This window comes from Streptomyces nojiriensis, assembly GCF_017639205.1.
Taxonomy (GTDB): domain Bacteria; phylum Actinomycetota; class Actinomycetes; order Streptomycetales; family Streptomycetaceae; genus Streptomyces; species Streptomyces nojiriensis.
On the sequence record NZ_CP071139.1, the window covers coordinates 8,744,223 to 8,801,357 of the forward strand.

The window sequence follows — 57,135 nt, forward strand, 5'->3', positions numbered from 1 at the left end:
TCACGCCGTAGCCGAAGTGCCGGGCCGGAAGCTGGCGGAAGCAGTCCTTGGGCGCGCAGCCGGGGGTGTTGCCGCCGAGGCCCACCGTGCCCGGGTCGAGCTGGACCTTGAAGCTCTGCGGCGAGAGGAGCTCACCCTTGCCCACGACCTCGGCCGACCGGGCCAGGTCGCAGATGTGGGTGTTCAGGACCGCGCCGGGTGCGGTGGTCCAGGAGGGGTTCCAGTAGGTGGACTCCTCGTACTTGCCGCGCTCCGCGTCGAAGGAGTGCAGGACGGGCTCCTCGATCTGGGGCGTGTAGCTGTTGCGGGTGTTGTCCAGTCCGGCGGGCCCCGTGATCTGTTGCTCCATCACCTTGGCCAGCGGCATGCCGGAGATCTTCTCCAGGGCCTGCCCGAGGAGCACGAAGTTCGCGTGGGAGTAGCTCCAGCTCGTCCCCGGCTCGTACAGCAGGGGGTGGGCGGCGGAGATGCCCACGAGCTCGTCGGGAGTCCACTGGCGGAACGGGTCGGCGTACAGGGCCGCGAGGAACTTCGGGTCCGGTACGTAGTCGCGCAGCCCCGAGGTGGAGGCGCCGAGCATGCGCAGGGTGATCTTGTCGGCGTGCGGCGCGTCGGGGAGCCAGCGCGAGATCGGGTCGTCGAGGTCTGCTTTGCCCTCCTCGACGAGTTGCAGCATGGCGATGCCCATGTAGACGATGGCCACCGAACCGGCCCGGAAGTGCATGTCCGCCGTGGCCGGGACACCCGTCATCGATTCGCCGAGTGCGCCGGTGACGATCTCCCGCCCGTCGCGGGTGACCCTCAGGACGACGGCGTTCAGGTCCAGCTCCTTCTGCGCCGCCTTGGCGATGTCCATGATCTGCTTCGCCTCGCCGCCCGAGGGCTCGGGGGACGCCGCGCACGACGCGGTCGCGGCCCCCGCCCCGGTCGCCGCCCACGCGCCACCGGCCGGCAGGACCGTGCCGAGCAGCGCGGTGGCGCACAGCAGCGCCGTCCGGGCGCGGCCCGGGTGCGCGGTCCTCACTCCGGTCATGGCGGTCTCCTGCCGCGAAGGACCCCTCGGGACGGGGCCCACCCTTCGATGGAACGCCCACCGTGCGCCACCGGCCAGTCGACGCCGCAGCGACGAAAGGGCCTATCCGGCCCAGCGGCCCGTGAGGAAGGTGATGGCGACCGCGGTGGACAGGGGAGCCACGACGTACAGGTAGGCGGTCCGGATCCGGGGGCGCTTCAGGCTCCAGGAGGCCAGGCCGATCCACAGCGGCCACCACAGGAGGGTGGAGCGGGGCACGGACGTGTACCAGTAGGAGGTGCCCAGGGCCCACAGGGTGAGGCCGATGTACAGGGCCTCGGGCCAGCGGCGGCCCCGTACCAGCAGGACCAGGAGCACGACGCCGACCACCATGGCCAGGAGTTCGGCCTGCCACATCAGTGCGTACCCGGTGGGGTGGGTGTGGTGGAAGCCGGCTTCCCAGGTGTTCGCCCAGGCCTCCCACGGCGCGTGGAAGTCCCGGTACCAGCCGCGCTCCTGGGCGTGCTTCCAGGCCATCCAGTCCCCGGTCCAGCTGTGCAGGTACCAGCTGTAGAGGGCCGGGGCGAGGGCCGGCAGGAGGAGCCACGGGGCCGCGCGCCAGGCGGTGCGGCCGCGGGCGGTGAGGACGAAGTGCAGGGCGAGGGCGGCCGCGAGGAACAGACCCGTGATGCGGACCGAGCAGGCGAGGCAGGCCAGTACCGCGGCCGCCGGCCAGTTCTGGCGCTGCGCCGCCAGCCAGGCGGGCAGGGCCAGGGCGAGGAAGAGCGCCTCGGTGTAGCCCGCGGCGAGGAACACGGCGCACGGCGAGAGCAGCAGGAAGGCCACCGCGCGGCGGCCCGTTTCGAGGTCGGCCAGGTGGTGGCGGGCGATCCGGGCGAGGGCCAGGACGGCGACGCCTCCCGAGAGGAACGAGATCAGCGCTCCGGCCGCCGCCCAGTCGGGGACCACGGTGTGGACGGCGCGCAGGGCGAGGGGGAAGCCGGGCAGAAAGGCCTCCCGGTTGTCCCAGCCGGCCGTCCAGGGCCCCGCCTGGTCGGGGAAATAGCCGTCCTGGGCTATGTGGAGGTAGTGCCACCAGTCCCACCGCTGCCAGGTCGAGAGCAGCGAGGCGGGACGGTGGGCCTCGCCGTCGGCGGGGAACAGCCAGCTGACGGCACCAGCGGTGGCCCAGATGCCGACGCGGGTCAGCAGGTACAGCCACACCACCTCGCGCTCGCCCGGGCCGAGCCGCAGGAACGCCGGGCGGGCCCGGCGCAGGAGGCGGGGGCGGCGGGGGAGGCGACCGGTCTCGCGCACGGGCGGCCAGGGGGTGGGCGAGCCGGGGAGCTCGACCGGTCGGCGGGGGGTGGAAACGGGCATATCGGGATCTCCTGGCTGTCTGAAGGCGTGCGGAGTCACCGGCTCTGGTTCAGGCCGGTGTCCGCGGGCGGTGTACTGCGGGGAGAGGGGTGAAGAAGGGGAGGGGGGAAGAGGGGGATGAGGCGGATAAGGCGGATGAGGCGGATAAGGCGGATGAGGCGGATGAGGGGCGGGGCTACCGGAGCGGCTGGGGCGGCGTGCGCGACATGGTCGCGGTGACGGTCCCGGTGGGATTGACCGGCGGCGCCGTCGTACTGCCCGGCGGCGTCATGCTGTGGAGCGGCGGCGGAGGCGTGGTGTTGCGCGGCGGCGTCATGCTGTTGAGCGTCGGTGCCGTGGAGTTGGGCGGCGGGGGCGGTGCGGAAGTCGGGGAGGGGGCCGCGGGGGAGGGAGTGGTCGCGGGGAGGGTCGGGCCCGAGTCCGCCGGGAGGAACGCGGAGAGGGCCGCACCCGATCCGGCGAGGACGAGGAAGCAGGCGGCGGCGATGCCGACGATCCGGCGCCGGCGGTGCCGTTCGCCACGCCGCTCGATGACGGCGACGGGCGGGGCCGTGCTCGCGGACTGTCCGGCGGAGGCCGCTTCCCGGAACAGGGACCGCAGCGGGTCGTGGGAGTCAGGCATCGGGAGCCTCCTCAATGCGGGGGTCCTGCAGATGGCGGGAGAGCGTGGCCCTGCCCCGGGACAGGTGGGTCTTGACCGTGCTCGCGGACAGCGAGGTCTCGGCGGCGATCTGCTCGACGCTCAGATCGCACACGTAGTGCAGCGCCATGGTCCGGCGCTGTTTCAGGGGCAGTTGCCGCAGTGCCTCGACCAGCGCCACCGCCTCCGGCCCCGGCCCCTCCACGTGACCGGCGGGGGCGGTGCGCTGCCAGGCGTCGGCGGTGCGCCGCCGCCCGCGCCAACGGCTGACGGCGAGCCGCCACGCGACGGTGCGGATCCACGCCTCGGGCCGGCCGTCACGATCCAGCTGACGCCGGCGGCCCCACCCTCTGACGAAGGCCTCCTGCACCACGTCCTGCGCCTCGTGGTGGTCGCCGAGCATCACGTAGAGCTGTCCTGTGAGCCGTCCTGCCGCTTGCGCGTAGAACTCCTCGAACTCCTCGATGGTCAAAAAATCGCTCCCGAATCCATGTGTCCCTCTCACCGGGCATACGCACGCCGCACCCCGTCCGGTCGACACCGGACGACAGATCGTCGTGTGAGTGCCGTCACACGGCGGGTCGGGTGCTCATCGTCGCGGCGGCCACGGCGCTGCGGGGCGGCGGCGCCACGTGCCACCGGGTGACGTGGCCGCGGCCGCCGCAAAGACCCGGACCGGGACCCGGAGTCGGACCCGGACCGGGGCGCGGGCACCGGACGGTCGGGCCGCGCTGCGCGAGGAGAAGGGCCCGGCACAGCAGAAGGGCCCGGATCCATGAGGATCCGGGCCCTTCCGAGCAGTAGCGGGGACAGGATTTGAACCTGCGACCTCTGGGTTATGAGCCCAGCGAGCTACCGAGCTGCTCCACCCCGCGTCGGTAGACCTCACACTACGGCATCCCGGGGCCCGTACTCGACGCATTTACGGCCGGCCGTGCCCGGAGTGTGGGCGAAAGGGCTGAATCTCGTCCCGAAGGCGAGATCATTCCCCCTGGTGACAGTGCGTGCAGGCGTGTACCTTCACGGGTAGCTGTCGTGGTTCCAAGTGCCTTGCCCGTGCCTTCTGGTGTGGGCAGTTTTGCTGTGTTGTGCCGTAGGACCAGGGCGATCACCTCCGTCTTCCACGCCGTGTGGAAGACGTACGTCAACGGGAAGGCATGAACATGGCTACGGGAACTGTGAAGTGGTTCAACTCGGAAAAGGGCTTCGGCTTCATCGCCCAGGACGGCGGCGGCCCGGACGTCTTCGCCCACTACTCGGCGATCAACGCCTCCGGCTACCGTGAGCTCCAGGAGGGTCAGGCCGTGACCTTCGACATCACGCAGGGCCAGAAGGGCCCGCAGGCGGAGAACATCACCCCCGCCTGATTCCGGACGACGGCCCGGTCTGACCGCCGGGCTCCGGAGAACCGTTTCCCCGACCGGCCCCTTCACTGAACGGGCCGCGGGAAAGATCAGGGCCGTGCGGCCTCGCCGCACGGCCCTGATCCGTGTCCCCTGCTCCGCGCGGTGCCATGATGCCCGGGTGGATGCCAGGGCGAGCACGGATGCGCAGACGCGGGTCGGCGGGATCCTCCAGGAGCTCGTCGACTCCGGTCAGGAGAGCGGCCTCCAGGTGGCCGCCTATCTGGACGGCGAGCCGATCGTCGACGCCCACGCGGGCTGGATCGACCGGCCCGGCGGCCGTCCGGTCCGGTCCGACACGCTGATCCACAGCTTTTCGACCGGCAAGGGCTTCACCGCGACCCTGGTGCACGTGCTCGCCGAGCGCGGGCTGATCGACTACGACACCCCCATCGCGCACTACTGGCCCGAGTTCGGGGCGCACGGCAAGGAGCGGGCCACCGTACGGCACGCCCTGACGCATGCCGTCGGAGTGCCGCAGCTCCCCGCCGCCCTCACACCGGAGGAGCTGTGCGACTGGGACACGATGTGCGCGATCGTCGCGGCGGCGGAGCCCCTGTGGGAGCCGGGTTCCGCCAGCGGGTACCACGGTTGGACCTTCGGCTGGATCCTCGGCGAGACCGTGCGCCGCATCACCGGCCTGACCCCGGCCGAGGCCCTGCGCACGTACGTGAGCGAGCCGCTCGGGGTGGCCGACGAGCTCTACTTCGGCCTGCCCGAGAGCGAGCTCGCCCGGACGGCGCCGCTGGTGGAGGGCAACTGGGCGGCCGGGCTGGAAGCCCTTCCCCCCTCCGTGCCCTTCCGCCGGTACGTCGTCCCGAACCCCGGCGTGTGGACCGTGGCCGAACTCGCCAACCGCCGCGCGTACCTGCTGGCCGACCTGCCCGCGTGCGGCACCACGACCGCGCGGGCCGCCGCCCGGCTCTACGCCGCCCTGACCGGCGAGGTCGAGGGCGTGCGGCTGGTGTCTCCCCGGCGGGTGGCCCTGGCGGCGGAGGTGGCGGTCGAGGGCAAGGACCTGATGCTTCTCGGCAGGTACGCCAAGGGGCTCGGCTACTTCGTCGGCCTGCCTCAGATGGCGGGCGAACGCACGGCTTTCGGCCACCAGGGCAGCGGCGGCAGCATCGCCTTCGCCGACCGCGCCCGCGGCCTGGCCTTTTGTCTCACCCGGACGCGCCTGGTGGGCGGCGCGGCCGACACGGCCGCCCGGACACTGGCGGACGAGGTCAGGTCGGCCGTCACAGGGGCGAAGGGGTCCTGACGCGCCGCAGCCCCCGGACCCGTACCGCAGCCCCGACCGCGGCGAGTGCGACGGTCGCGATCCCCGACGCGGCCAGCACCTGCCGGGGCCCCAGCAGCGCGATCAGCGGGCCGCCCAGCGCGGTGCCCACCGGCCCGGCGGTCAGCAGGGCGGCGCTGCGGGCGGCAAGGACCGTGGTCAGCGAGGCGGCCGGGGTGCGTTCCTGGAAGAGGGTGTAGGACAGCGCCGTGAACGGTCCGTAGATCAGGCCGCCGAGGGTGAAGCAGGCCAGGGTGACGGCCGCCGGCGCGCCGAGGCCGAAGGGTACGAGCGCCAGCCCCCAGCCCGCGACGATCCCCAGGGTGACCGGCCACAGCGGGAACCGGCGCAGCGCGCCCGCGGCCAGGCCGCCCAGCACGGCGCCCACTCCGAACAGCGTCCAGTACAGCCCGAGCAGGCCCGCCCCGGCGTGCAGGTCGTCGGTGACGTGCAACGGGAGCGCGACCTCGGCCGGCCCGTAGAGGAAGTTGAAGAACCAGGTCAGGGCCAGGACGCCGAGGAGCTCGGGCTGCTTGCGCAGCAGCCGCAGGCCGGCCGCCGACCGGTCGGCGTCGACCGGCGCGGTCGTCGCCTCCTTCCCGTCCTTCCCGTCCTGTCCGGCCACCGCGCCCCGCAGCCGCCCGACCTGGGCGGCGAGCACGGCGAAGGACAGCGCGTCGAGACCGATGAGCCAGGCGGGACTGATCACCGCCGCCAGGAACCCGGCGAGCGCGGGACCGACGACGATGGAGGCCGAGACACTGGAACTCACCAGCGCGTTGGCCGCCAGCCGCTGGTCGGGCGGAAGTACCTGCGCGAGCAGGGAGTACCTGCCCGCGTTCCCCCAGGCGTGCAGGACGGACGAGCCCGCGAGCAGGGCCACGTACAGCACCGGGTGAAGCACCCCCGCGGCCCAGGCCAGCGGCACACAGCCGAGGAGCACCGCGCGGATCCGGCTGTCGGCCACCAGCAGCCGCCCGGCGGGAAGCCGGCGCAGCCACCGCCCGAAGAGCAGGGCACCGGCCGCCCCGGGAAGCGCGTACGCGGCGAGCGCGGCCCCCAGGAGCATCCCGGACCGCCCCGGAGGAGCGATCTCGATGGCCAGCCACGCCACGGCGACCACGCTCATCCCGTCACCGAGATCGGAGGCCGCCAGCGCGGGCAGCAGCCGCCGGAAGTCGGGATGGGCGAACAGCGGCCGGTAGGACCGGGGCAGGAGGCGAGTTGTCTGTACGGGAGTCACCAGGTCAGACTCATGGTTCAAGCGCACTTGAAGTCAAGGGGGGAGTGACGGGTGCGACAGCTCGGGATCGGTGAGCTCGCTCGGCAGGTGGGGATGAACCCCTCGGCGCTGCGCTACTACGAGAGCGTCGGCCTGCTGCCGCCCGCCGGACGGGCCGCGGGACGGCGCGTCTACCCGGCCGGCACCGTGCGGCGGCTCGCGCTGATCAAGATGGCCCAGCGGGCCGGATTCACCCTCGCCGAGATCCGCGACCTCCTCGACGGCGACGCCGAGCGCGGCGCCACCCGGCAGTGGCGCGCCCTCGCCGAGAGCAAGCTCCCCGAACTGGACCGGTTCATCGAGCAGACGCAGATCCTGCGCAACGCCGTCGCCGACTGCCTGGCGTGCGGATGCATGAACTTCGAGAAGTGCGCGCTGCTCTCCGCCGAAGGCCCCGGGGCTGCCGGGCCGGGCGATCGGGGAGCCCCGGCGGATGAGGCATGATCGGGGGATGTCTGATCGCATCATCGCCGCCTGTGACGGAGCGGCCAAAGGTAATCCCGGGCCGGCCGGCTGGGGTTGGGTCATCGCCGACGCCCAGGGACGCCCCGAGCGTTGGGAGGCCGGTCCGCTGGGGCGGGCCACCAACAACATCGGGGAGCTGACCGCCCTCCAGCGGCTGCTGGAGGCGGTGGACCCGGGGACGCCCGTCGAGGTGCGGATGGACTCCCAGTACGCGATGAAGGCCGTGACCCAGTGGCTGCCGGGCTGGAAGCGCAACGGGTGGAAGACCGCCTCCGGCCAGCCGGTCGCCAACCGGGAACTCGTCGAGGCGATCGACCGGCTGCTGGCCGACCGTGACGTCACCTTCCAGTACGTGCCCGCGCACCGCGAGGACGGCGACCACCTGAACGCGATCGCCGATCAGGCCGCCAGCGACGCGGCGGTCAGGCAGGAGGCCGCCGGTACCGCCCTCGGCAGCACCGAGATGCCGGTTCCCGCTCCGGCCGCGGCTTCCCCCGCGCGCCGCAAGGCGGCATCGCCGGGGAAGCGTTCGTCCGCGCGCACCGCGCCCGGCGGTGGCGGATCCCGGGCCATCAAGGCGAAGTTCCCCGGCAGCTGCGCCTGCGGAAAGCCCTACGCGGCCGGTGACATGATCACCAAGAACGGCAGCCGCTGGGGCCACCAGGCCTGCGGTTCGCAAGACGCCCTCTAGGGCCGGTGGACGCGCAGGTACTCCACCGCGTAGGACATCTGCGAGACGCCCGGGTCGGGCGCCGGGTGGTAGCGCCCGGCGCACACGGACAGGTTGACGATGAGGTACGCCCGCCAGTTGCGCCCGACTCCCCGGCGGTCGGCGAAGACCCGGGTGCCGTTGACCCACCACACGACCGAGCGCGTCCCGAACTCGACCTTGAGGTCGATCCAGCCGCCGGGGGTGATGGCGGAGTCCCGGTGGTAGCGCGAGCCGCCCTTGACGTGGTTGGAGAGTTCGAGCAGGTCGGGGTTGTCGGGGTGGTACTCGAAGACGTCGATCTCGTTGCCGCCGTCCCGCCAGGTCCAGATCGCCGGCCAGGCCCCGAGCTCGGAGGGCAGCCGTACCCGGGACTCCAGTACGTCACCGGTCCGCACCATGAACGCTTCCTCGCTGCCCTCGGTGGTCAGGAGGCCCGCGTTCCACTTGCCGTCCGGGCGGCGGGTGGCCCGGAAGGTGCCGGTGCGGCTGTAGGAGGGGTCTGCCACGAGGTAGTCGAGTTTGTTGTCACCGGTGTTGGTGGGGCCGCCGTTCGGATAGGCCCAGGACCGGCCGGCGACCCACTGGGTGGTCGACCTGAAGTCCGCGGTGAAGACCGGGGCCCGGGCGCTCAGCGGTGCGGCCCCATCGGCGGGGGTACCGGTGATGCGTCCTGTGAGCCGTCGGAACCAAGAGAGAACCTGAGTGAGCACGAGCGGCTCCTTCCCCATGGGTTGACGCTCCTTCAGCATGCCCGGTCGCGGTGCGTTACATACCGGTGGACCGGTTTGTCTTTGAACCGCACCATCACGTAATAATCGTTAGGCGGATGGGCCCATTACTTGCGAGGGTGGGGTCCGTGCGGACCGCCCGAGTCCCGGCGGCCGACTCGAAGAGCAGAGCGAGGAGTTGCACCCGTATGTGGAAGTGTGAGCGTGTCATCGGTGCCGACCTGGACGTCGAGGAGGTGCTCGGCGTCTACCGTGCGTCCACCCTCGCCGAGCGCCGCCCCGTGGGCGACGTCGAGCGCTTCACCCGGATGCTGGCCGGAGCCAACCTGGTCGTCGTCGCCCGGGCCGAGGACGGCCGCCTCATCGGCATCGCCCGATCGATCACCGACGGCGCGTACTCGACCTACCTCGGCGATCTCGCCGTCGACGTCGCCTTCCAGGGGCAGGGCGTGGGCCGCGAGCTCATCCGCGTCACGCGGGAAGCGGCGCCCGAGGCGAAGCTGGTCCTGCTCGCCGCGCCGGCCGCCGTCGACTACTACCCGCACGTCGGCTTCACCCGCCACGAGTCCGCCTGGACCATGGACCGCCTGCAGTAGGGCGACGACGGCCTCAACATCCGTTTTCCGTAAGCCAGTTAAGCGTGTCCATGGCGGGGTACCATCCGTGCCGTGGGGGGACTGGTGGCAGAGAGCAGAGGGAAGGCCGTCCTGCGCGCCTGCGGCTGCGCGGTGGCGGGACTGTTCCTCATCGCGGGGTGCACGGCCGACGGCACGCAGAAGGGCGGCGCGGCGAGCGGCACCCCGGGCACGTCGGCCTCGCCGTCGGGCACGGGCGGATCCGGCACGGGCGGTTCGGGTACGGGCGGTTCGGGTACGGGCAGCCCCGGCACAGGCGGTCCCGGCGCGAGCGCCCCGGCCGCCCGGCCGAGCAGTCCTGCCCGGATCCCGATGCCCCCGGTCGACGAGTCCAAGCAGCCGAAGACGGCCGCCGAGGCCCGCGACCTGCTCGGCCGGATCATCGTCGCCGAGCAGGACCTCGGACCCGAGGTCGTGCGCAGCGCCCCGTTCGAGAGCGGTCCCGGCCGCTGGCCCGTGCTCGACGAAAGCTGCGTCTGGCAGACCGAGGGCCTGCCGGACGACGTGCTCGCCACGAGCACCCGCCACTTCCACATCCCGGCCAAGGGCGGCCGCGGCCGCGTGCGGATCAACGCCACGGTCACCGTCCACCACAACCGCGAGGAATCCGGCTGGGAGACCGCCCGCGCCATGGAAGAGGTCCTGCGGTGCCCGGAGCAGAAGCTGCGCGAGGGCGAGGACCTCAAGAGCCTGTGGGGCGGCGCCTTCTACCTCGGCGAGCAGATGAACGAATGGACCGAGGACGCCTTCACCGAAACCGGCGAGTACGTCAGCGAGCAGGACGGCGGACCCCACCCCTACACCTGGTCCCAGGCCCAGTTCGGACCCGTCACCGTGGCCATCGCCGCCAAGGGCGCGCAGGGCGTCACCAACGACGACCTGACCGCCTACGTGGCCAAGGGCACCGGCCAGATGATGGTCCTGGCCAAGCAGGAGCTCGGAAAGGCGGCGGGCTGATGGAGCCGCTCCATCCCTCTGACCCCTCCCGGATCGGCGGCCACCGGCTCCTCGGGCGCCTCGGCGCCGGCGGCATGGGCGTCGTCTACCTCGGCCGGACCGACGACGGAGCGCTCGCCGCGGTCAAGGTGATCCGCGCGGAGTACGCCGAAGAGGCCGACTTCCGGGCCCGCTTCCGGCGCGAGGCCGAGATCGCCGCCGAGGTGGACAGCCCCTGGGCCGTCCGCGTCACCGGCGCCGACCCGGACGCCACCGAACCGTGGCTCGCCACCGCCTTCGTCGCCGGACCCTCCCTCGCCGAGGCCGTCGCGGCCCACGGCCCGCTCCCGCTGCGCGCCGTACGGATCCTCGGCAAGGCCATGGCCCAGGCCCTCGCGGTGATGCACGAGCAGGGCCTCGTCCACCGCGACGTGAAGCCCGGGAACGTCCTCCTCGGCATGGACGGGCCCCGGCTGATCGACTTCGGGATCGCCCGCGGCGGCGAGCACACCGCCCTGACCTCCGCCGGCGCCGTACTCGGCACCCCCGGCTTCCTCCCGCCCGAGCAGGCCGAGGGCCGCCCCGCCGAACCGGCCGGCGACGTCTTCTCGCTCGGCTGCCTCCTCGCGTACGCCGCCACCGGACGGCTGCCCTTCGGCACCGGCACCGTCGACGCGGTGCTCTACCGCACCGTCCACGACGAGCCCGACTTCGGCCCCGAGGTCCTCGCCGACCCCGAACTCACCGCGCTGCTGCGCACCTGCGTCGCCAAACACCCCGACATCCGGCCCGGCGCGCGCGAGCTGGACGCCGCACTGACCGAGGACACCCCGGGGGAGGGCACCGACTGGCTGCCCGACCCGGTCGTCGCCACCATCGCCGAACGGGCCGCCGCGCTGCTCGCCCTGCCCGGCATCGACGAGACCGTCGCCGACCCGGACGCCGCCCCCGCGCCCGGCACGGCCGCGCCGGCGCCCTCCCGCAGGCGGTTCCTCGCCCTCGCCTCCGGTGGCGCCGTCCTCGCGGCCGGCGGCGGCCTGGCCGCCTGGCTGGCGCTGCGCGACCAGGACAAGCCCGGCACCCCGGCCGCGGACGCCCCGCGGCAGTGGGTGATCGGGGTGCACGCCGACCTCTCGGGCCCGCAGAAGGCCGCCGGGCAGGCCCAGGAGCGCGGGGTGCGGCTCGCCGTCGACGCCTTCAACTCCCACGAGGACAAGCCCTTCACGCTCACCGTCGCCACCGCCGACGACGCCGGGAAGGCGGACCGCTCCGCGGCCGCCGCCGCCGGACTCATCGCCAACCGCGACCTGTTCGCCGTGGTGGGCCCCACCGGCAACGACTCCGTGATCCCGTGCCTGGAACTGTACGGCGAGAGCTCCGTCCCCCTGGTGACCGTGTCCGCCCTGGCGACGACCTTCAGCATCACCGACCGGCGCAGCTTCTTCCAGAGCTGCCCGATCTCCTCGGCCCAGGCCTCCGCCGTCAACCTGCAACTCGTCGGCAAGCAGGGCGTCCGGCGCATGGGCATCCTCAGCGACCGCGGCGGGGACACGGACACCTGGCAGGCGGCCCTGCTCATGGGCCGCACCATCGGCATCTTCGCACCCGAGGCCACCTACTACGGGCGCGTCGTCCCCCGCGGAGCCACCGATCTGGCCCCGGTGATCACCGACCTGCTCGCGCACGGCATCGACGGCGTCTTCTACACCGGCACCCCGGCCGGCGGTGCCAAGGTCGCCGGGCTGCTGGCCGCCGCCGGTTTCCGGGGTCCCCGGGCGGCCGACTACACCATCGCCGGCCCCGAGTTCCTCGGTGCGGCCGGCCAGGCGGCCGAAGGCTGGCAGTTCTTCACCCCGTACACCGGCCCGGAGGCCCCCGAGGTCGCGGAGGTGACCCGGGCGCACCGGGCGGCGTACGGGTCCGCCCCCGACATCTGGACCGCGGAGGCGTTCGACGCCACCCGCCTGATCATCGACCGGCTGGTCGCCACCGCGGCCGGGGGCGTACGCCCCACCCGTGCCGGGCTGCTGGCCGCGCTCACCCAGGGCACCTTCCGCGGCCTGGCCAAGGAGTACACCTTCAACGAAGACCGACAGCTCAAGGGCAACATGTACTTCATGCACAGGGTGGAAGGGGGCCGGATGCGCTACGTGGGCCCGGCCGTCCAGCCCGTGGCGGGATAGCCCCGGATGCGCCCCCTCACCCCCGCCGATCCGGCCGCGATCGGCGGCAACCGGCTGCTGGGCCGCCTCGGTTCGGGCGGCATGGGCACCGTGTACCTCGCCCGCTCCGCCGCCGGCACCCTGGTCGCCGTCAAGGTCATCCGCGCCGACCACGCCGCGAACCCGGACTTCCGCGCCCGGTTCCGGCGCGAGGTGGAGGCGGCCGGGCAGCTGACCGGGCGCTGGGTGGTCCCGGTCGTCTCCGCCGACCCGCTGGCGCGCGAGCCCTGGCTGGCCACCCCCTATGTCCCCGGGCCCTCCCTGGCCGAGGCCGTGGGCGGGTACGGTCCGCTGCCCGTCCGGGCGGTACGGACCCTGGGCGCGCGGCTCGCCGAGGCACTCGCTCAGGTGCACGCAGCCGGGCTGGTCCACCGCGACGTCAAACCGGGCAACATCCTGCTCGCCCCGGATGGGCCCCGGCTGATCGACTTCGGGATCGCGCGCGCCGAGGGCGCGGTCACGCTGACCGCCGTGGACGCCGTCCTCGGCACCCCGGGCTACCTGGCACCGGAGCAGGCCCGCACGGACGGCGCCGCGGCGGGACGCCCGAGCGACGTGTTCTCCCTCGGCTGCGTCCTGGCGTACGCGGCGACCGGGCACGGCCCCTTCGGCGGCGGGCACGCGGCCGCGGTGGTCTACCGTACGGTGCACGACGAGCCCGAACTCTCCGGACTGCCACCGGAGTTGCTCGACACCGTACTGGCCTGTCTGGCGAAGGACCCGGCGGCCCGGCCGACCCCGGACGAGCTGGGCGCCGTACTCGGGGACGGCCTCCCCGCCCCCGACGGCGAGGACTGGCTGCCGCCCCCGCTGCCCCGCCTCATCGCCGAACGCTCCACCAGGGCCCTGGACCTGCCCGCCCCGGAACCCACCCGGATCGACGCACCGGAGGCGGCCGGCCGGGGCCTCACGCGCAGACGGCTGCTCGGGGCCGGCGCGGGCCTGGCCGTCATCGGCGCTCCGGTCGCCTGGTTCACCACCCGCGGCCGGGCCCGCGGCACGACACCGCCGCCCGCCCGCCCGCTCGCCACCCACACCCTCGCCCTCCAGGCCGACCTGACCGGGCCCGGCAAGGAGATCGGCCAGGCCCACGAGCGCGGCATGAAGCTCGCCGTGGAGCGGCACAACAGCCGGTCGGACGCCGCGTTCCGGCTGGCCCTGCGCGTCGCCGACGACGGCGGGGACGCCACGCGCGCCGCACAGGTGGTCAAGGAGCTGGCCGCCGACCCCGCGGTGGTCGCGCTCACCGGCCCCACCTGGGACGCCCCCGTGCCCGAACTGGCCGTCGCCTGCGGCGCGGCCGATCTCGCCCTGCTGCTGGTATCCGCCGACAGCCCCGAGACCGCCCTCTCCCGGCAGGAATGGCGCACCGTGGTGGCCACCCGCCCGGCCGGCGACCAGCTCGCCCTCCCGGTGATCGACTACTTCAGCCGGATCCGGCCCGTCCACCGCACGGGCCTGGTGGAGGACGTAGAGGGCAGTGAGCCCGTCTACCCGGTCATCCAGTACCTGCAGCAGTCACCGCCGTCGCAGGGCACGCTCAGCGTCCACCGGATCCCCGCGGGCAGCTCCGACTTCGCCGGCGCCGTACGCGCGCTGACCGAAGCCGGGGCCGAGGCCGTCGTCTACGCCGGCACCTCACCGCAGCGCGCGGCCCAGCTGGGCCGCGCCCTGACGGAGGGCGGATTCCAGGGTCGGCGGCTGGGTCTCCAGCACGCCATGGAACCGGCCTTCCTCACCGCCGCCGGTCCGGCCGCCGACGGCTGGGCGTTCGCCTCCCTCTTCACCGACCCGCTCGCCGTCCCCGCAGCCGCCGAGTTCGTCGCCGCACACCGCGCCGCGTACGGCCAACCGCCCGCCCGCTGGGCCACCGAGGCCTACGACGCCGTGGGGCTGGTCGCCGCGACCCTGACCGGCCTGGCGGAGGACGGGCGGGACCGGGCGGGCGTGACCCGCCGGATCTTCCGGACGGCCCACGAGGGGCTGGCCAAGCCGCTGTCCTTCGACTCCAACACGCACGTGCTGACCAGAGCCCGCACCGCCCACCTCTACCAGGTCGAATCCGGCGGATACCGGTACCTGGGCATCTATTCGGACGTGCGCCCCGGGTCCGGGCGGTGAACGGGGCCAAGGAGCCGGAGGCCCGCCGGTGCGGCCGGTCCGGTTACTCGAACCGGGTGGTGTCGCCCGCGCCCCGGCGCACGATCTCGACCTCACCACCGGAGAAGTCGATCACGGTGGTCGGCTCGGTACCGCAGTCACCCGAGTCCAGTACGGCGTCCACTTCGTGGTCGAGCCGTTCCTTGATCTCCCAGCCCTGGGTCATCGGCTCGGCCTCGTCGGGCAGCAGCAGGGTGCTGGAGAGCAGCGGCTCGCCGAGCTCGGCGAGCAGGGCCTGCGTGACGACGTGGTCGGGAATCCGGACTCCGACCGTCTTCTTCTTCGGGTGCAGCAGCTGGCGCGGCACCTCCGAGGTCGCGGGGAGGATGAAGGTGTAACTGCCGGGGGTCGCCGCCTTGATGGCGCGGAACACGTCGTTGTCGATCTGTACGAACCGGCCCAGCTGCGCGAAGTTCTGGCACACGAGGGTGAAGTGGTGACGGTCGTCCAGGTTCCGGATCGACCGGATCCGGCTGATGCCGTCGCGGTTGCCCAGCTGGCAGCCCAGCGCGAAGCAGGAGTCGGTCGGGTATGCGACGAGCTTCCCGCCACGGATCATGTCGACCACGCTGTCGATGGTGCGCCGCTGGGGATTCTCGGGGTGTACGTCGAAGTATTTCGCCATCCGCCGAGCGTACGCGGTCGGGACCCGGGCGCCGGTACGCCCGCCGGGCCTGCCCGCGGACCTGCCCGCCGGGACGCGCGGGACGGGTGCGACGATGCGCGGATGCGCACGCTGAACGAACTGACCGACGTCGACCGACCCGCCTGGCCCGAACTGAGCGAGGAACTCGGCGCGGCAGCCGTCCCGGTCGAGGTACTGCCGGCCGATCCCGCCCTGGCCCGCGCCTCGCTCCTCCAGCTGCAGGTCACGGCGCGGTCGTACCTCGGCGCGGTGGTACTGCACTGCGGCGGCCTGCTCCTGGACGACGGCTGGCTGCGCGTCCTCGGCAGCCCCGCCCCCGACCGCTCCCGGGGACTGCCCGGACTGGCACGGGCCAACGCCTTCCCCGCGGCGTTCGACCCCGACTGGCGCCCGGACGCCGGGCTGGTCGTGGCGTACGACGTACTGGGCGGGGTCTTCGCCCTGAACGGCGCCCGCCCCGCCGACAGCGGCCGCCCCGGAGGACCGGGCGAGATCGTCTACTACGCCCCCGACGTGCTGCGCTGGGAGGCCCTCGGGGCGGGCCATTCGGCGTGGCTGTCCTGGCTGCTGTCCGGGGCCCTCGACCAGTTCTACGCCGACCTGCGCTGGCCCGGGTGGCGGGAGGAGGTCGCGGAACTGAACGGCGGCCGGGGGCTGTCGCTCCACCCGCCCCTGTGGTCCGCCGAGGGCCGCGGCGACCTGGCGGCGACCAGCCGTCGCGCCGTCCCCCTGGCGGAGCTGCTGGGCATCGGCCGGGAAACCGCGCGACAGTTCGACGGGGCCGATCCGGGATTCATGGGCACGGTCTGACGGGCCGCCGCGCCGCGGCCCGCGCCCGCGCCGACCGGGCCGCGGCGGCGGTCGCCGCCCACGAGGCCGGAACGGTCCCGGCGCCGCCCGGAGGCCGGGCCCCGTACGAGAAGCGCTGACGCGCCCGCCCGCCAGGACGTCGTGCGGATGGTGCACGCCGACCAGGACGCGCAGCAGGGCCGCGACCACGGTCCCGGCGGCCGCCAGGGCCACCCCGGCCAGGCCCGGCACGTCACGGCGCCACAGGGAGCGCAGGCCCGCCGAGAGCAGCAGCAGCAGGGCCAGGAGCAGCACGGTGCCCTCACTCGCCGCCCCCAGTGCCGTCCCGGCCCAGGCCGGCCAGTCGCCCGGCACGCTCCGGGCGAGAGACCGGTAGGCCGTCGCCGAGATGCCCTGCGTGACGTGTACCGGCTCGTTCGTGCCCAGTGCGCCGCCGGGCGCCGCCCAGGCGACGGCCGCGGCGCCCGCCCCTGCCGTCGCGCCGGCGAGCCGCAGCCGGCGGGCCCATCCGTATCGGGTGTTCGATTCCATGGGGCCCGACCGTAGGAACGCCGGGGCCCGCCCGCCCCGGCCGTACGGCCTGCCCCGCCCCCGACGGACGTCGGGTTGCGGCGTCCGCCGTCGCGTGCGTGGCGGGCGTGCGGTGGTCCGGTCGCGGACGCTCCGGACGCTGCCCGGCAGGTTCGGGGGCACGATGAGAGGAAGCCGTACGCCTCGGACCGCCCCAGGGCGGGTGGCGGCGGGCGGCGCCTGGCCGACGATGCCGGAAGGAGCGTCGCCGATGGGTGCGATCGACGGGGCGGGGACCGGTGGGATCAGACCCGGCATGGCCGGGGTCTCGCCGCCGAGCGGTCTGCTCGACGTCCTGAACGTCGCGGCGGTCGTCCTCGACTCCGAAGGGCGGGTCGCGCTGTGGAGCCCGCAGGCCGAGCAGCTGTTCGGCTGGACGGCGGAGGAGGCGCTCGGCCGCCCCGCCGCCAGGCTGCTGGCCGCCAACGAGCACGTGGGCCTGGTCACGGAGCTGTTCGCGCGCGTCATGGGCGGCGCCGGCGACTGGGCGGGGGCCTTCCCGGTGCGGCGCAGGGACGGCACCACCCGCCTGGTGGAGTTCCGCAACATGCGGCTGCTCGACGAGCACGGCGAAATGTACGCCCTGGGCATCGCGACCGACCGCACCCGGCTGCGCCAGCTGGAGCGGGACCTCGCCCTGTCCGCGCGCCTGGTGGCCCAGTCCCCGATCGGCCTCGCGGTCCTGGACACCGAGCTGCGGTACGTGCTCGTCAACCCGACGCTGGAGCGGATCAACGGGCTGCCCGCCGAACAGCACATCGGCCGGGGCGTCCGCGAGGCCCTGGCCTTCCTCGACGACGCGGAGGCCGCCGAGTCGGCGATGCGCCAGGTCCTGGCCACCGGAACGCCGCTGCTCGAACAGTTCACGGCCGGCCGCACCCACGGCGGAGACCGCACCGAACACGCCTGGTCGGTGTCGTACTACCGGCTGGAGGACGCCACCGGCCGGGTACTGGGCCTCGCCACCTCCGTGGTGGACGTCACCCAGAGTCACCGGGCGGCCATCGAGATCGCCCGCAGCCGCCGCCGCCTCGCCCTGATCGCGGACGCCACCGTCCGTATCGGCACCACCCTCGACCTCGACCAGACGGCCCGGGAGCTCGCCGACGTCGTCGTGCCCGAGCTCGCGGACATCGCCGCCGTCGACATCCTCGACTCCGTCCTCGAAGGCCGGCCGACCCTGAGGTCCTCCGCCCACGAGCCGGCGGTGTTCCGGGCGCTGGCCCTCGCGGCCGCCTACCCCAGCGACGCCGTCCGCGCCGCCGACCCGCCCGGGGACATCGCCCGCTACGCCGCGGACCGGCTGGTCACCCAGTCCGTGACGACCGGCCACCCGGTCCTCGTCGCCCACGTCCAGGCCCAGGACATCTCGCGCATCGCCCGCGACAGCACCGCCGCCGACCTCCTGAGCCGCGCCGGGCTGCGCTCCTACCTGGCCGTGCCGCTCATCGCCCGCGGCGAGGTACTCGGCGCCCTCGACCTCAAACGCACCCGCAACCCGCTGCCGTTCAACGACGACGACATCGTGCTGGCCGGCGAACTCGCCGCCCGCGCCGCCGTGTGCATCGACAACGCCCGCTGGTACCGCAACGCCCACCACACCGCCCTCGCCCTCCAGCACCACCTCCTGCCGCACCACCCGCCGCCCACACCCGGCCTGGAGGTCGCCTACCGCTACCGGCCCGCCGCGGCCAGCAGCGAGATCGGGGGCGACTGGTTCGACGCCATCGCCGGACCGGACGACACCACCGTCCTCGTGGTCGGAGACGTCATGGGCAGCGGTATCAACGCCGCCGCCAGCATGGGACAGCTGCGTACGGCGACCCGCACCCTCGCCGAACTCGCCCTCGACCCGCCCCAGGTGCTCCACCAGCTGGACCACACCACCGCCGCACTGGAGGAGACCATCGCCACGTGCGTCTACGTCGTCTACGACCCGCACGCCGCCCGGTGCCGGGTCGCCCTCGCCGGACACCTGCCCCCGGTCCTCATCCGCGCCGGCCGGCAGCCCCGACTGCTCGACCTGCCCACCGGCGCACCGCTCGGCGTGGGCGGCATCCCCTTCGAGTCCACCGCCATCGCCATGGACCCCGGCGACCAGCTCGTCCTCTACACCGACGGCCTCGTCGAAACCCGCGACCAGCCCATCGACGAACGCCTCGACCTCCTGCTGACCCTGCTCGCCGACACCGGGCGTCCGCTGGAGGAGACCTGCGACCGCCTCCTGGACTCCCTGCGCCGCACGGACGACCACGACGACGTGGCGCTGGTCATCGCCCGCGCACGGACCCTGCCGACGGCCTAGCGGCAGGCCGGCCCGGCCGGCTGTTATCGTCCGAGGTATGCCCGAGCTCATAGCCCCCACCTCCGACCTGCACGCTTCCTGGCTCGCCGCGCAGCGGGAATGGGGACCGGACGCGCACCTGGACGGCGGCGGGCTCGGCTCCGACGACGACGTGGACACCCCGGAGGGTTTCGCCGCCTGGGTGGAGCGGCTGCGCCGCCAGTCGGACCGCACCCTGCCGGTCGACCACGGCCGGGTCCACGCGACGTACTGGTGGATCACTGAGGGCGACACCTACCTGGGCGCGATCGACCTGCGGCACTACCTGAACGGCTTCCTCCTCGACGCGGGCGGCCACATCGGCTACAGCGTCAGGCCCTCGGCGCGCCGCCGGGGCCTGGCCACCTGGGCCCTGGCGGCCGTCCTGCACGAGGCGCGCGTCCTGGGCATGGACCGGGTCCTGCTGACCTGCGACCCGGACAACGAGGCGTCGATCCGCACGATCGAGGGCAACGGCGGGGTACTGGAGGACATCCGCGAAACCCTGATCGGCCCCAAGCGGCGCTACTGGATCGACCTCTAGATCGACCTCCAGTACGTCGTGCACCCACGGGCATCCCCCGAGCCCCGTGTCGCTGCCCTGCCGTACGGCCGCGGTGGGTCGATAGTGGAACGGTGAGCGACAGGCCGGAGGGACCCGGGCCCGGTGGCGCCCAAGACGGCGCCGCCTGGTCCGGACGTGAAGGGGCGCGGGCATTCGCGGCGGTGGAGGCGGCCACGGACTGGCTGCTCGGGTATCCGTTCGTCTTCCGGGCCCTGGCCCGCCGGATCGGCGCCGGCGAGGTCCTGGTGGACTACGGATGCGGGCCGGGCAAGGTGGCCGACGAGGCGGCCCGGCGGCTGGGGGCGCGGGTGCTGGGGGTGGACACCTCCCCGGAGATGCTGGCGCTGGCCCGCGCCTCGGCGACTGCCGTCGCCGAGTACCACCTGGTCGAGGACGGACGGGTGACCGGCCTGCCCGACGGCTGCGCGGACGCGGTGATGTGCAACCACGTACTGGCGTCGCTGCCGACCGAGGAGGCCGTGCTCGGCGTGTTCACCGAGATCCGGCGGCTCCTGCGGCCGGGCGCCCCGTTCGTGCTGCTGGCCACCGATCCCGCGTGCAGCGGGACGGAGTACGCCTCTCTGCGGATCGGCGACCCGGGCGCGGTGTACGGGCCGGGCGACGAACTGACCGTACGACTCCGGCGCACGGACGGATCCTGGCAGGAGGTGCGCAACCACGCGTGGCCCGTCGCGGTCCTCCCGGCCCTGCTCGAGCGCGCCGGATTCCGGGACGCCGTCCAGTACCGGCCCACCGTCGACGAGGCACTGACCGTGGCCGACGCGGACTTCGCGGCCGGCCGTGCGTGGTCGGCGGAGCGGGCGCGACCGCCCCTGGTGATCACGACGGCGCTCGCGGCCTGATCGCACGGCCCTCGGTGTTAATGTCGCGCCATGTCGTCCAAGGCCGAAATAGACGTGGTGACCGCCGAGTTCTTCGGCGCCTTCGACAACCGGGGCGGCAAGGCCGCCGATCTGGACCGGATCCGGAGACTGGTCCTGCCGGGCGGAGTGATCACCATGACCGGCCCGCAGTTCACGGTCTGGACCGTGGAGGAGTTCCTCGAGCCGCGGCGCCGGTTGCTGGCCGCCGGCGGGCGCCTCGCCGAGTTCTCCGAGTGGGAGACCTCCGAACGGACCGAGATCGCGGGCGACATCGCGTCGCGGTTCGGCGAGTACCGCAAGTCCGGGCTCCTGGACGGCACACCGTTCGAGGGGGCGGGCACCAAGACGATCCAGTTCGTCCGCACCGCGGACGGTTGGCGGATCGCGGCCTTCGCCTGGTACGACCACCAGCCCTGATCGCTCCCGGCCGTGCCCGAGGAGGCCGGAACCGTGGTGGACATCGCGCCCACCGGCCACGGGATCCTGCGGCTGCACGCCTCACGCGACGGCGCCGGAGCCTGACCGGCCGGCTGCGACCGGCCTCTACCGGTCGGCCGGGGGCAGCGCGGTGCGGAGTCGGGTCAGCCAGTCGGCGGCGGAGCCCCGTACCCCGGGGTGGGCCGTGCAGAAGCGCTGCCACGCCCGCTCGTCCACCCGTACGCCGGCCGGGCTCGGCACTTTCCGCAGGGGCCGTTCCCGGCAGGCCTCCGCCAGCAGCACGGCGTCGTACAGGTCCTTGCACCGCGGACCGTCCTCGGCCGCCGCGTCCGCCACCAGCCACCGCAGCTTCCAGGCCAGCGACAGTTCGCGGCTCGCCGTCCGGGCCACCGTGACCCCGCCGTCGCCGCGCGGCACGGCCGTCCAGACGGGTGCCTCGGGGAGCCGTTCGTCGCGGGAGAAGTCCAGCTGCGCCACCCCCACCCGGCCGGAGTCCGCCCGCCACGGGATCAGGATCCTGATCCCGGCGGGCCCGTCCTCGCCGTTCGTGTACGCGTAGGCCCACGTCCCGTCGCGGCGCGCCCCGTCCGCGTCCAGCAGGACGCCCGCGGCGGCCCGTGGGCAGGCGCGGACCCGGTCCAGCAGGTCCTCGTACGGCGGGAAATCCGCAGGCTCCGGCTCCGGTTGCCAGACCAGGCCCTCCGGCGGGACGTGCGCGCGCAGCCCCCGCGTCTCGAACTCCTCCTCCCCGTCCGCCCAGATCTCGTAGCGGGCCGCACCGTCGGCGGCCTCCGGCCACTGCTGCACGGTGTCGTACGCCGCTACGTACGGGTGGGGGTGCCGCGGATCGACCGGGACCGGCGACGGCGGCGGCACGACGAAGTCGAGGTCACCCGGTGGCCGGGCCCGGCCACCGACCCACGCGGGCATGACCATGCTGCCGCGCAGGACCAGGTCGTCGCCCCACGCGGATTGCGAGATCAGCCGCAGGAGATGGTCGAGCGCGGCGCGGCCGGGCCCGGCCGCCGCCGGGTCGTTCACCGTCATGGGGCGACTTTAGGCGCGACCACCGACAGGGTGGGCCGGGCCCGGCGACGGCTCATTGGATCAGGCTGGTGTGCGGGTGCTCCGGGGACTCCGGGCAGACGTAGAGCTGCAGGTGGTCACCCTTGGAGACCTGCACCCCGGGCGGGTTCGACTCGATGTCGCCGCCCAGCCGGGCGACGGCCTGATCCTCGTACGGGATCCAGTTGCGGGTGCCACCGTCCCATTCGCCCGAGCAGATGGTCAGCAGCGGGACCATGCCGGCGTCACAGGCGGAGCAGAACCGGGGGACGGGATCGGTGAGGCCCCAGGGGGCCCAGCCGCCGACCTTCCAGCCGGGGGCGAGGGACAGATGGCTGCCGTAGTAGGACTCCGGGTAGGGGGCGTAGGAGCCGTCCACACCGGATCCGGCCGCCTGCCACCGGCTCCAGTCCTGCAGCTGCTCTCGCAACTCCCCGCTCAGTTCCATGGGGTTGGGGTACTCGGTGATCTGCTCCGGCGCGAGCACGCACGGCCGCGGCACGTATTCCTCGTACTCCACCGCGAACGGTCCGGGCGGCGCGGCGAGGACGTCGGTGACCTCGGCGGAGGACCGCCAGAACAGTGCGGTCGGAGGCTTGAGATCCGGCTCGTGCTCGAAGGGACACCACAGCACCTGGAGCAGGTCGGCCTGCCCCGGAGGCCGCAGCAGGGGTATGTCGCGCACGTACAGCTGGGCCACGGGCACCATGGGGTTGGGACCCGGGAACCATTCGAAGTCCGGATCGACGTGCACCTCGTACGCCTCGTACAGCCGGCTCACCTGGTCGTGCGGCTCGTGACAGTACGGCCACGGTTCGTCGGCGGGCCACAGCAGCGGCCCGCCGACCGAACTGTCGTGCGCCGACGGAGAACCGGGGCGGGGGTGCAACCGGATGGCCGGGCGTGCCAGCGGGGCCAGTCGGGGAAAGAGAGCGGTGACCTCGACCGGCCGCCGCGGGGTGGTGAAGGTGACGTCCATGAGTCCGATGCTGCCAGCACCCTCTGACAACGGGCCTGTTCGGAACGCCTAGAGGTGCGGCGTGCAGCAGCCGTCGCGCAGCATCTGGTCCAGTACCGCGCACCAGTCGGCCGGGTCCGGGGGTTCGGCGGACGGGGTGAAGGCACGCTCCAGGGACGGGCGTTCACGCACGCTCCCGCCGCGGACCGTCGCCCGTACGCGGACCAGGTCGTCGAAGTCGGTGAACGGATCGCCGTCGACCAGGGTGAGGTCGGCGATCCGGCCGGGCTCGACCGTGCCGAGCCGGTCCGCGACGCCGAACATCCGGGCCGGGGCCGAAGTCACCGTCGTCAGGGCCGCCGCGGGCGTCAGGCCGTAGCGGTGCAGGGCCCGCAGGGCGAGGTGGAGGTGGAGGCCCACGGGGGTGAGCGGTGCGTCGGTGCCCAGCGCGAGGCGCCCGCCGCCCTCGATGACACGGCGGTAGACGCCGACCTCCCGCTCCAGCGCCGCGCTCTGCTCCGCGCTCGGCGGCGCGGCGGCCGCGGCCCGGACGGCCGCCACGTCCCACGGCGGCATCAGGGACGCCACCCGCGGATCGTCGGCGAGCGCCGGATCGGCGCCGATCAGCGGGAGGGCCGTGAAGGGGGTGGCGATCAGGTCGAAACCGCCGCGCGTGTAGACCTCCAGCGTGTCCTGGTACGTGTACCCCCGCGGGGTCGCGCCGTGCCCGTACTCGGCCCGCTCGGTCGCCACCAGATGCGTGGTCAGGTCCTGGCCGGACCGGATGCCGGGGGCGCACAGATGGGAGCCGGCCAGGACACCGAGCCGCTCGTGCGCGAAGCGGGCCGCCTCGGCCATGTACGCGTACGGCGCCCGTACGTACGTCTTGACGAAGTCCCAGTCCAGCGCGGCGGCCCGGGCCAGCGAGCGGGCGAACCCGGCGCGCGTGCGATGGGCGCGCCCCATGCTGTAGGCCACCCGCGACCCGTCGAGCAGTTCCCCGCCCGCCAGCAGGCGGGGAGCGGCAAGCAGCCCGGCCCGGATGTCCTCGCGCAGCCGGGCCTGTTCATAGGCGGAACCGCCGAGCGAAGCCACGGTCGTGACCCCGTAGGCGAGGTGCAGCGCGCCCTGGCGCGCCCCGTAGGTGTACGGGTACGGATGGACGTGCGCGTCCCACAGGCCGGGCAGCACCGTGCCGTCGGAGCAGTCCACGGTGCGGGTGGCGCGGCGGCCCGGCCGGTGCGGCTCGACGGCGGTGATCCGGCCGCCGCCGATCAGGATGTCGACGTCGGGGCGGGGCGGGGTGCCGGTGGCGTCCCACAGCAGTCCCGCGTGCACGACGGTGTCGACGGGCGCGGGGCGCCGGTAGTTCAGGGAGACGGGCACGGTCCGCGGTGCTCCGGCCGGTGCGCCGGCCCCGTCGAGGGCGAGCAGGCGCAGCCGGGCACAGGACTGGTAGAGCAGGGTCCGGGAATCGGCGGACCACGAAGGGTGGTCGGCGGGCTCGTCGGTCAGGCGGCGGGCCGGTCCGGTCGGGGTGCCGTCGGGGCCGACGGGAAGCAGCCAGAGGGCCGACTCGCCGACGCAGGCCAGGAAGCGGCCGTCGGGGGACCAGACCGGGCCGGAGGCGTAGCGGTCCGCGAGTGAGGCGTGCGGGGCGAGGGCGTGCAGGCGGTCGGCCCCGGTGGCGGTGTCGACGATCCGGATGAGGTTGTAGCCCTCGCGGAAGCGCCGGCTGAGCCGGTTGCGGTCGCAGAGGGCGAGGTGGCGGCCGTCGGGCGACCAGCTGGGCGCGCCGGGCAGGCCGCCGCCGCCGAGGGCCGCGACCAGGGGGGTCTCCGTCACGGTCGTGAGGTCGCGGACGAGGAGCCGCCCGGCGAGGTCGAGGGCGGCGAGCCTCGTTCCGTCGGGCGACAGCACTCCGTAGACGCGCCCGCCAGGTGCCAGGACGCTCTCCCGGCCGCTGTCGAGTTCCCGGCGGCGCACGGTGTTCAGGCCGTCGCGGTCGTCGGTGTAGACCAGCGCGCGGCCGTCCGGGCTCCACACCGGACCCTGGACGTATGCGGTGACGGGGGCCTGGAGGATCTTGCGGGGCGCGCCGCCGGTGACGGGGGCGACCCACAGCGCGTTCAGTGCGGCGAAGGCGACACTGCGGCCGTCGGGGGAGAGGGCAGGCAGGTGGATGCCCCGGACCGGAAGGCTCCGTTCGGCCTCCAGGACGTACTCCTTGACCCGGTAGCGGGGCCGGGACACCTCGAGGGTGGCGTCGAGGGGGATCTCGTCGCCGTCGGCGGCGCCGTCCCGGTGGGGGCGGATCACCCGGAACCGGCCGTCGAGGGTGATCAGCAGCCGGTCGTCGCCGATCCAGCGCGGGGGAGCGGGGGCGAGGTCGCCGTCGAGGGGGACCGGACGGCCGTCCGCGAAGAGGGAGAGGGTCTCGGCCTTGCGGGGGCCGGGAGCCGCGGACAGCCAGGCGGTGCGTCCGGCAGGGGAGAGCGCGGGAGCCAGCAGCCTGCCGTCGGCGACGGTGTGCTCGACCCGGACCGGGCCCGCTCCCGGGTCCCCGGCACCGGATCCCGTGGCCACGGAGGCGATGGTCCGGGCGGTCAGGGTTTCCCCGGCGGGCGTGCCGCGTACGAACAGGACGCGCGAGCCGTCCGGCGACCAGACCGGGTCGAAGTCCTCCCACTCCCCGTCCTGGCCGGGACCGTCCTGCCCGGGCAGGCCCGTCAGCCGGCGCGGGCGGCCGCCGGCCACCGGGACGGTCCAGATCCGGTACGGGCTCCCGGCCAGCGGGTCGCCGCCGCGTTCGGAGCAGAAGGCGAGGGTGCGGCCGTCGGGCGACCAGGCGGGCGCGCGGTGGTCGAACGGGCCGTCGGTGAGCGGGCGCAGGCCGGAGCCGTCCGCGTTCATCACCCAGATGTGGAAGGTGCCGCCCCGGTAGGCGCTCATCGCCACCCGGCGGCCGTCGGGGGAGAGCACCGGGCGGCCGGGCTCCAGGTCGGGCGGGGTCAGCGGGGTCGCGGGCGAACCGTCCGGGGGCAGCGACCACACGACGCCCTGGACCTCGGCGACGACCCGGTCCCCGGTGGCGGAGGCGGTGGCCGCTCCGTTGGTCGCCCGCGTGAAGCGCAGCCCGACCAGGTCCCCGTCGGCGCCGCCCGGGACGGCCGCCGCGCCGGACGCGCGGCAGAGCAGCGCCGTCAGGGCGCCCGCCGAAGCGGCCTGCAGAACGGTCCTTCGCGCAACTCGCAACCCGATCACTCGCCCCGTACGTCGATGACTGCCCCGAACGTCCCGTCAGCCACGCAAACGATCACGACCCCGGTCGGGCAACGGGGCCGTGCGGGTGCGGTGGGAAAAGGGTTTGCCCCGGGTGGGCGGTCGGCGGTCGGATGGTGCTCCATGAGCACCGCACAGATGATGCATCCCGGCGCGCACCCCGTCGACGAGGCCCTCGTACGCCGTCTGATCGCAGGGCAGTTCCCCCGGTGGGCCGGGCTGACCGTGGAGCGGCTGCCGTCGGGCGGCACGGTCAACGAGATGTACCGGCTGGGCGACGGAATGGTCGTACGGCTGCCGATGCTGGCGGGCGGGGCCGAGGACGTGGCGACGGAGCGGGAATGGCTGCCCCGTCTCGCGCCCCGGCTGCCGACGGCCGTCCCCGAGCCGCTCGGGACCGGGGAGCCCGCGGCGGGCTACCCGTGGCCGTGGTCGGTGTACCGGTGGCTGGCGGGGGAGAACCCCGAGGCCGGGGCGCTGCGCGAGCCCGTGGCGCTGGCCCGTGACCTGGCCGCCTTCGTGGCGGCGATGCGGAGCGTCACCCTGCCGGGGAAACCCCCCAAGGCCTACCGCGGGGGGCCGCTCGCCCTGCTCGACGCGCCGACCCGGGCGGCGGTCGAGGAACTGCGGGGGATCTCGGCGGAGGGCGTCGACTGCGATGCCGTGGCCGCCGTATGGGAGGACGCGCTGCGGGCCCCGGAGTGGGACGGGCCGCCGGTGTGGGTGCACGCCGATCTGACGCCGGGCAACCTGCTGGTGGACGGGGGCAGGCTGACCTCGGTCATCGACTTCGGGTGCACGGGGGTGGGAGATCCCGCCTGCGATCTGTTTCCGGCGTGGAACCTGCTGCCGGCCGGAGCCAGGAAGGTCTTCCGCGCAGAGCTCGGCGTGGACGACGCGACCTGGCGCCGCGGCCGGGGGCGGACGCTCTCGCAGGCGCTGATCGCGCTGCCCTACTACCGCACGACGAATCCGGTGATGGCGGCCAACGCCCGGCACGTGATCCGGGAGGTGTTGGGAGAGGACCGAGGGTGAGGCCCGGCCGGGCACGGCGCAGGTGCGCCGTGCCCGGGCCCGGGCACGCCGTAGGGCGGTCGGGTGCGCTCAGGAACTGGCCGCGGCGGTGCAGGCCGCGCTGCCGCCGCAGAAGGTGACGTCCCAGTGGTTGCTCTCCCGGGCGTAGACGTTGCCCGCGGCGGAGCGGTAGCGGGCCGCGCCGTCGCCGCGGTTGGCGATCCGGGTGAAGCTGCCGGTGACGTAGTTGCTGACACAGCTGGTCGGATTGAAGTCGATCTTGTAGCCGTTCCAGTGGCTGTAGGTGCCCGAGGCGTGTCCCACCTCGGTGCCGCCCGTGATGGTGAGGGCGCAGTGGCTCGCGTTGCGCAGGGTGCTGACATCGCTGATGGTGGCGGCGTTGACCTGCTCCAGCGAGGTGCACGTGCCGTTGTTCCGGTCGCTGCAGCCACCGCTGGAGGACAGGCCGATGCCTCCCGTCGCGTTGAGCCTGCTCACGGCCGACGCATGGCTGAGCTTCGCCGGTGCGGCCTGCGCGGTGCCGGGAACGAGCAGGGCGACGAGGGCCGCAGTGGTGCCGACGAAGGCGGTGGCGAGGGTGCCGCTGACTCGACTGCGCATGAGGTTCTTCCCCTTCTCCGGATCGGTGTGCTGACGGCACACACTTCAGCAGCGGGGGTCGGGCCCGCGCAGGCCGAACACCACATCTGTCCGGTACGGGACGGTCAACGCCCGTCCTGGAGCCGGTCGCGCTGGAACTGGTGGGCGAGGGTGCGGCGTACCGAGGCCGAAACCGTCACCGGCGTGCCGGTCGCCGCCTTCGGCGGGACGTCGAGTCCGCGGCTGATCTCGTCGTACGCGGCCCGGAAGTCCGCGGGCAGCTCCGCGCGACGGAGCGTCAGGTCGTCTTCGAGGAGCCGCCGCAGCTCGTCGACGGTCCGGGGCGTGAAGCGCTTCCGGCCCCGCGCGAGGGCGTCGACGCAGCGGGCGCAGCGCGCGGCGTCGAGGGTCTCGGCGACCGCCTCCGCGAGCGCCCACAGGCGTCCTTCGAGCCAGGGGGTGTCGTACTGGTCGAGGGCGAGCCCCATCGGCGGCGCGGGGTCGCCGAGCGCGTACTTCGCCACCTGCTTGGACACGGCGGGCTGACTCATGCCGGCGATCCGGGCGATCGTGTCCTGGGTCCAGCCGAAGCCGGCGAACAGTTTGATCATCTCGGCGCGCAGCTTCCGCATCTCCTCACCCGCACGGATGACCTCGTTCATGCCGGCGAGCATCCGCGCGGCCTGTTCCTCGGTCAGCGTGCCGGGGGTCCGCGGCGCGCGCTCCCCACTCTCTCGGTCTGCCACGACTCGGTTATACACCGGGGCGCACCATCGACCATAACCCGGTTGTACAACCCGGTTATGACTGACAGGATCCGCGGCATGCCCACCTTCACCGCACCTGACGGAACCCGGCTCGCCTACCACGTCCACGGGAGCGGCGACCCGGTCGTCTGCGTCCCGGGCGGCCCCGCGGACTCGCGTTACCTCGGCGACCTCGGGGGTCTGTCCGCGCACCGCCGCCTGATCGTGCTGGACCTGCGCGGCACCGGCCGGTCCGGGGTTCCCGAGGACACCTCCTCCTACCGCTGCGACCGCCTCGTCGAGGACGTCGAGGCCCTGCGCGAGCACCTCGGTCTCGCCCGGATCGACCTGCTCGCCCACTCGGCCGGGGCGAACCTCGCCACGCAGTACGCGGCCCGGTACCCGGACCGGGTCCGCAGGCTCGCCCTGATCACCCCCGGCACCCGGGCCGTCGGCGTGGTCGTCACCGGGGAGAGCCGGCGGGAGCTCGCGCGGCTGCGGAAGGGCGAGGCGTGGTTCCCCGAGGCGTTCGCGGCGCTGGAGGCGATCACCGAGGGAACCGGCAGCGACTGGGACGCCATCAGCCCCTTCTTCCACGGCCGGTGGGACGACGCGGCCCGCCGGCACCAGGCCGCGGCCCGCCCGGACAACCCGGACGCCGTCACCCTCTTCGCGGCCGACGGCGCCTTCGACCCGCCGGCCACGCGCGCCGCGCTCACCACCTGGAGGAGCCCCGTGCTGCTGCTCGCGGGGGAGTTCGACCTGAACAGCCCCCCTCGGTCGGTGGCCGAGTTCGCCGAGCTGGTCCCGGGCGCCACGCTCGTCGTACAGCGGGGCGCGGGCCACTACCCCTGGCTCGACGACGCCGACCGGTTCGTGGCGACCACCGCGGCGTTCCTGGCGTAGCGACCGCTACGGGCCACGGCCATGGCCGCGGGGCGGTTCGGGCAGTGCGATGGCCCCGGCAGGATTCCCCCCGGCCGGGGCCATCATCGGGCAGGCGCGGCGTCCCGCGCGCCTACGCGATCACCAGAGCACGGGCAGGCGCTCCGGGATGCGCTTCATGAAGCGGGTACGCCACACGAGCTGGTCGACCGGCACGGCGAGGGCGAGATGGGGCATCTTCTCCAGCAGCACCTCGATGGCGATCTCGGTGTGCCGCTTGCCGAGCGCGGTGGCCGGGCAGTAGTGCTGTCCGCCGCCGAAGGAGAGGTGCGTGCCGGCGTTCGGCCGGTCGATGTCCGCGACGTGCGGGTCGGGGTACACGTCCGGGTCGGTGTTGGCGGCCTCAACCAGGACGAGCAGCAGCTCGCCCTTCTTCACCTCGACGTCGCCGAGGGTGACGTCCTCCAGCGCGAGCCGGGGCAGGCCGTCGGCGATCGACAGGTTGATGCGCAGGAGCTCGTCCACCGCGGCCGGGATCTTCTCCGGCTCCTTGCGCAGCCGCTCCCACATCTCGGGGTTCTGGAGGAGGGAGAAGATCGCCATGGTCAGGAAGCCCATGGTGGAGATGACCCCCGCGCCGAACAGGGTGACGCCCACGGTGGCGAGCATCTCGTCCGTCAGGTGGTCGTAGTCGGGGTCGTTGCGCAGGGCGGCGAGCTCGGAGATCAGGCCGGTGGTGGTGGGGTCGTCGAGGCGCTCCACCATGTAGGCGATGTCGCGGTCCCAGTTGAGCTTGGCGCCGGTGACCGGGCAGGCCGAGTTCATGAACGCGATGTCGAGGCTGGCCGCCAGGCGCGGCGCGTCGGACTCGGGGATGCCGAGGATGCGGCAGTGCAGGTTCTCGGCGTACGGGTTGGTGAACTGGCCGCGCAGGTCGACCGGCGCCCCGTGGCCCAGGAGGCCGTCGACCAGGCTGGTGGCCTGGGCGCGCATCCAATCAGTGAGCCCGTCCGTCTTCGGGTTGATCGCCTTGAGGACGGCCTTGCGCAGTCCCGCACCGGTGATGTTGCCCATGTTGTTGACGACCTCGGGCGGGATCGTCAGCGCGTACTGGCGGGGCGCACCGGGGGCCGAGGTGTCCTTCAGGCTGAACCGGGGATCCTCGAGGACCTGCTTGGCCAGCGGATAGGAGGACACGAGCCAGGCTTCGTCACCGGCTATCGTGCGCACCCGCTTCACCGGTTCGGCGCGCAGCTCCTCGATCTCGGTCGGCAGCTGGTCGCCGCGCGCGGAGAAGGGGAAGTCGAGCAGGGTGTCAGTGGACATCGGGAACTCCTTCGGCGGGGGTGATGATGGCGTGACCCTGGTTGCGCGAGGCGCGCAGGCCCGAGCCGCGTGAGTAGAGCAGTTCCGCCATGGGCAGGAGCTGGTGGTAGCAATTGAGGGAGGACGGCACGCCGAGGATGGCCGGCGTGTCGAGGAAGAGCGGCATTTCGGCGCAGACGTACTCCAGGCACACGTCGCGCTGCCGTGTGGTGGCGGCCTTCCCGTTCAGGACCTTGGACGAGAGGAACGCGTCGACCAGCGCGTTGCTGGTCTTGCGGAACTCCGGGTCGGTGTCCAGCAGGGTGGTCAGGTGGCTGTGGAGCGCCCGGTAGGCCGGGATGTCGGTGAGGGACGACATCGGGCGGGCACGGAGGCGGACGCCGGTGGGATCGGCCTCCGCGGCGGCGTTGTTCACCTTGGCACGGACGCCGCGCAGGTTCTTCACCGCCTTCCGTCGCGCTTCGTCCTCGCCGTAGCCGAGAGCCTCGTACATCTCGGCCACGTGCATGTCGGTGTAGATGAGGTCGACCTGCTCGAAGTTGCGCAGGCCCCAGTGGGCAAGGTCATTGACACGTTGGGCCGAGAAGTAACTGTTCCCCGGGGAAATACCTATGACGGCATGATCGCCTTCGGTGCTGATCACCTGGCAATGCGGGGTGTACGGCCGGACTGTGAAGACTTCGGTTGCTGTCGTCAACAGGGGTCGGGTCCTTTGTGCCGCTAGTCCCATGGGGCCCTGTGCCCCGGGTGTGGCGGCGACGTGAAGGAAAGCTACCCGAACTGTGAGCGACGTTCCATGTCTTCTGGGTAGTAACTCATCTGTCGGACAGGACAGTTGACCCGGGCATCTTTTGGCGGTGGCCGATTCGGCACTGGTGGCGGCCTGTTGGCTGCGTTTCACCGGGAGTTTCCGGAACGGCCACCGGTGGGAAATCGGTCGGCCGACCGGAATTCCGCCCGGCCGATTCCGGCTGATTCCGGCCGAGAGTCGGCGTTGACGGGCCGTCAACCTCAGCCGGTCCTGGGCACGACCGGTTTGTGGCCGGGATACACGTGATCGGGGGTGACGATGCTCGTGACCGCCTCGCCGAAGAGCGTGCTGGGCTCCTGGCCCTTGTACTGGCTGTCGGTGTTCAAGGCGATGACCATCGTCGCCTGCGCCGACGGCAGGTAGACGGGCAGGACCTCGTAGCCGGGGATCGAACCGTTGTGGCCGATCCAGCCCTGGACGTCGAAGATGCCCAGTCCGTAGCCGGCACCCGGAATGTCCATCGGGGTGGTCTTCAGGCGCTCCGCCTGGGTCGCGGGCTTCAGCAGCGTGCCGGTCGCGAGAGTACGGGCCCAGCTGCGCAGGTCCTGGAGGTCGGAGACCATCTCTCCGGCGGCCCACGCCCAGGACGGGTTCCAGCGGGTCGAGTCCTCGACCTTGCCCGAGGCCGTCTGGTCGGTGTAGCCGTGCGCGTAGGGCACCGGCAGGGCCGGGCTGGTCGGGAAGACCGTGCTGCGGAGCCCTGCCGGTCCCAGGACGTCCTGGGTGATGACCTCGTGGAGCGGCCGGCCGGTGATCTTCTCCACCACCAGGCCGAGCAGGATCAGGTTGGTGTTGCTGTAGTCGAACTCCGCGCCCGGTTCGAACTGCACCGGGTGCTTGAAGGAGTAGTCGAGCAACTGCCGCGGTGCGACGTACCGTTCCGGATCGGCCTGGAGCTGCGCGATGAAGTCCCCGTCCATGCTGTAGTTGAAGAGCCCGCTGCGCATGCCGGCCAGTTCCCGCAGGGTGATGCGGTCACCGTTCGGAACGCCTGTGACGTAGTCGCCGATGTGGTCGTCCAGGCCGACCTTCCCCTGGTCGACGAGCTGGAGGAGGGCGGTGACGGTGAACGTCTTGGTCTCACTGCCGATGCGCACGTGGAGGTCGGGAGTCATCGGCGCGCCGGTCGCCTTGTCCGCCACACCGAAGGACCGTACGTAGCTCCCCTTGCCGGGGGCCCACAGCCCGACCGTCACGCCCGGCACCTGCGCTTCGCGCATGACCCGACGCACGGCCGCGTCCAGTTGCGCCGCCACGGCCGGTGTGAGGGGTGTGAAGCCCGTATCGGTGTCCGCGGAAGCGGTGGGGGTGGGGGTGGGGGTGGGCGTGGGGGTGGCGGCGACGGTGGAGGCGGCAGCGGACCGCCCGGGAACGGACGCCCCGGATGCGGAGCCCGCGGCCGCCGGGGCGATGAGCACTCCTGTCGCAGCGGCCGCCGCGCAGGCCCGGCGCAGCCGGAGATGGATTGGCTTCACGGCATGGTCTCCTGCCGTCCGAGGGCCCCGGGCAACACCATCAGGCTAGGTCCCCGCGCCCCCGGTCGCGAGGTGGGCCGGCGGCCGCGCCGATCAGGGGGTGCCCGGCAGGCCGTGTCCGTACGGGGCGGTCACCGGCCCAGCGCGGAGCGCAGGGTGATCCCGTGGTGGCTGCGCAGGCGGCGGACCTCCCAGACCGAGAGCGCGGTCACCGACAGCGGGCCGCCGAGCATGAAGGTGTAGAGCACCTCCGGGGGCGCGGCGATGTCGGGGCCGTTGAAGACCTGGAAGGCGAAGAGCGACCAGACCAGCAGCGGCGAGAGCAGCGCCGGCAGCAGCTGGTGCACATCGGCGACCCTCAGGCACGTGAAGACGCAGGCGTAGCAGGAGACGAGCGTGTAGGGGACGGAGCAGATCAGCACGATGACGGCGGCGATCCAGCCGACGGCCAGGACGAGGAAGGCCAGGGCTGAGGAGATGAATCCGGGGCCGGTGATCGCCGAGAAGAAGTCCTTCAGGTCCCCACCGCTGATCAGCTCGCCCTTGAGGGTCGTGAAGGACAGCCACATGACCAGCGGACCACTGACGAGCAGCAGGGCCGCGCTCAGCGGCCTGCGCAGCCGCTCGGCGAAGTCACGGCGCCGGCCGGGGGTGCTCGCGACGAGGAAGACGGTGATGCCGATGAGGCTGCCGACCGCCAGGACACCGCAGGCGAGGGCCAGTTCGACGAGCTTGCCGAGGACGAACTCCTCGCCGCCGCTGCTCAGCGGGTACGCCACGACCAGCCAGACGGCGGCGACGAGGCCGAGGACGGTCCGCCCGCGCTGCGCCCAGGTGATGAGCTTGTCCTGCACGTGCTCGGCCATGGGGGAGTATTCGAATTCCACCGTCCAGGACCGGAAGAACGCCTTCACCGCGCCGCCGGGCTCCGTCCGGCTCCCGAATACCGCTCTGGTCCCGCTCACTTGTTCTCGCTCCCCCGGTAACGCGCGTGCTCCGCAAGGTCCGTGGGGCAGTTGGGCACCGCCACGAACGTCGAACACCTTATCGGGTCACGGCCGGAGCCCCTCAGGGGGCGCCGGAATCGCCGTCCGGGGTGGTCGGGCTTTCGACGCGGCGGTTGTGACGGCGGCGCACCAGCTCAGTGGAGGGCAGTACCGCTGCCAGGAAGACTGCGAGACTCGCCCAGAGCGGCAGCACATTGTTGAGCAGTGCCAGGCTCAGGCCCAGCGCGAACCCGTAGGCCAGTTCGGTTCGGAACGAAACGATTTCGTGGTCGAGGAATGTCGGGCTGATGTATCGATCTTGGCGGACGGTCTTCGAGATTTTTCGCATGTAGACGATGCTGGCGAATACTGCGAGGGCTGCGGCGCCGATGATCGTCACGATGTGCATGAGTTTCTCCTGTTCGATCCGGAGGAATTCCCCCTTCCAGGGAAAAGGACAGGAAAGGGCACGTCGCGACCCGAAATCCCGTGGCTTGACATGTGGCCTAGGCTTCCGCCGTGACCAGCGCAGAAACGACCCGGCGACGGATGATGGGCGTCGGCCTCGGTGTCCTGGCGGGGGTGGCGGCCGGCTGCTCGGGGGGTTCCGGACCGGTACGGCGGCTGCGGCTCGCCACGGGTCCCGAGGGCGGGCCCTACAACGCGTTCGGGCGGGCCCTCGCGCAGGCCGTCGCCGCGAGCGGCCGCCGGATCGAGATCGTCCCGGTGAGCACCGCGGCCAGCGTGGACAACCTGCGGAAGCTCGGTGACGGCTCCGTCGAGCTGGCCCTGGCCATGGCGGACGTGTCCGAGGACGCGGTGCTGGGGCGGGAGCCGTTCCCCGGGCCGACCGCCGTGACGGCCCTGGCCAGGATCTACGTGAACTACACGCACCTGCTCGTGCCGGCGGACGGACCGGTGCGCTCGGTGCGGGATCTCGCCGGGCGCCCGGTCGCGGCGGGCGCCGCTGGCTCGGGGGTGCAGGTGGTGGCGGAACGGGTCCTGCGGGCGGCCGGGCTGAGCGGCGCATCCGCACCCGCATCCGCATCGGCATCCGCACCCGCATCGGCATCCGCACCGGCACCGGCCCCCGCGGACGAGCGGCAGCTGGGCCTCGCCGCCTCCGTGAGCGCCCTGCGCGAGGGCTCGGTGGACGCGCTGTTCTGGTCCGGCGGGGTGCCCACACCGGCCCTGGCGGACCTGGCGCGCGAGCTGCCGTTGCGCTTCCTGCCGCTCGACGCCCACGTCGGAGCGCTGCGGGAGCGCCACGGCCCCGTCTACTCGGCGGTCACGCTGCCGGCCGGCGTGTACGGGCTGACGGAGCCGGTGGGAACCATCGGGGTCGGCAACTACCTCCTGGCACGGGCCGACGTACCGCCGGGCGCGGCCCGTGACCTGCTCCAGGTGGTGTTCGAGCGGTGGCGCGACCTGCTGCGGGAGGTGACGGCGGGGGCCCGGCTGGAGCCCCGCTTCGCCATCTCCACCGGCGAGGTGCCGCTCCACCCGGGCGCGGCCGCCCACTACCGCGCGGTGTACGGCTGAGACCTCACTCAGGGGGAGGAGGGGACGGCAGCCGGAGCTCCACCACCAGGCCGTGCGGCTCGTTGCCGCGGACGTCGAGCCGGCCGCCGCTGATCCGGGCGATCTCGTCGGCGATCGCCAGCCCCAGACCGCTGCCGGGGACGTTCTGGTGCTCCGGGGCGCGCGCGAAACGGCGGAGCAGCAGGGGCAGTTGCTCCTGCGGTACCCCCGGGCCGTCGTCCGCGACCCGTACGACACAGACGGCGCTCCCGTCCGCCGCGCGCGCGGCGCGCACCTCGACGCGGCCGCCGCGCGGAACGAACTTCACGGCGTTGTCGAGGAGCGCGTCGAGGATCCGGCCCGCCGCGTCGGGCAGGGCGCGCGCCCGCAGGCCCTCCGCGAGGCCGGTGGCCACGAGCTCCACCCCCGCGGCGTGGAAGACCGGGGTCCAGGCCGTCACCCGGTCCCGTACCGCCCGCGATACGTCTTCGTCGCCCAGTTCCGCCGCGCCCGACTCCACCCGGGCCAGTGCCAGGAGGCCGTCGAGCAGCTCCTCCAGGCGCTCCGCCTCGTCCAGCGCGCGGCCGTGCTCGGCCAGGCCCGGCCCGGGTGCGATGTGCGGCTCGACGTTCTCCAGCTGCAGCACCAGGGTGGCCAGCGGATTGCGCAGCTGGTGGGAGGCGTCGGCGACGAAGTCGCGCTGGCGGCCGATCGAGTCGGCCAGCGCCTCCGCCATGGTGTTGAAGTGCTGCCGCAGACGGCGCAGTTCCGGCGGACCGGTGGCGGACACGGCCCGGGCCTGCAGGCTGCCGGCGGTCAGTCGCCCGACCGCCCGGTCCAGGTCCAGTACCGGGCGCAGCAGCCAGCGAGTGATCCCGGCCGCGACCAGAGCGGCTGCCGCGAAGGCCCCGAACGCCCCGACCGCGATGAGCGACCAGCGCACCGTCACGTCCCGGCGGGCGGCCCCGGTGGGCACGGCCATCAGGACCGCCCCGCTCACCCGCTCGTCCCGGCCCACCGGTTCGGCCAGCACCACCGTGCGCGGTCCCCAGGGACGCAGGGTGGGCAGCCGGTCGGTCGAGCGGCCCGTCAGGGCACGGCGACGGGCCTGCGCCCCTTCGGAGGGGCCGCCCGTGACGGAGCCGGCGCCGGAGTCGGCGACATCGTCGGCGTCGGTGGCCGCGCTCGTGGCGGCCTCGGCCGCCGCTCCGGTCCCGGCCCGGGCCACCGTCGCCCCCGCGGAGTCGACCACGACCACCCCGGCCCCGTACAGCTGGGCGTAGCGGCGGATCTCGGCCGAGAGCTCCGCCCGGTCGGCGGCGGTGCGCATCCGGTCGGCGAGGTCGGCGAACCGTACGGCCTCCGAACGCCGCTGCAGGAGCAGGTGCTCGGTGCGCCCGCGCGCGTAGGCGTCGGCCAGCGGGACGCAGAGCAGCAGCGCGGCCACCCCCATGAGCACCATCAGCACCGCCAGCAGCCTGCGCCTCACCGCTCGCCGCCCCGCGGGTCCGGGAAGCCGAGCTGGTAGCCGAACCCCCGGACCGTACGCACCAGGCCGGAGCGGCCGGTCTTGGCGCGGATGCCCGCCACATGGACGTCCAGGGAGCGGGAGGCCGCGAGGAAGGCGTCACCCCAGATCCGGTCCAGGATCACCTCGCGGGAGTGCACCTCGTCCGGGCGGGCGGCCAGGAAGGCGAGGACGTCGAACTCGCGTCGGGTGAGGCGCACCTCCGCGCCCGCCACGGTGACGGTACGACCCGCGAGGTCCACCTCGACATCGCCGGTGCGCACGGGCCGGTACCCGGTCGCGGCGGGGTCCGAACGGCCCGGCTGCGGGTCCGTCCGGCGGCGTACGGAGTCGATGCGGGCCATCAGCTCGGCCATCCGGAACGGCTTGACCACGTAGTCGTCGGCCCCCGCCCGCAGCCCCTGGACGATGTCGCGCTCCTCGCAGCGCGCGGTCACCACGATCAGGGGCGCGTCGCAGACGGTCCGCAGCCGCCGCAGCAGCTCCAGCCCGTCGAGGTCGGGAAGGCCCAGGTCGAGCAGGACGAACTCGGCCTCGCGGACGTGCCGCAGGGCGTCCAGGGCGCGCCCGACCCGCCGGACGGTGTGCCCGCGCAGGGCGAGGGCCGTGCCGAGGGCCTGGGCCATGCGATCGTCGTCCTCGACGAGCAGCGCGTGCATAGACAGTCCCTCGCGACCTGTGACCGGAGCCCCGTGACCCGGCGCAGCAGCTTACGGGAGCCGGCGCGCCGGTTCACCGGGCCGGATCAGCGGGCCGCCTCGGCGGGCGTCACTGCCGGCCGCTCCTGCCCCGGCTCGCCGCCGGCCTCGGCCTCGGCCTCGGCGCGGCTCAGCGCGGCGTTGCGGGTGTCCGGCATGAGCACGTACGTCACGAGCGAGATCAGCGCGCATCCGGAGACGTACCAGAAGAACATGGTCTCGTGCCCACTGTTCTTGAACCAGAGCGCCACGTACTCCGCGGTGCCGCCGAACAGCGCGTTGGCGATCGCGTACGGCAGCGCCACGCCCAGTGCGCGCACCCTGGTCGGGAACAGTTCGGCCTTGACCGCCGCGTTGATGGACGTGTAGCCGGTGATGATGACCAGGGCCAGCAGGGACAGCCCGAGCGCGGACCAGTACGAGGAGGCCGATCCGAGCGCGGTCATGATCGGGTACGTGCCGACGGTGCAGCCCACCGCGAAGGTGATCAGCAGGGGCCGGCGGCCGATCCGGTCGGACAGCATGCCGGCGAAGGGCTGCAGCACGGCGAAGAGGGTCAGCGCGGTGAAGCTGACGAGCGTGGCCGTGGTCTTCTCCATGCCCGCGCTGCCGACCAGGTACTTGGTGAGGTAGGTGGTGTAGGTGTAGTAGGCCACGGTGCCGCCGAGGGTGAGCGCCATGACGAGCCCGGCCTGCCGCCGGTACTGCCACAGGGCCTTCAGCGTGCCGCGCGTGCTGTCGTCGTGGGCGTCCCCGCCCGTCTCCGCCGACGCCGACGACTCCTCCTTGAACGCGTCGGTCTCCTGCAGCCGGCGCCGCAGCCAGAAGACGACCACCGCGAACAGCGCACCGAGGAGGAACGGGAGCCGCCAGCCCCAGCTCTCCAGCTGGGCTGTGGTCAGGGTGTGCTGAAGGGTGATCAGGGCGCCCAGTCCGAGCAGCTGGCCGCAGGTCATGGACACGTACTGGAAGGACGAGCCCAGCCCGCGCCGGTTCCGGGCCGACGCCTCGGTCAGGTAGGTGGCGCTGGCGGCGTACTCGCCGCCGATGCTCATCCCCTGCAGCAGCCGGGCGAGCAGCAGCACCAGGGCGCCGAAGTACCCGGCCTGGCCGTAGGTCGGGGCGACGGCGATCAGCAGGGCGGCCACCGACATCATGGTGACGGTGAGGGTGAGCGCGCTCTTGCGCCCGTGCCGGTCGGCGGCACGGCCGAGGATCCACCCGCCGACGGGACGCATCAGGAAGCCGACCGCGAAGATCCCGGCCGTGTTCATCAGCTGGGTGGTCGGGTTGTCGCCGGGGAAGAAGGAATCGGCGAAGTAGATCGCGAAGCTGGCGTAGACGAACCAGTCGTACCACTCGACGAGATTGCCGAGCGAGCCGCCGATCAGGGCGAGACGGCGCTTCCTGCGCTCGTCCCCGGGCGGCGACGCGGGCATGACGGTGGACGGGGACATGGCGGCTCCAGAGGGAAGTTCCCTGATGAGGGACGGCAGAACGGCCCCGGCGGTGGGGAGTGTCCAGAGCATGCGGCGGCCGTCGTACCCGGACAAGGTCCGCCACGCAGATCTAACGTTCCGCTAAGAAAGCCCCCGGGAAAGCCGCGGGGCCGCCGGATTTCACCGTTCGGTCATGCGCACGTCATGCCTGCTCCATGGCCGTCACCCGAACGTGGCCCACCGTGGGGGCGGCCCGCCGCGGAACGCCGGAAGACCCCGGCCACCACGCGGCCGGCCTACCCCGGTACCCCCCCGACAGGAGGCAAGATGCGCGTGATCCCGAGCAGGCGGACCCCGGCCGTGGCCGTGGCCGCGGCGGCCATGGTGGCCCTGGGCGTGATCGCCGGACCGGCACACGCCCAGGAGGAACACGGCGGCGCCGCACCGTCACTGCCCCGGGTGACGGCCTCCGTCGAGACGCCCTCCCTCTTCGACGACGAGGCAGGCGGCAACGCGAACGCCGACGACCCGGCGATCTGGCGCAACGCCAAGGACCCCGACGCCAGTCTGGTCATCGCCACCGCCAAGGAGGGCGGCCTGCGCGTCTACGACCTGGACGGACGCCAGGTGCAGGCCCTGCCCGCGCCTCAGCCGCCGAGGGACGGCGACAAGCCCGGGCGCTTCAACAACGTCGACCTGATCACCGGACTCCGCTTCCCGGACGGCCGTCACGACGTGGCCGTCGTCTCCGACCGCGGCCGCGACCAGCTGCGCGTCTACCGGATCGACCCGAAGCGGCGCACCGCCCCGCTGGTCGACGTCACCGACGAGGCGGCCGCCCCGCAGGTCTTCTCCGCCGGTCAGGACGAGGTCAACGACCAGCGGACCGCCTACGGCCTGGCCGCCTACACCGACCGCCGCAGCGGCCGCTCGTACGCGGTCACCAGCCGGCGCCACGCCACCGACCTCGCACTGGCCGAACTGCTGCCGAACGCCCGGGGCAAGGTCGGCTACCGCACCGTCCGCACCACCTCGCTGCCCGCCGCCTTCACCCTGCCGAACGGGAAGAGCTGGGCGCCGTGCGGCGAACCGGGCGAGCGGCCCCAGGTCGAGGGCATGGTCGTCGATCCCGACACCGGTGACCTCTACGCCGGTCAGGAGGACGTCGGCATCTGGAAGCTCGACGCCGACCTGCGCTCGCCCGCCCGCCTCATCGAGAAGGTCCGCTCCTTCGGCGTGCCCGGCACCTGGAACCCCGCGACGGAGGAGTGCGACGCGGGCGCGGACCCCGGCTTCGGCGGCCGGCACATCGCCGCCGACGTGGAGGGCCTGACCATCTGGCGCGACCCGAAGCACCCCGGCCACGGCGGCTACCTGCTCGCCTCCAGCCAGGGCGACGACACCTTCGCCGTATTCGACCGCGAGCACGGCAACGCGTACGTCCGCGGCTTCCGCGTCGGCGACGCCGCGACGCCCGGTGCGCCGGACGGTTCGCAGGAGTGCGACGGCGCCGCCGTCACGAGCGCACCGCTGGGCAAGAGGTTCCCGAACGGCCTGCTGGTCGTCCAGGACGGCCACAACACCCCCCGGACCACCGGAGCCGACGGCCAGGCCCGTACCGACACCGACTTCAAGTTCGTGGACCTGGGCCGGCTGAAGCGGGCCGCCCGCCTCTGACCCCGCCCGCCTCCGACGCCGCCGCCGGGGACCGTGACCTGGGCGGCGCCGCGTTCGCCCAGGTCGATAGGATCACCACCGCATACGACGGAAGGCGATCATGGCGGACAGTCCCCTCAGGCCCAGCTCGTTGATCAACACGGTCTACGGGGCGTTCCTGCGACGCCTCGGCGGCTGGATCTCCGTCGCCGACCTGATCACCCTGATGGCCGAGCTGGACGTGGACGGCCCGGCGGCGCGCTCGGCGATCTCCCGGCTCAAGAAGAAGGGCGTCCTCGAACCGGAACGCCGGGGCGCCACCGGGTACCGGCTCAGCCCGGGCGCGCAGCCCGTCTTCGACGAGGGCGACCGGCGCATCTTCGGCAGCCTGGAACCGGCGAAGCTGAGCGACGGCTGGGCCATGGCCGTCTTCTCCGTACCGGAGTCCGAGCGCTCCCACCGCTACCAGCTGCGCACCCGGCTGACCTGGCTGGGCTTCGGGAACATCGCCCCGGGCGTGTGGCTGGCGCCCGGCCGCCTCCTCGGCGACGCCCGCGACATGCTCGTCCGCCTCGGGCTCAGCGAGTACGTGCACCTGTTCGCCGCCGAATACGCGGCCTTCAGCGACCTGCCCGGCACGGTCAGCTCGTGGTGGGACTTCCCGGCGATCGAGGAGCAGTACGCCGGGTTCACCGAGGCCTACGGCCCCGTCGCCGCGGGACTGACCGAGCGGACCGCCGTCGACGGGGCCGAGGCCTTCCGCCACTACGTCCCGATGCTCACCCAGTGGCGCCGCCTGCCCTACCTCGACCCCGGGCTGCCCGCCGAGCTGCTCCCCGCGGACTGGAACGCGGTCGCCGCGCGGCAGATCTTCCAGCAGCTGAACGAGGTGCTCGCCCCGCCCAGCCTGCGCCACGTGCAGGAAGTCACCGGGCTGACCGAGGCCTGACCGGAGGAGGCGGGCTACCGCGCCGTCGGACGGCGCAGCCGCCGCCAGTACCCGGCGAGGTCGTCGACGGTGCCGGTTACCGAGTCCAGGCTCATCGTCGTCCGGGAACCGCGTTCGTAGCGCGGCCAGTTCGGCATGGGACGGTGGTTGGGATCGCCGGTGCGGACGAACGAGATCCAGGACGCGTGCACGGCCCCGGCCAGTCCGTCACGGATCCTGGGATTCAGCCCCGCCAGGAACGGCGCCTGCGACCACTTGTCGAAGTTGTCGAACACGAACGGCAGCTCCAGGCAGTGCGCCGCGCCCAGTTGGCCGCCGTGCGCGGGCGTCGGGAGGTCGAACTGGTACGCCCAGACCGGCCGGCCGCGGGCCGCCCGCCGCTCGGCCAGGTCGATGCCGGGCATGCGGAACAGATCGTCGCCGATCAGGTCCATGAGCACGTCGACCGGGCGGGCCCCGGGCCGGGCCTCCTCGTACGCGGTGTAGGCCTCCGCCGCCCGGGCCCCGAAGGTGTCCCGCGCTCTGGCGAGCACCTGCTCCTTGGTGGCGGCGGCGTACGGCTCGCTCAGTGCGAAGGCGAAGGCGGCCTCCTCCCTGGTCCACCCGATCAGGAGGTCGATGTCCGCCCCGGGCCCGGCGAGCAGCAGATCGGCCGGGTCGCGGGTCAGCGTCACCTCGTCCAGCACCGGCAGGAAGGGCGTCGACCAGTACCCCCAGCGTCCGGTCCGCCTGAACATCTCGATCGTGGCGGCGATCAGCTGGGGCCAGGGGAGCGTCCGTAGCTCCGCCACGTTCCGGGCACCGACGATGTCGAGGTAGGTGGCGCTGCGCTGCAGTGACTCCGCGCGGGTGGGGATCTGCAGGCCGAGCGGCGGGCTCTGCAGGATGGCGCGCCGGAACAGCGGGCGGCCGGCGGTCCGGGCCCCGGCGAGCGCGGCGACCGACAGCGCTCCGCCGGACTGCCCGGCGAGGGTGATGTCGTCGGGGTCGCCGCCGAACGCGGCGATGTTCTCCCGTACCCAGCGCAGTGCGGCGAGCTGGTCGGTGAACCAGAAGTTCCCGCCGGCGCCGTCCTCACCGAAGTAGAGGTATCCCAGCGGCCCGAGCCGGTAGTTGAGGGTCACGGCGACGAGGTCGCCGTTGCGGGCGAAGGTCTCGCCGGAGTAGTTGGGCAGGGAGCCCGATCCGGAGATGAAGCCGCCGCCGTGGATCCAGACCAGCACCGGCCGCCGGGCGTCATCGGCTCCGGGCGTCCATACGTTGAGCGTCAGGCAGTCCTCGCTGAAGGGGGGAGCGCCGTGGGTGCCGAGCACCGCGTCGCCGCCCTCCCGGTAGAGCTGCGGGGCGCTCGGCCCGAACGCGGTCGCGTCGCGCGTTCCCGTCCAGCCGGGATGGGGCTGGGCGGGGCGCCAGCGCAGGGCTTCGACCGGGGGCGCCGCGTAGGGCACGCCCTTGAACACGGTGAGCCCGCCCTCGACGGCCCCGCGCAGCCGGCCCGCGGGCAGCTCGACGACGGGCGAGGACCCACCCGCCGGCGGTGCGGCCTGCGCCTGGCCGGCCGGTCCGCCGGGGACGCCGGTGAGCAGTGCGGCGCCGGTCAGCACCCCGGTGTTCCGGAGGATTCTGCGCCGTGATGGATCGTCGGTCATGGTGCTTCACTCCCTGACGGATCGTGGATTCGCCCACCGAAGTGGTATGGCGCGAAATTGACGATGGCTAGTGCTACGGCATACGCGAGGCGGGGGTCAAGGGGTGCGGCGGACCTCCGGTATCTATCTTGAGAAGTCTTGACGGGCGTCGCAATTACGCGATAGACACGTGTCACCTCAGGAGCAACATCCGGTCCGCGAAGGCCGGTTGACAACGTACGGAGTCTCCATGGCAGGTCGGTTTCACCCCCTGGTTCTGATCACCGTCACCACAGGCCTCTTGCTGGCCACGGGATGCGGCGGTGCGAGCCTGGGCACGGGCGACGACAACAAGCAGGCCGGGCCCGTGAAGATCGGGCTCCTCGTCCCGCAGTCCGGGACCTACAAGGCCCTCGGCGACGACATGAAGCAGGGCTTCGAGCTCTACGTCCGACAGCACGGCGGCCGGCTCGGCGGCCGCGAGGTCCAGATCGTGACCGCGGACGAGGGGGAGACGGCCGACTCGGGCAAGGCGGCGGCGGAGAAGCTCGTCAAGCAGGACCGGGTCCTGGCGGTCAGCGGAGTGGTCAGCTCGGCCACCGTCAACGGCGTCAAGGACCTGTTCGAGACCAGCAGGATCCCGCTCGTCGGCTCGAACGCCTCGCCCACCACCCTGACCGGAACCGAATACATCTGGCGCACCTCGTACGTCAACGACGAGCCGGGCAAGGCGCTCGGCCGGCACGTCGCCGAGCGGGCCGGCGGCCCGGTCTTCCTCATCGCCGCGGGCTACCAGGCCGGCAAGGACGAGATCGAGGGCTTCAAGTCCACCTTCCTGCCCGCCGGCGGCAAGATCGCGGGGGAGGAGGTCTACACGCCGTTCCCGGGCACCAAGAACTTCCAGCCCTACCTCTCCCAGATCGAGAACTCCGGGGCGAAGGCGGTCTTCTGCTTCTACGCCGGCGGCGCGGCCGTCGACTTCGTGAAGCAGTACCGCGACTTCGGACTGGCCGGAAAGATCCCGCTCTACGCACCCGGCTTCCTCACCGAGGGCGGCGTGCTCAAGGGACAGGGGGACGCGGCCGAAGGCATCCTCACGGCCCTCAACTACAGCGCCGACCTGGACAACGCCGCCAACCGGCAGTTCGCACCGGCCTACCGGGCCGCCCACGGCACCGACCCGACCACCTACGCGATGGCCTCATGGGACGCGGCGCAGGTGCTCGACAAGGCGATCGGGGCAGCCGGCAGCGCCGTGACCCCGGAGACGGTCAACGCCGCCCTCTCCAGCGTCGGGGACATCGACAGCCCGCGGGGCACCTGGCGGTTCAACAGCGGCGGCACGCCGATCCAGCCCTGGTACCTGCGCGAGGTGAAGCTGGGCGCCAACACCGTCGCCGGCGACCTCGGCCGACTGGGCGGCTGACATGGCCGGATGGCTGGACGGCAACCTCGTCGGCTTCGTCGACGGGATCGCCTTCGGACTGCTGCTGTTCACGATCGCGGTCGGCCTCTCCCTGGTCTTCGGCATGATGGACGTCCTCAACCTGGCGCACGGCACGCTCTACCTCGGCGGGGCCTACACCGCCTACGCACTCTCCGACGGAACCCTTCCGGGCCTGCTCCTCGCCCTCACGGCCGGCGCGCTGGTGGGCGCCCTCGGGGGAGCCGCACTGACCTGGCTCACCCAGCCGCTGGCCCGGCGCGGGCACCTCGACCAGGCCGTGCTCACCCTGGGCATCACCTTCATCGTCGCCGACCTCCTCGCCGCGGCCTTCGGCGGGGAGGTGCTGCCCACCGACCCGCCGGCAGCGCTGCGCGGAACGGTGGACCTGCTCGGCCACACGTATCCGGTGTACCGGCTGGTGTTCATCGCCGTCGCGGCCTGCCTCGCCGTCCTCGTCCACCTGCTCTTCGAGCGCAGCTCGCTCGGAGCCCTCGTCCGGGCCACCGTCGCCGACCGGGACATGGTCCGCGCCCAGGGCGTCGACATCCGCAAGGTGCTGTACGGGGTCTTCGCCCTCGGCGCCGCCCTGGCAGCGGTCGGCGGTGTCCTCGGTGCGCCGACCCTGGGCCCCGGGCCGGGCGTCGACGAGAGCGTGCTCGTCCTCTCGCTCGTCGTCGTGGTCGTCGGCGGCCTCGGATCCGTACGCGGCGCCCTCGTGGGGGCTCTGCTCATCGGCCAGGTCCAGACCCTCGGAGTGGCACTGCTCCCGCAGTACGCGCCCTTCCTCCTCTTCGGCACCATGCTGGCCGTGCTCGTGGTCCGCCCGCACGGCCTGGTCGCGTCGGCGGTGCGCACATGAGCACGCCCACGACATCCCGGGCGATCGGCACCGCCGTGCTCCTCGGGCTCACCCTGGCCCCCTTCCTGCTCGGCCCGTACGCCGTCGCCACCCTCTCGCGGACCCTGGTGTTCGCCCTGCTCGCGCTGAGCGTGAACCTGCTGACCGGGCTGACCGGGCTGCCGACCCTCGGCCAGTCCGCCTACTTCGGCGTCGGCGCCTACACCGCGGCCATCGTCGCGAAGGACCTCACGGACATCGGCCCGCTCCAACTCCTGATCGCGGCGGGCGTCTCCGCGCTGGTGGCCGTACTCACCGGGTGGCTCGCCGTCCGCGCCCGCGGCGTGGTGTTCCTCATGCTGACGCTGGCCATCGGCGAGATCGCCCACAGCGCCGCCGTCAACTGGAAGCCGGTGACGGGCGGCACCGACGGGGTGTCCGGGATCCCACCCGTCGTGCCGCTGCCCGGCATGCCCGCGCTGGAGCTCGACGGGCTGGTCTACTTCTACGTACTGGCCGTCTTCCTGCTGCTCCTCGCGGCCGTCACCCGCCTGGGCGCGACCCCCTTCGCCCTCGCCCTGCGCGGAATCCGCGACAACGAGCCCCGCATGAAGGCGATCGGCCACCCCACCCGGCGGTACGCCCTCACCGTCTACTGCGGCGCCGCGGCCCTGGCCGGCGCCGCCGGGTCGATGTGGGTCTCGGCACAGCGCTTCGTCTCGCCCGGCGACGCCGGCTTCGAGATCGCCGCCCTCGCCCTGCTGGCCGTCGTCATCGGCGGCTCCGGCTCCATCAGGGGGGCCTGCGCCGCGGCCGCGCTCATCTGGCTGACCCGCGACTACCTCGGAAACCTCGAAGCCGTCGCCGGACGCGGCCCGCTGCTGCTCGGCCTGCTGCTCGTCGTTGCCGTGTACACCCTGCCCCGCGGACTGGCCGGCGTACGGCTCCCGCACCAGCCGAGCCGGAAGAGGGCGGCGTGAGCGACATCGACCTACTGGAACTGCGCGGGGTGTCCAAACACTTCGGGTCCTTCACCGCCGTCGACGAGGTGTCCCTCACCGTGCGCGCCGGTGCCCGGCACGCGATCATCGGACCCAACGGCGCGGGAAAATCCACCCTGTTCGGCCTCGTCTCCGGAACCCTGGCGGCCGGCACCGGAACCATCCTCCTGGACGGGCGGGACGTGACCCGGCTGCCCGTGCACCGCCGGGTCGCACTCGGCACGGCCGCGACCTTCCAGCATTCCAGCCTCTTCATGCGGGAGACCGTGCTGGAGAACGTCCTCCTCGCCGCACTGCTCCGCTCCGGCGCGGGGCTCGGCGGATGGCGGAAGGTGAGTGCCAGGACCACGGAGCTCGCCCGGGCGCGCACACTGCTGGAACGAGTGGGCCTGCCCGACCGGCACGACCTCGCGGTGGGCGCCCTCTCGCACGGCGAACGGCGGCAACTGGAGGTCGCGGTCGCCCTGGCCACCGAACCCCGGCTGCTGCTCCTGGACGAACCCGCCGCCGGAATGTCACCGGCGGAGACGCAGCGCCTCACGGAACTGATCGCCGACCTGCCCGAAGAGGTGACCGTACTGCTCATCGAACACGACCTCGACATGGTCTTCGAGCTCGCCGACACCGTCACCGTCATGCACCTCGGCCGACACCTCACCACCGGCACACCGGATCACGTGCGGGCCTCCGCCGAGGTCCGGCGGGCCTACCTCGGCACCACGGAGGCCGCCTCGTGAAGCCGTTCCTGCGCGTGCGCGGCCTGCGCTCCGGCTACGCCGGGGGCGTGGTCCTCGGCGGCCTCGACCTCGATGCCGAAGAAGGCGGGATCGTCGCCGTCCTCGGGCGCAACGGGGTCGGGAAGACCACCCTCATCTCGACCGTCATGGGATTCGTCCGGCCCTACGAAGGCAGCATCACCCTGGACGGCCGGGAGCTCGCCGGAGCCCGCGTCGACGTCATCGCCCGGGCCGGAGTCGGCGTCGTCCCCCAGGGACGCCGGGTGTTCGCCCCGCTGACCGTGGCGGAGCACCTCGCGATCGCCGCACGGCGCCGTGCCGCGACGGGTCCGTGGAACCGGGCGCGGATCCTCTACCTGCTGCCGAGACTGGGGGAGCGGCTCGGACACCGGGGCGACGAACTCTCCGGAGGCGAACAGCAGATGCTCGCGATCGCCCGGGCCCTGCTGGGCAATCCACGCCTGCTGCTCCTCGACGAACCGTCCGACGGCCTGGCGCCCGCGATCGTCTCCCAGGTGGGGGAGGTGATCCGGGAGGTGAGCGCCGAGGGCATGACGGTCGTCCTCGTCGAGCAGAACCTCGCCCTCGCCCTCTCCGTCGCCGAGCACGTCGCCGTCATGCAGAAGGGGAGCATCGTCCATCGAGCGCCCTGTGCCGAGTTCGCCTCGAGTCCGGGCGACCGCCGGCGGCTGCTGGGTGTCGACTGACCGGCTCATCCGGGGCCGGTACCGGTACCGGCCCCGGTGATCACCGTACGCCCGGTCGGCCGACACCGGGCGAGGTTGCGGGCCTGCGGGGCGGCCGGGCGCGAGGATGCGGTCATGGCCGACATCTTCGCCTCACGCACCATCGACGTGACGACCGGTGACCGGGAGACCGTCCACGACCTGACCGACGCCTGCGCGTCGTTCCTCGGAGAGGTGGCGCGGGGCCGGAGCGGGCTGCTCAACATCTTCACGCCGCACGCGACCGCCGGACTCGCCGTCATCGAGACGGGAGCGGGCAGCGACGAGGACCTCCTGAAGGCCCTGGCATTCCTGCTGCCGGGCGATGACCGCTGGCGGCACCGGCACGGTTCCCCCGGCCACGGCAGGGACCACGTACTGCCCGCGATCGTCCCGCCGCACGCGACGCTCCCCGTGATCGACGGATTGCTGGAGCTCGGAACCTGGCAGTCCGTCACCCTCGTGGACACCAACCGGGACAACCCCCGCCGCCAGGTCCGGCTGTCCTTCCTCGGCTACTGACCCGCTCTGCGGGCCAGAGAGGTGAAGACGTACCAATCATGACAGGTCAGAGGCCGTTTTCGTAGGACCGAGAGCACAGCGGATTGCCCTTGTTCGGACCCCTGTGCGGCTTTCAGAATCACCGTCATGACTTACTCAGCGCACGCCAGTCACGACGCGGTACTCCGAGCCCGGGTCGCCCTCCTCGGATCACAGACCCTGCCGGCCCGGCAGGAGGTCGCCGCCTACCGCGTGCTCGTCCAGGTGAGTCCGCTGGCCTATCTGCCGCTGCTCGCCGAGGCGTTGTACGAATACAGCCGCCAGGACTTCGCGCATCTGCCCGAGACCGCGCTGGCCCTGCGGGCCGAGGCCGTCGCCGCCGCCCGCCGCATGTACACCATGGAGCCGAGCCGGGACCTCCTGCTCATCAAGGCGCTGGACCGCTACCGGGAGCAGCTGGTCCTCATGGACCGGAAGGAGGAACTCGGCTCCGTGGAGCGGGAGATGGCCCTCGTGGCTGCCGGCGGCGGCGTGTAGCGGCCCGGAGGCGAGGGGCCGCGACTTCCCGGCCGGCAATGCCGGGCGCGCGGCCCCTCCTGCCGCATGATCGGGGGAGGGGCACCGACGAGGGACCCGGAGGGCCGAGATGCGACACCGAATGCCGCTCCTGCCCGTCGTGGCGGCCGCGGTGGCCCTGGCCGCCGTCGCCGGGTGCGGCGGCCCCTCGGCGCTGCGCGGCTCACCGCCCGCGCCCTCCTCCGTACCGGCCAGCGGTGACTTCTCCGGCCAGGTCGACGTGGGCGGCGGCCGGAAGATCCATCTGAGCTGCAAGGGCAGCGGCAGCCCCCTCGTCCTACTGGAATCCGGGCTGCACGACTCCTCCGACACCTGGACCTTCACCGACACCCGCCCGCCCGTACCGAAATCCCCGGCGGTGTTTCCGGGCGTCGCCGCGTTCACCCGGGTCTGCGTCTACGACCGGCCCGGAACCGTCCGGTACACCGACCCGCCGGCCCTCACCACGCGCAGCACACCGGTCGACGGCACCCGCACGCTCACCGCGATGGCCGACGACCTCGACCGGCTGCTGACGTCCGCACGCCTGCCGGGCCCCTACGTGCTGGTCGGTCACTCCTTCGGCGGGATGATCACCCGGCTGTACGCCCAGCGGCACCCGGACAAGACGGCGGGCCTGGTCTTCGTCGACGCCTTCGGTACGGACGTCCGCGCCCTCTTCGGCGCGCGGTGGGCCGCGTACCGCGAGCTGCTCGACCGGCCCGGCACGCCCTTCGACGCGAAACCCGCCTTCGAGAGGGTGGACATCGACGGCTCGATCGATGCCGTCACCGCCGCGCACCCCCTGCCCGCGGTCCCCATGGCCGTCCTCAGCAAGACGGAACCCTTCGCCGCCCCGCCCGGGACCCCGAAGGACCTGCTGGACACCCTCGAGCGGGCGTGGCCCCGGGTCCAGCAGAAGCTGGTGGAGCTGGGGTCCCAGACCCCGCACTTCCTGGCCACCGGGAGCGACCACTACGTACAGGTGCACGATCCCGACCTGACGATCAGCGCCGTCCGGCTCGTCGTGGGCCGCGTCCAGGCGGAGCCGTAGCCCGGACGCCGGGTGTCCGGGCCGGCCGGTGGGCACGGCCCGGACGTCACGATCAGGCGAGGTCGAACCGGTCGAGGTTCATCACCTTGTCCCACGCCGCGACGAAGTCCCTCACGAACTTCTCCTTCGCGTCGTCGCTCGCGTAGACCTCCGCGAGGGCGCGCAGCTCCGAGTTCGACCCGAAGACGAGGTCGGCCCGGGTGCCGTTCCACCTGACCCGGCCCGTGGCCACGTCGCGGCCCACGAACGCGGTCGAGTCCTCGGAGGTCGCCGACCACGTCGTGCCCAGGTCGAGCAGGTTGACGAAGAAATCGTTGGTGAGGACCCCGGTGGTCGTGGTGAGGACACCGTCCGGCGTCTGCCGGTGGTTCGCGCCGAGCACGCGCAGGCCACCGACCAGGACCGTCATCTCGGGGGCGCTGAGGGTCAGCAGGTTCGCCCGGTCGAGCAGCAGGTACTCGGCCGGCAGCCGGTTGCCCTTTCCGAGGTAGTTGCGGAAGCCGTCGGCGACCGGTTCCAGCGCGGCGAACGCCTCCACGTCCGTCTGCTCCTGCGTCGCGTCCGCACGGCCCGGGGTGAAGGGCACCTGCACGTCGAACCCGCCGTCCCGGGCGGCCCGTTCGACGGCGGCCGCGCCCGCCAGCACGATCAGGTCCGCGAGCGAGATCCGCTTGCCGCCGCTCTGCGCGGAGTTGAAGGCCTCCTGGATACCGGTCAGGGTACGCAGTACCACGGCCAGCTGGTCCGGGTCGTTGACCTCCCATCCGCTCTGCGGCTGGAGCCGGATCCGGGCGCCGTTGGCACCACCGCGCTTGTCGCTGCCGCGGAAGGACGAGGCCGAGGCCCACGCGACCGAGACGAGCTGGGACACCGTCAGGTTCGAGTCGAGGACCTGCTGCTTGAGCGCGGCGACGTCGGCGGCGTCGACGAGCTCGTGCGTCACCGGGGGGAGCGGGTCCTGCCACAGCAGCGTCTCGGTCGGGACCTCCGGGCCGAGGTAGCGTACGACCGGGCCCATGTCGCGGTGGGTCAGCTTGAACCACGCGCGCGCGAACGCGTCGGCGAACTCGGCGGGGTTCGCGAGGAAGCGCCGCGAGATCTCCTCGTAGGCCGGGTCGACCCGCAGCGACAGGTCGGTCGTCAGCATCGTCGGGGCGTGGGTCTTGGACGGGTCGTGGGGATCGGGCACGGTACCCGCCCCGGCGCCGTCCTTCGGCCGCCACTGGTAGGCCCCGGCGGGGCTCTTGAACAGCTCCCAGTCGTAGCCGAACAGGATCTTGAAGAAGGTGTTGTCCCAGGTGGTCGGGGTGTTGGTCCAGATGCCCTCGAGACCGCTGGTGATCGCGTCGCCACCCTTGCCGGTGCCGAAGGAATTCGCCCAGCCCAGGCCCTGCGCCTCCATCGGGGCTGCCTCCGGGTCGGCGCCGACGCTCTCCGCCGGGCCCGCGCCGTGGGTCTTGCCGAAGGTGTGGCCGCCCGCGATCAGGGCGACCGTCTCCTCGTCGTTCATCGCCATCCGGCGGAAGGTCTCACGGATGTCGCGCGCCGCGGCGATCGGGTCCGGGTTGCCGTTCGGGCCCTGCGGGTTGACGTAGATGAGGCCCATCTGGACCGCGCCGAGCGGGTTCTCCAGCTCGCGGTCGCCGGTGTAGCGCTCGTCGTCGAGCCAGGTGGTCTCGGGGCCCCAGTAGACGTCCTCGTCGGGCTCCCAGACGTCCGGGCGGCCGCCGCCGAAGCCGAAGGTCTGGAAGCCCATCGACTCCAGGGCCACGTTGCCGGTGAGGATCATGAGGTCGGCCCACGAGAGGCTCTGGCCGTACTTCTGCTTGACCGGCCACAGCAGACGGCGGGCCTTGTCGAGGTTGCCGTTGTCCGGCCAGCTGTTGAGGGGGGCGAAACGCTGCTGGCCGGCCCCGGCGCCGCCGCGGCCGTCGCTGATCCGGTAGGTGCCCGCGCTGTGCCAGGCCATACGGATCATGAACGGGCCGTAGTGGCCGAAGTCGGCGGGCCACCAGTCCTGGGAGGTGGTCAGCACCTCGGCGATGTCCCGCTTGACGGCGGGAAGATCGAGCGTCTTGAACGCCGCGGCGTAGTCGAACTCCTCCCCGAGGGGGTTCGCGACGGCCGGGTTCTTGGCGAGGATCTTCAGGTTGAGCCGTTCGGGCCACCACTGGCGGTTTCCGCCGCCCTGCGTCGGGTGCGGGGCCCGCTCGTGCGCCACCGGACAGCCGTCCCCACCCTCCGACTTGGCGTCTGCGACGATTGCATCATGGTTCTCAGACATGGGAATCCTTCCGTACCAGGCGGATCACGGTGTTCAGGAACTGAATGCGACTGAATGCGATGGATGACGCGGGGCACAGGGCCCCGATCGAATGGGCTCGGCCTCGTCCATCGCCTCGACGCCGAGGGGTCACCGTCCCGGACGGTTGCGCGCAGTGGGACGCCGGCGGCCGGTGCACTCGTGTCGGCACCGGGCAGCTCCTCGGCGGTGATCCGTCACGTTTTTGTCACCTGCCGCTCTGGAGTCTTCCTGTCTCTTGGCTGTCTACGAAACCGATCCTACGATGGACGGAATCCAAGTCAAGAAGGACACCAGGTCCACATTCGACCGGATTCCGGATGTCCGCCGATAAACTTCGGGGCACCCCGTCGAACCTGAATAGGTGGGCCGATATGAGTGACCTGCTGGAGCGTTTGCGCGGGCGTGGCTGGCGGATGACGTCCCAGCGGCGCGTGGTCGCCGAGGTCCTCGACGGCGACCACGTACACCTCACGGCGGACGAGGTGCACGCCCGCGCGGCCCGGAAGCTGCCGGAGATCTCCCGGGCGACGGTCTACAACGCGCTGGGCGAGCTGGTCGCCCTCGGCGAGGTCGTGGAGGTCACCACCGACGGCCGGGCGAAGCGCTACGACCCCAACGCGCACCACCCGCACCAGCACCTGGTGTGCTCCGCCTGCGGCCTCATCCGCGACGTGCACCCGACGGACGACCCCCTGGCCGGTCTCCCGGCCGCCGAGCGCTTCGGCTTCACGGTGTCCGGGGTCGAGGTCACCTACCGCGGCCTGTGCCCGGACTGCGCGTAGGGCGCGTGCCCACCACCCTCGGCTTCCCTCCCGGCGTACTTCTCGCTCTCCCCGTCCACCCGACCGGTCATATCGGCCGACGGTATTCGAGCCCCTGTTCGCTCTTCGCGCGGCCGCGCGGAAGGGGCGGGCGCACCGTATTCCGTGGCCGGAATACCGTCTTTTCCCAGCCACGCACAAGGGTTCAACAAGAAAATCCTTGATACCGCACTAGACTGGTGGGTTGTTTGGCGCTGGGCCGGAACAACCTGGGCAGACCCGGGCTCCGCCGGCGACCCGGATGCTGCCGGGAACGAGACGCGAGGGCCGATGGCAGTCACACCTGAGAGCGGTGAACTCACTCTGCTCGACGACGGGGAGGCGCTGGAGGAGTCCGGCAAGTCCGCCCGCTTCACCGCCGGGCCCGCGGCCCCCACCCGCACCCTCGTCGACATCTTCGAGGCCACCGTACGGACGTACCCCGACGAGCTCGCCCTCGACGACGGAACCACCCGATTGACCTACCGCGCACTCGCCGTCGAGGTCGAGCGCCGGCGCCGGGCCCTCGCGGCCGCCGGAGTGGGACTCGGCGACCGGGTCGGCGTTCGCGTACCGTCCGGGACCAACGAGCTGTACGTGGCCGTCCTCGCCGTCCTCGCAGCCGGAGCCGCCTACGTACCCGTCGACGCCGAGGACCCGGACGAGCGCGCCGACCTGGTCTTCGGCGAGGCCGGAGTACGGGCGGTGCTCGGCGGCGGACAGCGCATCCACGCCGGCCGGGCCGCGGAGCCCGGCCCCCGGGCCGCCGCCTCCCGCCCCGGCCCCGAGCACGACGCCTGGATCATCTTCACCTCCGGCTCCACCGGCAAGCCCAAGGGCGTCGCCGTCAGCCACCGCAGCGCCGCCGCCTTCGTCGACGCCGAGGCCGCGCTGTTCCTCGCCGACGAGCCGATCGGCCCCGGCGACCGCGTCATGGCCGGACTGTCCGTCGCCTTCGACGCCTCCTGCGAGGAGATGTGGCTGGCCTGGCGCTACGGCGCCTGCCTCGTGCCCGTACCCCGCTCCCAGGTGCGCAGCGGTGCCGACCTCGGCCCCTGGCTCGTGGACCAGGAGATCACCGTGGTCTCCACCGTGCCGACCCTGGCCGCCCTCTGGGAGCCCGAGGACCTGGGCGAGATCCGGCTGCTGATCTTCGGCGGCGAGGCCTGCCCGCCCGAGCTCACCCAGCGCCTGGTCACCGAAGGCCGCGAGGTCTGGAACACCTACGGCCCCACCGAGGCCACCGTCGTCGCCTGCGCCGCCCTCCTGACCGGCGAGGAGCCGATCCGGATCGGCCTCCCGCTGAACGGCTGGGAACTGGCCGTCGTCGACGAGTCCGGAGAACCGGTACCCATGGGCGGCAGCGGCCAGCTCGTGATCGGCGGCGTGGGCCTCGCCCGCTACCTCGACCCCGACAAGGACGCCGAGAAGTACGCCCCGCTCGAATCCCTCGGCTGGCAGCGCGCCTACCGCAGCGGCGACCTCGTACGCGCCGAACCGGAAGGCCTGGTCTTCCTCGGCCGCGCCGACGAGCAGATCAAGCTCGGCGGCCGCCGGATCGAGCTGGGCGAGGTCGACGCCGCGCTCCAGGCCCTGCCCGGCGTCGCGGGCGCGGCCGCCGCCGTCCGCACCGCGCGCAGCGGCAACCAGCTGCTCGTCGGCTACCTCGTCGCCCAGGACGGCTGGGACCACGCGGCAGCGGTCACCCGGCTGCGCGCCGAGCTGCCCGCCGCCCTCGTCCCGCTGCTCGCACCCGTCGCCGAGCTGCCCACCCGCACCTCCGGCAAGGTCGACCGCGACGCGCTGCCCTGGCCGCTGCCCGGTCTGGAGACCGCCGGCCCCACCGAGCAGCTCTACGGGACCGAGGCCTGGCTCGCCGAACAGTGGAGCGAGACCCTCGGGGTCACCGTCACCGGTGCCTCCGACGACTTCTTCGCGATCGGCGGCGGCAGCCTCGCCGCCGCCCAGCTCACCACCCGGCTGCGCACCCGCTACCCGAGCGCCGCCGTCCTCGACATCTACCAGCAGCCCACCCTGCGCAAGCTGGCCCGGCACCTGGAGAAGTCCGCCCAGGACGACGGAGCGGCCCGCACCGTCGCACCGGTCCCGCTGCGCTCCCAGGTGGCGCAGTCGCTCCTGCTGCTCCCGCTGTTCACCCTGGTGGGCCTGCGCTGGACGGTCGTCCTGCTGACCCTGGGCAACGTCCTGCACGGCTCCGGAGCCTTCCCGTGGGCCCCGACCGCCTCGTGGTGGCTCGTCTCCGCCGGCGCGCTGCTGCTCTTCAGCCCCCCGGGCCGGCTCGCGATCGCGGCCGGCGGCGCCCGCCTCCTGCTGCGCGGCGTGCAGGCCGGACGCCACCCGCGCGGCGGCAGCGTCCACCTGCGGCTGTGGACGGCCGAGCGGCTGGCCGAATGCGCCGGCGCCACCTCCCTCACCGGTTCCTGGCTCGAACGCTACGGCCGCGCCCTCGGCGCCAAGATCGGCCCCGAGGTCGACCTGCACTCCCTGCCCCCGGTCACGGGCATGCTCAGACTCGGCCGCGGCTGCGCCGTGGAGTCCGAGGTGGACCTCAGCGGCCACTGGCTCGACGGGGACCACCTGGAGATCGGCGCGATCAAGGTCGGCGCGGGCGCCGTGGTCGGCACCCGCAGCATCCTCTTCCCCGGCGCACGGGTCGGAAAGCGCGCCGAGGTGGCCCCCGGCTCCGCCGTCGTCGGACAGATCCCGACCGGCCAGCGCTGGGCCGGCGCACCCGCCGGGAAGCTCGGCAAGGCCAAGCACAACTGGCCGCGGGCACGCCCGCCGCGCGGACTCCCCTGGCGGGCCGCCTACGGGGCGGCCGGCTTCGGCCTCACGGCCCTGCCCGTGCTCGCCGCCCTGCCCGCCCTCCTCGTGGCCGGCCGCTTCGTACCCGCCGGCGCCGGACTCACCGAAGCCCTGCGCGGAGCGCTGCTCGCGGTGGTGCCCGCGGCGCTCGCCTTCGGGTTCGCGTACGCGGCCCTGCTGCTGGTCTCCGTACGACTGCTCAGCCTGGGCCTGCGGACCGGAACCCACCCGACGCACAGCAGGATCGGCTGGCAGGCCTGGACGGTCACCCAGCTGATGGACCTGTCCCGCGAGACGCTCTTCCCGCTGTACGCCGGGCTGATCACACCGGTCTGGTTGCGGCTGCTCGGCATGAAGATCGGCCGGGGCGCCGAGGTGTCCACCGTGCTCGCCCTGCCCAGCCTCACCACCGTCGGCGAAGGCGCCTTCCTCGCCGACGACACCCTGACCGCCCCCTACGAGCTCGGCGGCGGCTGGATGCGCATCGGACACTCCGAGATCGGCCGCCGCGCCTTCCTCGGGAACTCCGGCATGACCGCCCCGGGCCGCAGCGTGCCGGACGACGGGCTGGTCGGCGTCCTGTCCGCCACCCCGAAGAAGGCCAAGAAGGGCAGCTCCTACCTGGGCCTCCCGCCGGTCCGGCTGCCCCGGTCCACGGCCGACGCCGACCAGAGCCGGACGTACGAGCC

The 57,135-nt window shown here is 73.0% G+C and carries 50 protein-coding genes and 1 tRNA gene (2 of these 51 running past the window's edge); 28 read left to right on the forward strand and 23 right to left on the reverse strand.

Features of this window, described 5'->3' with window-relative positions; all coding sequences use genetic code 11:
• From JYK04_RS39560 to JYK04_RS39580, 5 genes are all read right to left on the reverse strand, one after another.
• Window positions 1–1,033 carry the 5' portion of a serine hydrolase domain-containing protein gene (locus JYK04_RS39560; RefSeq protein ID WP_189744836.1) on the reverse strand. The gene continues 197 nt to the left of window position 1, outside the view, so only the first 1,033 of its 1,230 coding nucleotides appear in the window; the start codon lies at window positions 1,031–1,033; its stop codon lies off the left edge, out of view.
• A gap of 102 nt (window positions 1,034–1,135) precedes the next feature.
• A complete protein-coding gene (locus JYK04_RS39565; RefSeq protein ID WP_189744838.1) occupies window positions 1,136–2,392 on the reverse strand; it encodes a mannosyltransferase family protein in 1,257 nt (418 codons plus the stop codon).
• Between the two features lie 175 nt (window positions 2,393–2,567).
• On the reverse strand, window positions 2,568–3,014 hold the full coding sequence (locus JYK04_RS39570; RefSeq protein WP_189744840.1) for a hypothetical protein: 447 nt from the start codon (window positions 3,012–3,014) through the stop codon (window positions 2,568–2,570).
• On the reverse strand, window positions 3,007–3,504 hold the full coding sequence (locus tag JYK04_RS39575; protein ID WP_189744842.1) for a SigE family RNA polymerase sigma factor: 498 nt from the start codon (window positions 3,502–3,504) through the stop codon (window positions 3,007–3,009). The genes JYK04_RS39570 and JYK04_RS39575 overlap by 8 nt, the downstream gene beginning before the upstream one ends.
• A gap of 329 nt (window positions 3,505–3,833) precedes the next feature.
• Window positions 3,834–3,907 (reverse strand) — tRNA-Met (locus JYK04_RS39580).
• 288 nt (window positions 3,908–4,195) lie between these two features.
• On the opposite strand from JYK04_RS39580, the gene JYK04_RS39585 reads away from it, so the two are divergent.
• Window positions 4,196–4,399 carry a cold-shock protein gene (locus JYK04_RS39585; protein ID WP_030384970.1) on the forward strand — a complete coding sequence of 68 codons (204 nt, stop codon included), beginning with the start codon at window positions 4,196–4,198 and terminating at the stop codon, window positions 4,397–4,399.
• Between the two features lie 157 nt (window positions 4,400–4,556).
• Window positions 4,557–5,696, forward strand: coding sequence for a serine hydrolase domain-containing protein (locus JYK04_RS39590; protein WP_189744844.1), 1,140 nt, complete (start codon window positions 4,557–4,559; stop codon window positions 5,694–5,696).
• Here JYK04_RS39590 and JYK04_RS39595 read toward each other — a convergent pair.
• Window positions 5,674–6,957: an MFS transporter gene (locus JYK04_RS39595; protein ID WP_189744846.1), complete on the reverse strand. Its 1,284-nt coding sequence runs from the start codon at window positions 6,955–6,957 to the stop codon at window positions 5,674–5,676. The genes JYK04_RS39590 and JYK04_RS39595 overlap by 23 nt on opposite strands.
• A 51-nt stretch (window positions 6,958–7,008) precedes the next feature.
• On the opposite strand from JYK04_RS39595, the gene JYK04_RS39600 reads away from it, so the two are divergent.
• Window positions 7,009–7,440, forward strand: coding sequence for a MerR family transcriptional regulator (locus JYK04_RS39600; RefSeq protein WP_189744848.1), 432 nt, complete (start codon window positions 7,009–7,011; stop codon window positions 7,438–7,440).
• A gap of 7 nt (window positions 7,441–7,447) precedes the next feature.
• Window positions 7,448–8,152, forward strand: coding sequence for a ribonuclease H family protein (locus JYK04_RS39605; protein WP_189744850.1), 705 nt, complete (start codon window positions 7,448–7,450; stop codon window positions 8,150–8,152).
• On the opposite strand, the gene JYK04_RS39610 is transcribed toward JYK04_RS39605, so the two are convergent.
• Window positions 8,149–8,838 carry a LamG domain-containing protein gene (locus JYK04_RS39610; RefSeq protein WP_229876709.1) on the reverse strand — a complete coding sequence of 230 codons (690 nt, stop codon included), beginning with the start codon at window positions 8,836–8,838 and terminating at the stop codon, window positions 8,149–8,151. The genes JYK04_RS39605 and JYK04_RS39610 overlap by 4 nt on opposite strands.
• 251 nt (window positions 8,839–9,089) lie before the next feature.
• Between JYK04_RS39610 and JYK04_RS39615 the strand changes: the two genes are divergently transcribed.
• The 4 genes from JYK04_RS39615 (at window position 9,090) to JYK04_RS39630 (ending at window position 14,815) form a co-directional block, all read left to right on the forward strand.
• Window positions 9,090–9,497, forward strand: a complete 408-nt coding sequence (locus tag JYK04_RS39615) for a GNAT family N-acetyltransferase (protein WP_189744853.1) — start codon at window positions 9,090–9,092, stop codon at window positions 9,495–9,497.
• A gap of 84 nt (window positions 9,498–9,581) precedes the next feature.
• Window positions 9,582–10,493: a hypothetical protein gene (locus tag JYK04_RS39620; RefSeq protein WP_189744855.1), complete on the forward strand. Its 912-nt coding sequence runs from the start codon at window positions 9,582–9,584 to the stop codon at window positions 10,491–10,493.
• The gene (locus JYK04_RS39625) at window positions 10,493–12,655 is read left to right on the forward strand and encodes a bifunctional serine/threonine-protein kinase/ABC transporter substrate-binding protein (RefSeq protein ID WP_189744857.1); all 2,163 of its coding nucleotides are present in this window, start codon (window positions 10,493–10,495) and stop codon (window positions 12,653–12,655) included. Before JYK04_RS39620 ends, JYK04_RS39625 begins: the two co-directional genes overlap by 1 nt.
• Before the next feature lie 6 nt (window positions 12,656–12,661).
• Entirely contained in the window at window positions 12,662–14,815 is a 2,154-nt protein-coding gene (locus JYK04_RS39630) for a bifunctional serine/threonine-protein kinase/ABC transporter substrate-binding protein (protein ID WP_189744859.1), read from the forward strand.
• Window positions 14,816–14,858: 43 nt separating this feature from the next.
• On the opposite strand, the gene JYK04_RS39635 is transcribed toward JYK04_RS39630, so the two are convergent.
• Entirely contained in the window at window positions 14,859–15,479 is a 621-nt protein-coding gene (locus tag JYK04_RS39635; RefSeq protein ID WP_189744861.1) for an L-threonylcarbamoyladenylate synthase, read from the reverse strand.
• Between the two features lie 102 nt (window positions 15,480–15,581).
• On the opposite strand from JYK04_RS39635, the gene JYK04_RS39640 reads away from it, so the two are divergent.
• The 5 genes from JYK04_RS39640 to JYK04_RS39660 all read left to right on the forward strand — a co-directional run bounded on the left by JYK04_RS39640 (window position 15,582) and on the right by JYK04_RS39660 (window position 21,069).
• Window positions 15,582–16,310: a DUF2625 domain-containing protein gene (locus tag JYK04_RS39640; RefSeq protein WP_189744862.1), complete on the forward strand. Its 729-nt coding sequence runs from the start codon at window positions 15,582–15,584 to the stop codon at window positions 16,308–16,310.
• Between the two features lie 781 nt (window positions 16,311–17,091).
• Window positions 17,092–19,185 (forward strand): SpoIIE family protein phosphatase, encoded by a 2,094-nt coding sequence (locus tag JYK04_RS39645; protein ID WP_189744865.1) that lies wholly within the window; start codon window positions 17,092–17,094, stop codon window positions 19,183–19,185.
• Window positions 19,186–19,222: 37 nt separating this feature from the next.
• Entirely contained in the window at window positions 19,223–19,747 is a 525-nt protein-coding gene (locus JYK04_RS39650) for a GNAT family N-acetyltransferase (RefSeq protein WP_189744867.1), read from the forward strand.
• Between the two features lie 92 nt (window positions 19,748–19,839).
• Entirely contained in the window at window positions 19,840–20,631 is a 792-nt protein-coding gene (locus tag JYK04_RS39655; protein ID WP_189744869.1) for a class I SAM-dependent methyltransferase, read from the forward strand.
• Window positions 20,632–20,661: 30 nt separating this feature from the next.
• Complete coding sequence (locus JYK04_RS39660; RefSeq protein WP_189744871.1) at window positions 20,662–21,069, forward strand: Cif family virulence factor; 408 nt, start codon at window positions 20,662–20,664, stop codon at window positions 21,067–21,069.
• A gap of 126 nt (window positions 21,070–21,195) precedes the next feature.
• Here JYK04_RS39660 and JYK04_RS39665 read toward each other — a convergent pair whose 3' ends face one another.
• Genes JYK04_RS39665 through JYK04_RS39675 form a run of 3 tightly spaced genes read right to left on the reverse strand, consistent with a single transcriptional unit; the run spans window position 21,196 to window position 26,377 of the window.
• Window positions 21,196–22,137, reverse strand: coding sequence for a nucleotidyl transferase AbiEii/AbiGii toxin family protein (locus tag JYK04_RS39665; protein WP_189744873.1), 942 nt, complete (start codon window positions 22,135–22,137; stop codon window positions 21,196–21,198).
• Window positions 22,138–22,189: 52 nt separating this feature from the next.
• Window positions 22,190–23,134, reverse strand: coding sequence for a YwqG family protein (locus tag JYK04_RS39670; protein ID WP_189744875.1), 945 nt, complete (start codon window positions 23,132–23,134; stop codon window positions 22,190–22,192).
• A 48-nt stretch (window positions 23,135–23,182) separates the two neighbouring features.
• Window positions 23,183–26,377 carry an amidohydrolase family protein gene (locus JYK04_RS39675; protein WP_189744876.1) on the reverse strand — a complete coding sequence of 1,065 codons (3,195 nt, stop codon included), beginning with the start codon at window positions 26,375–26,377 and terminating at the stop codon, window positions 23,183–23,185.
• Window positions 26,378–26,518: 141 nt separating this feature from the next.
• Between JYK04_RS39675 and JYK04_RS39680 the strand changes: the two genes are divergently transcribed.
• Window positions 26,519–27,430: an aminoglycoside phosphotransferase family protein gene (locus tag JYK04_RS39680; RefSeq protein ID WP_202185975.1), complete on the forward strand. Its 912-nt coding sequence runs from the start codon at window positions 26,519–26,521 to the stop codon at window positions 27,428–27,430.
• 69 nt (window positions 27,431–27,499) lie between these two features.
• On the opposite strand, the gene JYK04_RS39685 is transcribed toward JYK04_RS39680, so the two are convergent.
• Window positions 27,500–28,030, reverse strand: a complete 531-nt coding sequence (locus tag JYK04_RS39685) for a hypothetical protein (protein ID WP_189744878.1) — start codon at window positions 28,028–28,030, stop codon at window positions 27,500–27,502.
• Between the two features lie 104 nt (window positions 28,031–28,134).
• Window positions 28,135–28,755, reverse strand: coding sequence for a sigma-70 family RNA polymerase sigma factor (locus JYK04_RS39690; protein WP_189744880.1), 621 nt, complete (start codon window positions 28,753–28,755; stop codon window positions 28,135–28,137).
• A gap of 78 nt (window positions 28,756–28,833) precedes the next feature.
• Here JYK04_RS39690 and JYK04_RS39695 point away from each other — a divergent pair, with 78 nt between their 5' ends.
• Window positions 28,834–29,661: an alpha/beta fold hydrolase gene (locus JYK04_RS39695; protein WP_189745051.1), complete on the forward strand. Its 828-nt coding sequence runs from the start codon at window positions 28,834–28,836 to the stop codon at window positions 29,659–29,661.
• A 120-nt stretch (window positions 29,662–29,781) separates the two neighbouring features.
• Here the strand turns inward: JYK04_RS39695 and JYK04_RS39700 are convergent, their stop codons facing one another.
• The 5 genes from JYK04_RS39700 to JYK04_RS39720 form a co-directional block, all read right to left on the reverse strand.
• A complete protein-coding gene (locus JYK04_RS39700) occupies window positions 29,782–30,966 on the reverse strand; it encodes a cytochrome P450 (RefSeq protein WP_189744882.1) in 1,185 nt (394 codons plus the stop codon).
• Window positions 30,956–31,696, reverse strand: a complete 741-nt coding sequence (locus JYK04_RS39705) for a cyclodityrosine synthase (protein ID WP_189744884.1) — start codon at window positions 31,694–31,696, stop codon at window positions 30,956–30,958. The genes JYK04_RS39700 and JYK04_RS39705 overlap by 11 nt, the downstream gene beginning before the upstream one ends.
• A gap of 281 nt (window positions 31,697–31,977) precedes the next feature.
• On the reverse strand, window positions 31,978–33,252 hold the full coding sequence (locus tag JYK04_RS39710; protein WP_229876689.1) for a serine hydrolase domain-containing protein: 1,275 nt from the start codon (window positions 33,250–33,252) through the stop codon (window positions 31,978–31,980).
• Between the two features lie 131 nt (window positions 33,253–33,383).
• Window positions 33,384–34,217 (reverse strand): hypothetical protein, encoded by an 834-nt coding sequence (locus JYK04_RS39715; protein ID WP_189744886.1) that lies wholly within the window; start codon window positions 34,215–34,217, stop codon window positions 33,384–33,386.
• Between the two features lie 103 nt (window positions 34,218–34,320).
• Entirely contained in the window at window positions 34,321–34,647 is a 327-nt protein-coding gene (locus tag JYK04_RS39720) for a hypothetical protein (RefSeq protein WP_189744889.1), read from the reverse strand.
• A gap of 110 nt (window positions 34,648–34,757) precedes the next feature.
• On the opposite strand from JYK04_RS39720, the gene JYK04_RS39725 reads away from it, so the two are divergent.
• Window positions 34,758–35,780, forward strand: a complete 1,023-nt coding sequence (locus JYK04_RS39725) for a TAXI family TRAP transporter solute-binding subunit (RefSeq protein WP_229876690.1) — start codon at window positions 34,758–34,760, stop codon at window positions 35,778–35,780.
• 4 nt (window positions 35,781–35,784) lie between these two features.
• On the opposite strand, the gene JYK04_RS39730 is transcribed toward JYK04_RS39725, so the two are convergent.
• The 3 genes from JYK04_RS39730 to JYK04_RS39740 form a co-directional block, all read right to left on the reverse strand.
• Window positions 35,785–37,248 (reverse strand): sensor histidine kinase, encoded by a 1,464-nt coding sequence (locus tag JYK04_RS39730; RefSeq protein ID WP_202185976.1) that lies wholly within the window; start codon window positions 37,246–37,248, stop codon window positions 35,785–35,787.
• Complete coding sequence (locus JYK04_RS39735; RefSeq protein WP_189744891.1) at window positions 37,245–37,946, reverse strand: response regulator transcription factor; 702 nt, start codon at window positions 37,944–37,946, stop codon at window positions 37,245–37,247. The genes JYK04_RS39730 and JYK04_RS39735 overlap by 4 nt, the downstream gene beginning before the upstream one ends.
• Before the next feature lie 86 nt (window positions 37,947–38,032).
• Window positions 38,033–39,424, reverse strand: coding sequence for an MFS transporter (locus JYK04_RS39740; RefSeq protein WP_272933159.1), 1,392 nt, complete (start codon window positions 39,422–39,424; stop codon window positions 38,033–38,035).
• A 327-nt stretch (window positions 39,425–39,751) separates the two neighbouring features.
• Between JYK04_RS39740 and JYK04_RS39745 the strand changes: the two genes are divergently transcribed.
• Together JYK04_RS39745 and JYK04_RS39750 are read left to right on the forward strand one after the other, a co-directional pair.
• Window positions 39,752–41,101, forward strand: coding sequence for a phytase (locus tag JYK04_RS39745; protein WP_189744895.1), 1,350 nt, complete (start codon window positions 39,752–39,754; stop codon window positions 41,099–41,101).
• 100 nt (window positions 41,102–41,201) lie between these two features.
• Window positions 41,202–42,029: a PaaX family transcriptional regulator gene (locus tag JYK04_RS39750; protein WP_189744897.1), complete on the forward strand. Its 828-nt coding sequence runs from the start codon at window positions 41,202–41,204 to the stop codon at window positions 42,027–42,029.
• Between the two features lie 14 nt (window positions 42,030–42,043).
• On the opposite strand, the gene JYK04_RS39755 is transcribed toward JYK04_RS39750, so the two are convergent.
• A complete protein-coding gene (locus JYK04_RS39755) occupies window positions 42,044–43,678 on the reverse strand; it encodes a carboxylesterase/lipase family protein (protein ID WP_189744898.1) in 1,635 nt (544 codons plus the stop codon).
• Window positions 43,679–43,907: 229 nt separating this feature from the next.
• Here JYK04_RS39755 and JYK04_RS39760 point away from each other — a divergent pair, with 229 nt between their 5' ends.
• The 8 genes from JYK04_RS39760 (at window position 43,908) to JYK04_RS39795 (ending at window position 50,515) form a co-directional block, all read left to right on the forward strand.
• Window positions 43,908–45,083 (forward strand): ABC transporter substrate-binding protein, encoded by a 1,176-nt coding sequence (locus JYK04_RS39760; RefSeq protein WP_189744900.1) that lies wholly within the window; start codon window positions 43,908–43,910, stop codon window positions 45,081–45,083.
• Window position 45,084: 1 nt separating this feature from the next.
• Entirely contained in the window at window positions 45,085–45,963 is an 879-nt protein-coding gene (locus tag JYK04_RS39765) for a branched-chain amino acid ABC transporter permease (protein ID WP_189744902.1), read from the forward strand.
• The gene (locus tag JYK04_RS39770; RefSeq protein ID WP_189744904.1) at window positions 45,960–46,922 is read left to right on the forward strand and encodes a branched-chain amino acid ABC transporter permease; all 963 of its coding nucleotides are present in this window, start codon (window positions 45,960–45,962) and stop codon (window positions 46,920–46,922) included. Before JYK04_RS39765 ends, JYK04_RS39770 begins: the two co-directional genes overlap by 4 nt.
• Window positions 46,919–47,680 (forward strand): ABC transporter ATP-binding protein, encoded by a 762-nt coding sequence (locus tag JYK04_RS39775; RefSeq protein ID WP_202185998.1) that lies wholly within the window; start codon window positions 46,919–46,921, stop codon window positions 47,678–47,680. Before JYK04_RS39770 ends, JYK04_RS39775 begins: the two co-directional genes overlap by 4 nt.
• Window positions 47,677–48,387, forward strand: coding sequence for an ABC transporter ATP-binding protein (locus JYK04_RS39780; protein WP_229876691.1), 711 nt, complete (start codon window positions 47,677–47,679; stop codon window positions 48,385–48,387). The genes JYK04_RS39775 and JYK04_RS39780 overlap by 4 nt, the downstream gene beginning before the upstream one ends.
• 114 nt (window positions 48,388–48,501) lie before the next feature.
• Entirely contained in the window at window positions 48,502–48,927 is a 426-nt protein-coding gene (locus tag JYK04_RS39785) for a YjbQ family protein (protein WP_189744906.1), read from the forward strand.
• Window positions 48,928–49,053: 126 nt separating this feature from the next.
• Window positions 49,054–49,443: a hypothetical protein gene (locus JYK04_RS39790; RefSeq protein ID WP_189744908.1), complete on the forward strand. Its 390-nt coding sequence runs from the start codon at window positions 49,054–49,056 to the stop codon at window positions 49,441–49,443.
• 109 nt (window positions 49,444–49,552) lie between these two features.
• The gene (locus JYK04_RS39795; RefSeq protein WP_189744910.1) at window positions 49,553–50,515 is read left to right on the forward strand and encodes an alpha/beta fold hydrolase; all 963 of its coding nucleotides are present in this window, start codon (window positions 49,553–49,555) and stop codon (window positions 50,513–50,515) included.
• A gap of 52 nt (window positions 50,516–50,567) precedes the next feature.
• Here JYK04_RS39795 and katG read toward each other — a convergent pair whose 3' ends face one another.
• On the reverse strand, window positions 50,568–52,799 hold the full coding sequence (gene katG / locus JYK04_RS39800) for a catalase/peroxidase HPI (protein ID WP_189744912.1): 2,232 nt from the start codon (window positions 52,797–52,799) through the stop codon (window positions 50,568–50,570).
• A gap of 392 nt (window positions 52,800–53,191) precedes the next feature.
• On the opposite strand from katG, the gene JYK04_RS39805 reads away from it, so the two are divergent.
• Window positions 53,192–53,602, forward strand: coding sequence for a Fur family transcriptional regulator (locus JYK04_RS39805; RefSeq protein WP_189744913.1), 411 nt, complete (start codon window positions 53,192–53,194; stop codon window positions 53,600–53,602).
• A gap of 309 nt (window positions 53,603–53,911) precedes the next feature.
• A protein-coding gene (locus JYK04_RS39810; protein ID WP_189744915.1) for a Pls/PosA family non-ribosomal peptide synthetase crosses the window boundary here: on the forward strand, window positions 53,912–57,135 show its 5' portion. Its footprint extends 688 nt past the window's final position; only the first 3,224 of its 3,912 coding nucleotides appear in the window; its start codon is at window positions 53,912–53,914; its stop codon lies off the right edge, out of view.

Bases quoted from the DNA above. Each gene is read 5' to 3' on its own strand.
- JYK04_RS39735 (WP_189744891.1), bottom strand. From the start codon at position 37,946: ATGCACGCGCTGCTCGTCGAGGACGACGATCGCATGGCCCAGGCCCTC.
- JYK04_RS39705 (WP_189744884.1), bottom strand. From the start codon at position 31,696: ATGGGACTAGCGGCACAAAGGACCCGACCCCTGTTGACGACAGCAACC.
- JYK04_RS39570 (WP_189744840.1), bottom strand. From the start codon at position 3,014: ATGCCTGACTCCCACGACCCGCTGCGGTCCCTGTTCCGGGAAGCGGCC.
- JYK04_RS39720 (WP_189744889.1), bottom strand. From the start codon at position 34,647: ATGCACATCGTGACGATCATCGGCGCCGCAGCCCTCGCAGTATTCGCC.
- JYK04_RS39630 (WP_189744859.1), top strand. From the start codon at position 12,662: ATGCGCCCCCTCACCCCCGCCGATCCGGCCGCGATCGGCGGCAACCGG.
- JYK04_RS39745 (WP_189744895.1), top strand. From the start codon at position 39,752: ATGCGCGTGATCCCGAGCAGGCGGACCCCGGCCGTGGCCGTGGCCGCG.
- JYK04_RS39640 (WP_189744862.1), top strand. From the start codon at position 15,582: ATGCGCACGCTGAACGAACTGACCGACGTCGACCGACCCGCCTGGCCC.
- JYK04_RS39700 (WP_189744882.1), bottom strand. From the start codon at position 30,966: ATGTCCACTGACACCCTGCTCGACTTCCCCTTCTCCGCGCGCGGCGAC.
- JYK04_RS39585 (WP_030384970.1), top strand. From the start codon at position 4,196: ATGGCTACGGGAACTGTGAAGTGGTTCAACTCGGAAAAGGGCTTCGGC.
- JYK04_RS39635 (WP_189744861.1), bottom strand. From the start codon at position 15,479: ATGGCGAAATACTTCGACGTACACCCCGAGAATCCCCAGCGGCGCACC.
- JYK04_RS39565 (WP_189744838.1), bottom strand. From the start codon at position 2,392: ATGCCCGTTTCCACCCCCCGCCGACCGGTCGAGCTCCCCGGCTCGCCC.
- JYK04_RS39670 (WP_189744875.1), bottom strand. From the start codon at position 23,134: ATGGACGTCACCTTCACCACCCCGCGGCGGCCGGTCGAGGTCACCGCT.
- JYK04_RS39790 (WP_189744908.1), top strand. From the start codon at position 49,054: ATGACTTACTCAGCGCACGCCAGTCACGACGCGGTACTCCGAGCCCGG.
- JYK04_RS39770 (WP_189744904.1), top strand. From the start codon at position 45,960: ATGAGCACGCCCACGACATCCCGGGCGATCGGCACCGCCGTGCTCCTC.
- JYK04_RS39615 (WP_189744853.1), top strand. From the start codon at position 9,090: ATGTGGAAGTGTGAGCGTGTCATCGGTGCCGACCTGGACGTCGAGGAG.
- JYK04_RS39740 (WP_272933159.1), bottom strand. From the start codon at position 39,424: ATGCCCGCGTCGCCGCCCGGGGACGAGCGCAGGAAGCGCCGTCTCGCC.
- JYK04_RS39750 (WP_189744897.1), top strand. From the start codon at position 41,202: ATGGCGGACAGTCCCCTCAGGCCCAGCTCGTTGATCAACACGGTCTAC.
- JYK04_RS39660 (WP_189744871.1), top strand. From the start codon at position 20,662: ATGTCGTCCAAGGCCGAAATAGACGTGGTGACCGCCGAGTTCTTCGGC.
- JYK04_RS39760 (WP_189744900.1), top strand. From the start codon at position 43,908: ATGGCAGGTCGGTTTCACCCCCTGGTTCTGATCACCGTCACCACAGGC.
- JYK04_RS39665 (WP_189744873.1), bottom strand. From the start codon at position 22,137: ATGACGGTGAACGACCCGGCGGCGGCCGGGCCCGGCCGCGCCGCGCTC.
- JYK04_RS39625 (WP_189744857.1), top strand. From the start codon at position 10,493: ATGGAGCCGCTCCATCCCTCTGACCCCTCCCGGATCGGCGGCCACCGG.
- JYK04_RS39685 (WP_189744878.1), bottom strand. From the start codon at position 28,030: ATGCGCAGTCGAGTCAGCGGCACCCTCGCCACCGCCTTCGTCGGCACC.
- JYK04_RS39605 (WP_189744850.1), top strand. From the start codon at position 7,448: ATGTCTGATCGCATCATCGCCGCCTGTGACGGAGCGGCCAAAGGTAAT.
- JYK04_RS39805 (WP_189744913.1), top strand. From the start codon at position 53,192: ATGAGTGACCTGCTGGAGCGTTTGCGCGGGCGTGGCTGGCGGATGACG.
- JYK04_RS39755 (WP_189744898.1), bottom strand. From the start codon at position 43,678: ATGACCGACGATCCATCACGGCGCAGAATCCTCCGGAACACCGGGGTG.
- JYK04_RS39795 (WP_189744910.1), top strand. From the start codon at position 49,553: ATGCGACACCGAATGCCGCTCCTGCCCGTCGTGGCGGCCGCGGTGGCC.
- JYK04_RS39650 (WP_189744867.1), top strand. From the start codon at position 19,223: ATGCCCGAGCTCATAGCCCCCACCTCCGACCTGCACGCTTCCTGGCTC.
- JYK04_RS39695 (WP_189745051.1), top strand. From the start codon at position 28,834: ATGCCCACCTTCACCGCACCTGACGGAACCCGGCTCGCCTACCACGTC.
- JYK04_RS39765 (WP_189744902.1), top strand. From the start codon at position 45,085: ATGGCCGGATGGCTGGACGGCAACCTCGTCGGCTTCGTCGACGGGATC.
- JYK04_RS39645 (WP_189744865.1), top strand. From the start codon at position 17,092: ATGGGTGCGATCGACGGGGCGGGGACCGGTGGGATCAGACCCGGCATG.
- katG (WP_189744912.1), bottom strand. From the start codon at position 52,799: ATGTCTGAGAACCATGATGCAATCGTCGCAGACGCCAAGTCGGAGGGT.
- JYK04_RS39785 (WP_189744906.1), top strand. From the start codon at position 48,502: ATGGCCGACATCTTCGCCTCACGCACCATCGACGTGACGACCGGTGAC.
- JYK04_RS39680 (WP_202185975.1), top strand. From the start codon at position 26,519: ATGAGCACCGCACAGATGATGCATCCCGGCGCGCACCCCGTCGACGAG.